This window comes from Chamaesiphon sp. (assembly GCF_041738855.1).
Classification (GTDB): domain Bacteria; phylum Cyanobacteriota; class Cyanobacteriia; order Cyanobacteriales; family Chamaesiphonaceae; genus Chamaesiphon.
This window is the reverse complement of the sequence record NZ_JBGSPA010000167.1, coordinates 1-40,944: the sequence shown is the minus strand read 5'-3', so window position 1 is coordinate 40,944 and position 40,944 is coordinate 1. Positions and strand designations below refer to the sequence as shown.

Genomic DNA, 40,944 nt, shown 5'->3' with positions numbered 1-40,944 from the left:
AGCATTGGTTCTGGCAAGACGATATGTTGGTAACGACGTTTTGATGACAACGACCGTTTTACTGAGGAGCGGAATGATGGGAAACTATCACGTTCCGTTTTGGAGAGCAGTGGAGGGGGCGACTCCTTCACTGACTTTAATTTAAAAGCAGCAAATAAACTGGCCCTGTCACAAATAACATAGTAAGGATTCTCCATCCATCTCCTGTGAATACAATAACCGCAAAGCTGATTATGATATAAATGACTGTAAATATCCAAAACTTAATCGATGATATTTTTTTAGAAGATCCAAGCATCTGCAAATGTCCTGTCGTATGAGTTTTATTTTATCAAATTCTGTTTGTATACTAGCTTTATCAATTGATAAATCTTTGCCAGCCATAGCCCAAACAACCCATGCCTGAAGGCCCAGAAATTAAATTAGCCGCTGATAAGATCGCTAAAGATATTGTCGATCGATCCCTGACCGAAGTCTCCTTTGCTTTCGATCGTCTAAAACCCTTTGAAGCCGAACTCACCGCCGCCCGGATTGTCTCAGTCACCCCCAAGGGCAAAGCCCTACTAACCCGCTTCAGCAACCAACTCACCATTTACAGTCACAATCAACTCTATGGCGTTTGGTACAGTCGGTGCGCCTACGATTATCCAACCACCAATCGACAGCTTAGGTTAGCCATTCATACCGAAAAGCGATCGGCATTACTCTACAGTGCCTCAGATATTGACGTATTAGACGACGACCAAATCGCCGTCCATCCTTTCTTACAAAAACTCGGCCCCGATGTTTTAGAAGCTACCACAACAGTAGAAATGGTACTCGATCGGCTCCAAAGCAAAACCTTTCATCGCAAAGGATTTCCCGCGCTGCTGCTAAATCAGCATTTTTTGGGCGGATTGGGTAACTATTTACGCAGCGAAGTTTTATTTGTAGCTGGAATTCATCCTACTTTAAGACCAGTGGATTGTTCGATCGACCAACTCCAGAAACTAGCCGCTGCCCTCCTCGAACTGCCACGCCAATCTTACGCCACCAAGGGCATTACCAATAGTTTAGCGATCGTCAAACAACTCAAACAACGCGGTCAAACCCGCCGTCAATACCGCCACTGGGTCTTCGGTCGCCAAGATTGCCTCTGTCACCTCTGCCACACCGAAATTCTCAAAGATACCCTCGGCGGGCGACGAGTTTATTTTTGCCCAAGCTGTCAAGCTAAATAGTGGATTGTGGTTCCATCGATCGCTTCGAGTCAATTGTGTTATGTTAAGCCGCTAGTCTCACATTATGGAAATGGAAGCACAGCAAAAATTAATTAACGACTTTCTAGAACGAGAAATTTTCGATGTAATTGAGGAAGAAGTAGAAACCTTCCTCGGTCAGTTTCCTGATGACTTAGTGGCGAGTACTCTAGTCGAGCATCTTCAGACGTTAGCGAAGGTTGATGATTATTACACAGAGCAATCGTGGAAATTAGGTCGGTGTTTTGGCGATATAGAGCGGAGATATCCAGTTGAGATTGGCGTTTACTTACTATTCCGTCAAGGAAACCCGATTGAGAAATCAGTAGCTGCGAATTTCCTAGAAGGATTCTGGAATCAAATGTATGCTGATTGGGAAATTTTATTCAAATTGTCTGAAGATATTCTCATTGGCATCAGAAACTTCTCTTCTTCGAGCCTTTCAACCTACCCTGCCGTAGCTATAAATGCATTCATCACTGGCTATGCAAGCAATCAATCCCATTCTCTCAGCCACGAAAGCTATGAGATTACCTTGAAAGATGCAATAACGTTGATGCTGCAATTTACATTCCAATACTTTCCAACTTCCCATCACCTTAATTTATTACAGCAAATGGCTATAAAAGCAGGTTGATAACCAAGCCAGTCCGTAGTCCGTAGGTTGGGTAGAAGAATGAAACCCAACATCCACAAACATTGATAGCTGAATATTTTAATATCAGGATTTTAATCGTCAGGTATTTCGATCGAGTAAACTGAGAATATTAGTTTGGCTAAATAACGTATGACCATTACGGTAGAACAACCAATCCAGCAAAAGCCCCTGAGTTTTGATGAATTTCTCGATCGATATGGTGGAGATGATCGTTACGAACTAATCGATGGAGAGGTATTCGACTTGGAACCAACAGGAGCGCACGAAGAGGTTGCCGCTTTCATTACGACCAAAATTTGCGTCCAGATCGATGCAGCAAGCTTACCTTGGTTCGTCCTTCAGCGGGGAATATTACGCCCTGACAATATTGGCATGACGGCATTTAGACCGGATGTGGCAGTAATCGACCGCGATCGATTGACGCAAGAAATATACTGGTCTGAGCAATCTATTCTGACCTTAGGTAGTTCGATTAAATTTGTAGCCGAAGTGGTAAGTGGTAATTGGCAAAATGACTACTCCCGTAAAGTCGAAGACTATGCGGTTTTGGGTATCCCCGAATATTGGATTGCCGACTACGCTGGATTAGGTGGTACTCGACATATTGGTAAACCGAAACAACCTACTCTGTCTATCTGTACACTGGTGAATGGAGAGTATGAAATTCAGCAGCTTCGGGGAAATGAATCGATCGTCTCTCCAACCTTTCCAGACTTAAAACTGACAGCCGAACAAGTGTTGAAAGCAGGGCGATAAAAGCATGACAGTAGAAAATATTTTGATGGAAGCAGTGCAGAACGCTCAAGAACGCATGGCCGAAATCGAGCTTGGCACAGTCCAAACAATTCCTAAAGATGTTGCGTTGGCATATATACGGCAACTCTTCAAGAAGTGAAATATGAATTTCACCCTGCCGTGTAACGATCGCCCTTTAACTTTTTTGATTGACAGGCGCAAACAAATAGTCATAGAATGGTAATTTGTCAACAGTTTGGAACCGCTAGGTGACTGTCAAAATTTTCTAAACCATGCCAACCATCCAACAGCTCATTCGCAAAGCCCGCGAAGACTACAAAGTCAAAACTAAATCACCCGCGCTCAAGGAATGTCCTCAGCGTCGTGGTGTTTGTACTCGCGTTTACACAACCACACCGAAGAAACCAAACTCAGCTCTACGTAAAGTAGCGCGGGTACGACTCACTTCTGGGTTTGAAGTCACTGCCTACATTCCTGGTATCGGTCACAACCTCCAGGAACACTCTGTGGTGATGATTCGTGGCGGCCGGGTCAAAGATTTACCTGGGGTCAGATATCACATCATTCGCGGTACGCTAGATACCGCTGGGGTGAAGGATCGCAAGCAAGGTCGTTCCAAATATGGAACCAAGCGACCCAAGGCTACTAAGTAAGTTTCATGATTTAGATAGCGATCGCTCGATATTTCACGAGTGCGTTACTTATATTTATCGAGCCGAGCGGTCGATCGCATCCAGCTAAACTGCAAACATCCCCATGCTGAGGGTTTTGTTATGTCTGTACTTGACGTAGTGCCACTGATGGACACTCGCGCCAACTATAGATAATTGCTGAAGTAGAGATAAATTGGTAGTTTCCGGTTTCGTTGCAAATGGCAAATAGACCATCGTTAGATGTTCTCAAACCATCACTGAAGATTCCTAGATTAATCCTCAATGCAAATTAAGTAAGTGACCGAAGGCGAGCTACCGATGCTCTCATCCAGAGGTTGTAACAACGTCAGTACCTAAACTAATCACCAATTCAATTTTCGTATGTCTCGTAGAACCAAAGTAGTCAAACGCCCAGTGCCACCAGATGCGGTTTATAATAGCCGTCTGGTGAATATGATGGTGCGCCGCATTATGTATAGCGGTAAAAAATCAGTCGCCTATCGGATCATCTACGAAGCGATGAAAACGATCGAAGAGCGCACTGGTAACGATCCGCTCGAAACCTTTGAAAAAGCAGTTAAAAATGCGACTCCCTTAGTGGAAGTCAAAGGTAGAAGAGTCGGTGGTGCTACCTATCAAGTACCGATGGAAGTCAAAGCCGAGCGCGGTACCGCCCTAGCCATGCGCTGGTTGATCAACTACTCGCGATCGCGTGCAGGCAAATCAATGGCAGGCAAACTGGCTAACGAGCTAATGGATGCAGCTAATGAGACTGGTAGTGCAATTCGCAAACGCGAGGAAACTCACCGGATGGCAGAAGCCAACAAAGCTTTCGCTCATTACCGCTACTAGAATACTTAGTACGGTTTTCACGCACTTTGGGGACAATTCAATCGACCGAATCGTCCCAAAAAAGTATACAATCTTAATGAAGATTAACTAATTTTTTATCGGCCCGACCACTAAAGGAGGTTATTGTGCCACGTACCGTCCCGTTTGAGAGAGTACGCAACATCGGGATTGCAGCCCACATTGATGCGGGTAAGACAACTACTACCGAGAGAATTCTATATTATTCTGGTGTTGTCCATAAGATCGGCGAAGTTCACGAAGGAACTGCCACCACCGACTGGATGGTGCAAGAACAAGAGCGTGGCATCACCATCACCGCAGCCGCAATCAGTACGACTTGGAAAGATCATAAAATCAATATCATCGACACTCCCGGACACGTAGATTTTACGATCGAAGTCGAGCGTTCCATGCGGGTACTCGATGGTGTCATCGCTGTATTTTGTTCCGTTGGTGGTGTTCAGCCTCAATCGGAGACGGTATGGCGACAAGCCGATCGCTACAAGGTGCCTCGGATCGTCTTTGTGAATAAGATGGATCGGACTGGTGCAAACTTCTTCAAAGTTTACGAGCAAATTCTCGATCGGATGCGTGTCAACGCAGTACCTATCCAGATTCCGATCGGTGCTGAAGGCGACTTTGCTGGCACGATTGACCTTGTGACCATGCGCGCATTTTACGCGCTCGATGACATGGGGAAAGATGTCGAAGAACGGGATATTCCCGCCGATCTCCAAGCCAAAGCCGACGAATTTCGCTTGAAATTATTGGAATCTGTAGCCGATACCTCAGATGAATTGACTGAGAAATATCTTGAAGGTCAAGAAATCTCTCAAGCTGAGATCAAAGCCGCAATCCGTAAAGGCACAATCGATGGCTCGATCGTCCCCATGTTCTGTGGCTCTGCATTTAAAAATAAAGGGGTACAGTCACTCCTAGATGCCGTCATCGACTATCTCCCCTGTCCGACAGAAGTACCTGCGATCAAAGGTAAATCAGTCGATGATGAGACAGTAGAAGTCGAACGCCACGCTGATGACAACGAACCGTTCTCAGCATTGGCATTCAAGATCATGGCGGACAAGTATGGTCGGTTGACCTTCATCCGTGTCTACTCTGGAGTAGTCAAAACTGGTACCTACGTCCTGAACCCAACCAAGGGTAAGCGCGAACGGATCTCCCGCTTGATTATCCTCAAAGCAGACGATCGTCAAGAAGTAGACGAACTGCGTGCGGGTGACTTGGGTGCGGTACTCGGACTCAAAGACACCTTTACAGGTGATACTTTGTGCGATGAAGAAAATCCAGTAATCCTGGAGTCACTATTCATCCCAGAACCAGTGATTTCACTGGCGGTGGAACCAAAGACCAAACAGGACATGGAGAAGCTCTCCAAGGCTCTGATCTCCCTATCTCAGGAAGATCCGACCTTCCGCGTTCACACCGATCCTGAAACCAACCAAACCGTAATTGCGGGGATGGGCGAACTTCACCTAGAGATTCTAGTCGATCGGATGTTGCGGGAATTTGGAGTTGAAGCAAATATCGGCGCGCCACAGGTGGCTTATCGCGAAACCATTCGCAAGAGTGTCAAGCAAGAAGGTAAGTACATCAAACAGAGTGGTGGTAACGGTAACTACGGTCACGTCGTGATCGAGATTACGCCAACCGAACCAGGCACAGGTTTGGAGTTTGTCTCGAAAATCGTCGGTGGTTCGGTACCAAAACAGTACATCAACCCGATCGAGCAAGGTGTCAAAGAAACCTGCGAGTCTGGGATTTTGGCTGGGTATCCAGTGATCGACCTCAAGGTCACCCTGATTGATGGTTCGTACCATGAAGTTGACTCCAATGAAATGGCTTTCAAGATTGCGGCATCGATCGCGACCAAAGAAGCCGTCATGAAAGCCCAACCAACATTGCTCGAACCAGTAATGAAGGTCGAGGTTGAAGTTCCCGACAACTTCTTGGGTAACGTCATCGGCGATCTCAACTCACGTCGCGGTCAGATCGAAGGTCAAGAAGCAGCGGCGAATATCTCCAAAGTTGCCGCCAAGGTACCGTTGGGTGAAATGTTTGGTTATGCAACCAACATTCGCTCCAATACCCAAGGTCGGGGGATCTTCTCGATGGAATTTAGCCATTACGACGAAGTTCCGCGCAACGTTGCTGAAGCGATCGTCACCAAGAACAAAGGGAAGTAAATCGCTCATCAGTCGAGCGTAGAGAGTCGCAAGCCGATCGCTGTGTCATGAATGGTCATTAGTTATGTCAAAATAACTAATGACTACCAACCCACGATCGCCGTGACAATCTAGTTAAAATCTAAAGAGGAATTAAGGAAAATATCCATGGCACGCGCTAAGTTTGAAAGAAATAAGCCCCACGTAAACATCGGTACTGTCGGTCACGTTGACCACGGCAAAACCACCCTGACCGCAGCAATCACCATGTCGCTCGCGGCAATCGGTGCGGCTAAAGCCCGCAAATATGACGAGATCGATGCTGCTCCTGAAGAAAAAGCGCGTGGGATCACCATCAATACCGCTCACGTAGAGTATGAAACTGTCGGTCGTCACTACGCACACGTAGACTGTCCCGGACACGCTGACTATGTGAAAAACATGATCACTGGTGCGGCCCAAATGGACGGCGGTATCCTCGTCGTATCCGCAGCCGACGGTCCCATGCCTCAGACAAGAGAACACATCCTCTTGGCGAAGCAAGTTGGTGTACCTCGTCTAGTCGTGTTCATGAACAAGACCGATTTGGTTGATGATGATGAGTTACTCGAACTCGTCGAAATGGAAATTCGCGAACTACTCTCCTTCTATGACTTCGATGGTGATAACATCCCCGTCGTTTCCGGTTCCGCAGTCAAAGCCGTCGAGCAAATGATTGCTAACCCCAAGACGATCCAAGGTGAGAACGAATGGGTAGACAAAATCTACGACCTAATGGCAGCAGTAGATGACTACATCCCTACTCCAGAGCGGGAAGTTGACAAACCATTCCTGATGGCAGTTGAGGACGTATTCTCCATCACTGGTCGGGGTACAGTTGCAACCGGACGGATCGAGCGTGGGAAAGTCAAGGTTGGCGAAAACGTCGAAATCGTCGGTATCCGCGATACACGTAGCACCACCATCACTGGTGTAGAAATGTTCCAGAAATCCCTCGACGAAGGTTTTGCTGGTGACAACGTCGGCGTACTGATGCGCGGTATCCAAAAAGCAGACATCGAACGCGGTATGGTAATTGCCAAGCCTGGGAGCGTGAAACCACATACCGAGTTTGAAGGTGAAGTATACGTACTGACTGACAAAGAAGGCGGTCGCAAAACTCCATTCTTCCCTGGTTATCGTCCTCAGTTCTACGTCCGTACCACCGACGTAACCGGAAACATCAAAGCCTTTACTGCCGATGACGGTAGTGCTGCTGAGATGGTGATGCCTGGAGATCGGATCAAAATGATTGTCGAACTGATCAACCCAGTTGCGATCGAACAAGGAATGCGATTTGCAATCCGTGAAGGCGGTCGGACAATCGGAGCTGGTGTCGTAGCCAAAATCATCAAGTAGGTTAATTACCTAAATTAAAGATAGAGATGCACAGTCTGTGTATCTCTATCTTTGTGTCCGATAAATTATTTTGTACCTTGAAAACCCAAACCTAAAAATTATGGCAACTGTAACTCAGCAAAAAATTCGCATCCGTCTCAAAGCATTCGATCGTCGCCTCCTCGATACCTCCTGCGACAAAATTGTGGAAACCGCCAATCGGACTGGAGCAACTGCGATCGGCCCAATTCCCCTACCCACTCGCCGCCGGATCTATTGCGTCTTGCGATCGCCTCACGTAGACAAAGACTCCCGCGAACACTTTGAAACCCGCACCCATCGCCGGATTATTGACATCAAAGATCCTTCCGCCAAAACGATCGATGCGTTAATGAAACTAGATCTACCCGCAGGTGTAGACATCGAAGTAAAACTCTAGATATTGAGTCACTAACTTATTTTCAGAAGTCCTCATTTGAGGACTTTTTTGTAGATGTTATGATAAAAAGTAAGTTGCGTTGTTAGAGATCGATCGCATGGTTAATACTCAAATCCGTCAGCTCACTAGTACTGAATATTATCAGATGATGGAAAGTGGCATCATCAGGGAAGGAGAACGAGTCGAATTAGTCTTAGGACAAATTTTCACGATGGCGGCAAAAGGCACTCGACACACACTTTCTACCCGTAAACTATTCAAACAGCTTTTAGCCTTAATTGGCGATCGAGCCGATGTTCAGAGCCAAGATCCGATTACGTTACCTAACAATAGCGAACCAGAACCAGATATCGTTATTGCGAGATTGCGATCGGATGATTATGTGAACAGTCATCCATCACCTGCCGATATTATCTTAGTCATTGAAGTGGCCGATTCGAGCATTAAATTCGATCGCGAGACGAAAGCACCACTGTATGCAGCAGCAGGAATTAGTGAATATTGGATTATCAATCTGATTGACGATCGCTTAGAAATATATCGCCAACCTGAAGGTGATATCTACACCAGTATTGAGATTGTGACACCACCTCGATCGGTTAGCTTGCCGCAATTTCCAGAGATTTCACTTAATATTAGCGATTTTTTCCCAGCCTCAAAAACTTAAAATTGATTCGAAAACTTTTTGAGCGTGGGTTTTAATAAATTACTATTTCAGCTCGATCAAATATGAAATTTGAATCCAGATGGACTATAGCGATCCTAAATCAGATTCTTAGGATCGAATACTGGTGCGTTATGGCTCTGGCCTAAGACACCTTACATCAACCTAGTTTTTCACTTAGGATTGCTATGGACATCTTCACCAATAGGTGAATCCACGAGCATTTATTCTTGACGATCGCGATCTATGTACAGTCGAAAGAACAAGCTACCAGAGTCAAAATAGATCTTCGATTTTGATGCTGGTATGCTACAAGACGAGGTAAGACACCCCACGATCGAGCTGAGATCGCAACTAGGCGTTGAGAACCTAGCACTTATGAGACTAGATCCGTTAACCTTATAAATATACCCTCGGCTTTCAATCCTATCCGCAAATGGCACCTTCTTCTTCAATCGCTGTGAGAGAACTTCCCTTATTTCCGCTCCCCGAACTGGTGCTATTTCCTGGTCGTCCACTCCCATTACATATTTTTGAATTTCGTTACCGGATCATGATGAACACGATCATGAGTAGCGACAGGCGGTTTGGTGTTTTGATGTGGGACCCTGTCAGAGGACAGCCAGCAGATATCGGTTGTTGTGCGGAGATCGTCCATTTTCAGCAATTGCCTGACGATCGGATGAAAGTTTTGACGATGGGGCAGCAACGCTTCAGAGTGCTAGAATACGTGCGCGAAAAGCCCTATCGCGTCGGGTTGGTCGAGTGGATCGAAGATCGTCCCACCGAAGCAGATTTACGCCCCTTAGCGACCGATGTCGAGCGGCTCCTGCGCGATGTCGTGCATCTGTCTGGAAAGTTAACAGAGCAACCAGTTGAGTTGCCAGAAAATTTACCAGATTTACCGATCGAACTTTCCTATTGGGTAGCTAGCCATCTTTATGGAGTAGCAGCCGAACAGCAAGCTTTACTGGAAATGCAAGATACTACCACTCGACTCGATCGCGAAGTAGAGATTTTGACATCAACTCGCAATCATCTCGCGGCGAGAACGGCACTTAAAGACGCTTTACCCTAGCTTCGATCGAGCAGATTACTTCCTGAGTGACTCTTCAAGTGGCTGAGAGATGTTGGTTGTCGAGCGCACTCGCTGACAGTCCCATCGATGATAAATTCAGTGCCGATCGAGATGTCGGAAGATCGCCTAGATCTGTAGAATGATGAGGTTGCTACAGATGTGAGTGAAATAAGTGTGGACGCAATTAAATTTGGGACTGATGGTTGGCGGGGTGTAATTGGGGCAGAGTTTACATTCGAGCGATTGTTGATGGTTGCACCCATTGCCGCAGCGGTACTCGCAGATACCTATACAGCGAAAACGGGCAATCGCCAGATTATTGTCGGTTTCGATCGCAGGTTCATGGCGGAGACTTTTGCCAAGCGGATGGCTGAAGCCTTGCAATTGGCTGGGTTCGATGTGATTCTTAGCGATACTTACGCACCTACCCCAGCATTTAGTTGGGCGGCACATAGTCAAAATGCGCTGGGTGCGCTGGTGATTACCGCCAGTCACAATCCAGGTGAATATCTAGGTTTGAAGGTGAAGGGTAATTTTGGGGGTTCGGTACCGCCAGAGATGACTCAGCAAATCGAGGCTAGATTAGGTGAAACTTTACCTACCAGTCAGCCAGGAACTTTGACTACTTTCGATCCGTGGGCGAGTTATTGTCAGGAGTTGCGGAGCAAAGTCGATTTGGCGAGTATTCAACAAGCGATCGCGACAGGGAAACTCAGTATATTTGCTGATGTAATGAATGGTGCGGCGAGTACTGGATTGGAACGATTGCTGGGGACACCGATTACGGAATTCAATAGCAAAACCGATCCCTTGTTTGGTGGTGGTGCGCCAGAACCTCTAGCTAAATATCTATCCCAATTGATGCGCTCGATCCGCAGCCATGCTGGGGCACCAGGGGTCAGAGTAGGTTTGGTATTTGATGGGGATTGCGATCGGATTGCGGCTGTAGATGGTGCTGGTGAGTTCCTGAGTTCGCAAATTTTGATTCCGATTCTCATCGAGCATTTAGTCAAGCGGCGCGGGTTTACAGGCGAAATCATCAAGACGGTGAGTACGTCCAACCTCGTTCCAAGCATAGCGAAACTTTACAATCTGCCAATTTATGAAACCCCGATCGGGTATAAGTATATCGCCGATCGGATGCTAGATACACCAGTGCTGATCGGTGGTGAGGAGTCAGGAGGCATTGGCTATGGCAATCACATTCCCGAACGCGATGCGCTCCTATCGGCACTGTATCTACTCGAAGCGATCGCCAAATCACAGCAAGATTTAGGGGATTTGTACCGCCAACTAGAGAGCCAAACTAACTACAATTTTAAATACGATCGAGTAGATCTACACTTGGAAAATATGGAGGTACGATCGCGCTTAATGGCGCAATTAGAGACCAAACCATTTGATAAAATTGCTAAAATAGAAGTACGCGATCGCAATCTAAGAGACGGTTATAAATTCAATTTAGTTGACGATAGTTGGCTACTAATTCGGTTTAGTGGGACAGAGCCAGTGCTCAGACTCTATTGCGAAGCGGCGACGATCGAGCAGGTGCAGCAAACCTTAGCCTGGGCAAAGGATTGGGCAAAGTCGGTGACCTAATATCGACGATCGTTGCGGATCTCAAAAATTTAGCTAGCGGACAATTTCCGCTGACAGTCAATCATGAAAGCTTTGATTTTTTTAGCAACGATCGCCGCAACAGTTGTGAGCGCACTCCTCCCCAGCGCAGCTAAAGCACAAGGTGTGTTTGTTCAGCCATTTCCTTCAACTGGTTATTCGTCAACTACTATCTACATCCCATCAGTCGAGCCGATCTTAGTCAGCCCAACCGATCGGACTCCGATTATTTATCCCACTTATAACTACAATTACCAGCCCAATTCAACGACTTACTATGAACGCGGCTATCCTAACTACCGCAATCGGGTATATCGTCAACCGCCAGTCATCATTCAACAGCCAAAGAGTTATCCTCGGACCGGAGGACAGCAAACTTGTACCACGTCTGTGATTGGCAGCCCAATTCCCAGCCCGATTGCACTCGATCGTTATACTGGTATGCCTTGTAACTAGAGTCAATTCGAGCGACGATCGGAGAAATCATCATTTTCCGATCGCCGATGGAATCAAGGCTCAAATTAATGGCTAGTGACAGACTTGGCACGCTCGTAAGCATTGATGACAGCGGGACGACTCTGCATCCGAACGAACCAACGCTGGAGATTGGAAAAATCTGCAAGATTTTGGTGCTGTTTTTCATGGGGGACAATCCACGGATAGCAAGCCATATCCGCGATCGAATAATCGCCTGCAATATAATCTTTATTTGCTAATTGACGATCGAGTACGCCATATAGACGCGCAGTTTCCTTGACATAACGATCGATCGCGTACGGGATTTTTTCGGGTGCATATTGAACAAAGTGGTGATTTTGTCCCGCCATCGGCCCTAAGCCGCCCATTTGCCAGAACAACCATGCCATCACAGTCTGGCGTTCGCGCAAACTTGTGGGTAGAAATTTACCTATTTTCTCTGCTAAATATTGGAGAATTGCCCCCGATTCAAATACTGAAATCGGTGCGCCACCGTCAGTTGGAGCGCGATCGATAATTGCTGGCATCCGGTTGTTGGGTGCGATTTTGAGAAAGTCTGGCTGAAACTGGTCTCCAGCTCCAATATTAATCGGGAAAATTTGATACTCTAGATTCGCTTCTTCCAAGAAAATCGTAATCTTGTGTCCGTTTGGTGTCGGCCAGTAGTAAAGTTCGATCGTCATTTAATACCTCAAATTAATCGGACTAGATGTTAGTTGGAGCATTTATTCAATAAACTCAAGCACTCGCACTAGCGACTGTGGCTGCGAATTAAATTCGAGAGCTTTTGCTTCGATTTGGGCTAGTTGCCCGAGTGCGAGACCGCATCCTCGCCCATATTTGGCACGAACTCGATCGCTCGCAATGTTTAGTGCAGTCTGCGATCGAGTGACAAAATCTGCCAGTTCATAATCTCGATCTAGCTCGAAATACGATTTGACGATTGAGGATGGAGAGTAGCAGATAGCTTCAGAACCGTCTGGCCAGCGGACTTTGAATCGAGATTCAGGCATAGCTTTTACTATTTTAGATAAATCAATAGCGGGAAGTGGTAGCAGATTAAACCCGATTTCCAAATCCCGTTAATGCTGCTTGGTGAAAATCCCAAAAAATTATTGATTCTTGTTGAGATTTGAGGATCATCTGTGGAGGATCGATCGCTTCGCCAATGTCTTCACAGGCAATTTGCCGATTGCCAAACATTTGTTGCACTGCGAAGACTCGATCGGGTCGGACACTCAATAAAAACCCGTAACTGGGAAAGCTTAACAACCAGCGATCGCATGGTACTTCTGCTGCTCTCGGAATGGCATCGAGATCGATGACTGCCCCACAGTTAGAAGTCTCCAACAGCATCAAAATCGTGCCGATAATTCCGCCCATACTAATATCCTTTCCGGCAGCACACAGCCCATTTTCAGCCAATTTGGGTAACAATTCTAGATCCTCACGGAGCCGAGCGGGATCTGTTTCGGTCGCAGCATTCCAGAATGGGTATTGCGGGTGCAGTTTGCCGCGCAGATCGATCGCCATGAGGAGTCGATCGCCAGGTTGCGCCTGAAAGCTCGAAATTAGATTGTGGGCGCGTCCTAAAATCGCTATAGAGAGCGCATTATATGCACTTCGAGTATTGGTATGTCCGCCGACGATCGGTACCTGATAAGCCCGTGCAGCGGCACTCATTCCCGCCAGCAGGGGCTGACTAATTGCTGCATCCTGACTCCAGATCGTATCGACGATCGCGATCGGTCTGCCACCCATCGCATAGATATCGCTGACATTGACCATCACTGCACTCCAACCCGCAAACCACGGATCGGATGTGACAAAATCTGGCATCATCCCTTCAGCAGCCAAGAGTAGATAACCATCACCGTCAGGAATTGCCGCACAATCGTCCCCTAGTTGGATCTTATTTGCCGCATTTTCCGTACCGAGGAATCGCGCTACAGATTGGATATCTTGTTTGTGGACGATACCTAGAGATTGTTTGAGTATTTTGGCTAGCTCATCTAGTTCCATCAGGAGGCTTGGCTGTATTGTGAGGCTGGACGGATCTCATTATTGGCAGGGTAGTAGTCTAAATCTGCCTGCATCAAGTGGTGGGCGATGCCGCGAATTTCGATTGATTCGAGGGAATCCCAGTGTAAGCGTTGGAAAAAGCGGACATTTTGGATTTGGACGGTGGCGAGAAAGCGATCGCAGCCCCAAGCATTGGCGGTAGTAACGGCTTTATTAATCAAGCCTTTGCCGATGTGCCACCCTCGGCGATATTCAGGATGTGTACCCAATCTCCCGCCATACCAGAGGCGCGGTTCGGGTTCGTAGATCCGCACGATACCCAGAACTTCGAGGGACAAAGCATCGGGTTCGACGGCAATAATCGGGTGAGCGATCGCGTCCAGGGCATCGATATCATCATGCTGGAATAGAGCCTGTTCTTCGACAAAGATTTTGTGGCGGAGATCGAAATAGGCAACGATTTCTGGTTGAGAGTGAGCAAGCTTGAATAAATAGTTGGGCATGAGATGACAACGACTGAAGTCGTAGCTAGTGTTGCGTAATGTCCACCTGTAATGTGCTAATCCTCAAAGCTAGACAGAGCCGAACACGCGCCGCATTTGCCGCAGCCAGCCTTCATCTCCTTCGCTGACATCCTCGATCGATTTAACATCTCGCCTACCTGCTGATAGAGCGCAAACATCATCTCACTACTCGGCGCAGGGTGGTGCTCTAAAGGAGTACCTGTAATCGGTACAAAGGGGACAATGAAGGGATAAACACCGAGTCGGATCAGTCGATCGCAACCTGCAACCAGAGCCGCTACCGTATCCCCCAGTCCTGCTAACAAATAAGTGCTCACCTGCCCGCGTCCAAACACAGCTACGGCTGCTTCAAAAGCTTGAAAGTAATACTCAACAGGCACATCCGCCTTTCCAGGCATAATCTGGGCGCGTACCGCTGGGGTAATCGCTTCCAGGTGCATTCCCAGACTATCTACCCCCGCATCCTTGAGTTTCTGAAACCACCTAAAGTCATCAGGAGGTTCGCACTGAGCCTGAATCGGCAGATTGACACGCTGCTTAATTGCTTGGGCGCATTCGGCCAGATAAGCGGCACCGCGATCGCTTGTATTGGGGGTACCGCTGGTCATCACCATGTGTTTGACACCATCGAGCCGGACGGCGGCGGCGGCGACTTCGGCAAGTTGAGCGGGGGTTTTGCGGGCAATCGTCCGATCGGCTGCTAGGGATTGCTCGATCGCGCAAAACTGGCAGACAGTCTCGCTATTGCGGTACCGCATACAGGTTTGCAAGACGGTTGTAGCCAGCACATCATGACTGTGCAGGAGGGCAATCTTCCAGTAGGGGATGCCATCGGCGGTAGTCAGGTTGTAGAATTGGGGCGTTTTGGGGAATGCGATCGGGACGATTGCTCGTCCGTCTAGGCGGATGCTTGCTTGGTTGGATATTGGGTCGAGGGTAGCAGTATAAGGGGATTGGGCAGCGGTTTCAGTGTAGATCGGTACCATGATCGTCGTGCCGTCGATCGTCACTGCTTTATGGTCGGATGGTCCTGCACCGCCCTTTCTACCAGATACTCCCGCGCCGACTTCGACTATTTGCAATCCTTGCGATTGCAGTTCGGTCATCAATTTTTGCTTATTCATTCTTACTCCCCTCCTCAAAGGGGCTAGTGGGTCTAAAAATCCCCTCTTGGGAGGGTTGCCCATAGGGCAGCACATTGATAGTGCGGGTGGGTAGATCTCCGCTCTTACCTCCACACACAACCGCCCACTGACTCGGATTCAATTGCAACTGCAACAAGTCAGGGCGGGAATAATGCCCGATCGCATCCATCATCCGCTTGCGCTTGGTAATCAGCGCGAAATCCAGATCCGCGATCGCGATCCCTTCGCCTTCAGTAATGGGAGGATGGAGAATATTGCCTTCAGGACTGATAATCGTCGTAAAACAACCGCCGCTTAATGCTTTTTGGAGCTTGTCGTCAGTGGTAATTTGGCTCACCTGCTCGGGGGAGAGCCAACCCGTAGCATTGACCACAAAGCAACCTGCTTCCAGCGCATGATGACGGATCGTGACTTCCATCTGGTCGGCAAAAATCTGACCCACCATCGAGCCAGGAAATTGAGCGCAATGGATTTGCTCGTGTTGTGCCATCAGTGCAAACCGCGCCAGGGGGTTGTAATGCTCCCAACAGGCTAATGCACCCAATCGCCCCACCGCAGTATCCACTACCTTCAATCCCGCGCCGTCGCCTTGCCCCCACACCATCCGCTCGTGATAGGTAGGTGTGATTTTGCGCCGCTTTAGCAAGAGGCTACCATCGGCATCAAAGATCAGTTGAGTATTGTAGAGCGAACCGCCATCGCGTTCGTTGATCCCCAGTACCACAACAATGTGATGCGATCGAGCTGCCTGACTTACCGCTTCGGTGACAGGGCTGGGTACTTCCACTGCTTCTTCATACAGTCGCAGATGCTCTTTACCCATCAATACGGGGGGCTGTACGAATGAAAAGTAAGGATAGTAAGGAATCAATGTTTCCGGAAAAACTACCAGTTCTGCGCCCATTTGGGCGGCTTTGTCGATCGCTTCCAATACTTTTTCAGTCGTGCCCTCTCGACTATATAAAACTGGACTAATTTGGACGGCGGCGGCTCGAACTTTGCGCGTAAAATCCACAAATCTTTCCTCTTTTAATCAATCCCAAATCATTACACCAGCCGTAGGTTGAGTTGAATGAGTGTAAAACCCAACACATGTGCAGATCGATTGTGTGGAAGTTGGGGTTTCGTTCCTCAACCAAACCTAAAACTTACCCCCTTCCCTTTCCAAGGGAAGGGCTGGGGTGGGGTAAAGATCTTCGCAGCAACTCAACTACAACGTCCAGGTATCCAAAATAAACGCCCCTTCCTTGCGGTGCATCAATACGATATCCAACACATCTAATGGGTTGATCGGGATAATCCCTGGAATCAATGAAGCCTCGCCATGTCCATATAGAGCCTGTAATGCAAACCGACAGCAATAAACCTTACCCCCGTCGCTGATGAATTTAGCAATCCGCACCGTGAAGTTTTGATGTCCGGGAAATGCCTCATCACCCAGCTTGGGAAACCCACGCTGTAAGCCCAATGTTACCCCAGGGCCATAGAGTAAAATTGAAGTCTCAAAGCCCTTTTTTTTCAAGCGGGTGGCTTGTAATAAGTTCACCAGCCCGATCGATCCTTCAAATGCCACTGTGTGAAATGTCACTAAGGCTTTCTCACCAGGTTCGGCTTGCACATCGGGGAAGACTTTCTCTTCATAATCAACAAGAAAATCACCAGTTTTGTGCGCGGGTATAGTAACTTCTGGCATGACGATCTACTCCGGTTCTGCTTGTCAAGATTGATGCCAGATTAACGTTCGATCGAATGCAGATTTTGTATCTACAACTACGAAATCTAGATGTCTAGCAGTATGGATAGTTCGTAAGTTGGCGATCTCAAAAATAGCTATAGCATCTATTTCAAGCTGTCTAAATCGCTAGGTTTTAAAAATAATTGTAGTCTAAGCTACGAACCAAGTAAAAATTCATTAACGACACTCCAAGGGCTACTAGCAGATGCTCTGCCTCTGAGGGTAATATGTTCGGCAATATAACTAGCATCACGAGCCACTCCAGAAAATCGCGCCGACCCCCAAGTGTACAACCAAGGTAAGCCGATGAAATAACAGCCAGATACACTAGTGATGCCGCGATCGTGACTGGGATAGCCACTACCATTAAAAACTGGAATATCGATCCAGCTAAAGTCAGTTTGAAAGCCTGTAGACCAAATTACTGTCTGAATATTAGCGGCTGCTAAATCCAAACTTAATTCTGAGTTTTCCGGCTGCCAAATGGGTTGATATGGCTGTTCGATGGGAGCTGCAATCTGTTCTTTTTCGATAAACCTGTCGATATTTTGTTTGATGTTTTCAGCAACTGTATCTGCTCGATCGAGATTGTGCTGTAGGTCGTCTTGGAACTCTAGTTTACCATCATTAATCGATCGCAATCGCCCATGCAATTTCATCCCTGAGAGCGCGAATTTCCGTAAGTCAATCTCGCGTCCGCCATCGCGTCCAGTGAGATAATGATTGGTATTACTGCGTGCCGTTTCCTTCTTGGGATGCTCGTCGATCGAGATGTCATAATAACCCATTTTATCGAGCCATTCTACCGCATCTTTACCGCGATATAAACGTGGCGATCGCGGCGCACCCCCGACACACATATGCACTTGCGTCCCCGCCAGGTGCAAATCTTCAGCAATCTGACAGCCAGATTGCCCCGTACCCACTACCAACACGCTCCCTGCGGGTAAAGATTCGGGATTTTTATATGTAGAAGAGTGAATTTGATAGATAGCATCAGGCAAGCGTTCCGCCAGACGGGGAATTTTGGGCGTATGATAGCCACTGACGGCAATGATGACTCGATCGCCAGTATACTCACCGATCGAGGTACTAACGGCAAATAAGCCCGTTTCCATCTGGCTAACTTTAGTTACCGTCACCCCTTCTTTAATCGGTGGGTTGAAGCTAGCAGCGTAGCCTTCGAGATATTTGACGATCTCATCTTTGGGCATAAATCCATAGGGATCGTTACCAGGATAGGGATAGCCAGGAAGTTGGCATTGCCAATTGGGAGTCACTAGACAAAATGTATCCCACCGCCGCGATCGCCATTCATGCCCGATGGTATGCTTTTCTAAGACAATATGCTCGATACCGCGCTGCTTGAGACAATAACTCGCGGATAATCCCGCTTGTCCGCCACCAACGATAATAACCGGATAGTGATAACTCATAAAGTGCCCAAAATAGTGTGAGGCTATCTAGTCACAGTAGGATCTCGATCGAGTGGGTTTTGTATTTCTGACTACGGAAGCTCTAAGTCTAGTGATTTGGCTATTCTGTGTGGGTTAAATAGGATATGAGACTCGATCGCTCTTGATGTCCTATCGAAATCACTATTTTAACCAAAAAATATTGCGAGGAAGTCACTGCCGAGCAAGCACAGCAGAATCAAGCCGCGATCGATCCGCAACTGTCAACTGTTACAGCGGTAGCTCTGATTCTGACTCGATATTTTCGATCGCTTGAATCCCGCGCGGATCTCCGAGTTTGAGTAAAGCTGCTTTGGCATCATCTCTGACACCTAGATCGCTATCTTCTTCCAGTATTTGAATCAAAGCATCGACCGCAGTAGCATACACTACATTTGATGGTAATTCTCGGCAGAGTCTCCCCAACGACCACGCACAGTTGCTCCGTACCGCCGCCTGCGGGTCTTCGATCGCTGCTCTAATAATCGGCGGAATCGTGGCAATCACCGACTCATAACTGAGATCTGCGGCTTGTCCGAGGGCACTAGCTGCCCAGAGTCGGACGGCGGAAATATCTACCTGGAGCGATCGCAATAGCGGTTGGAGTGCGCGCAGATCGCGACAGTTGCCCAGTGCCCAGACAATTCCTTTGCGAACGTAGCCATTCCAATCGCGATCGAGTTGAGCGATCAGGGGTTCGACAGCATCATGGCTGGGGTTTCGCCCCAATCCATAGGTAGCAGCAACTCGCACTAATGGGCAAGGATCGGCGAGCAACGCGATCAAATGAGGAATCGCTCTGGCATCTTGCAGCTCGCAAAAAGCTCGGGCAGCTAGCATCCGCTGGCTAGTGACTGGATGAGTGAGGAGTGGTAGCATCTCCTCTGGATCTGGTCTGAGGGGTTCTGGATTGGCATCTAGCACCTCCAAAGTGTCTAGATCGTCCAGATGAGGATCTAGCTCAGTGTCATCCTCTAAAAAGTTCAGCTCTGCTTCGTAAACCATAATCAATACTCTAGCCTATGACCATATCCAAAATCTAGTCTCAAGCTCTGCATTTACCTGCCAATGTCATGAGATCGACTTCGACTAATTAGTAGCCGCGAGTGAGTGGCAATTTGCTCCAGCTCGAACGGCTCTGCCAACGACTGTATCTGGCATTATAGCAAAGTGGCTGTCTCGGATCTCGGTTGCGTCAGAGCACTTCTTCTCATAGTGCCATGACGCAGGTGATTCAGTAGATGTTAAACAGTTGACAGTTGACAGCGATTCGCGCTCGTCTTTGGTTGGGTGACCCGAAGCGACGTTTGTGGGGGAAGCTTCCCCCACAAAGCTCGCGCCCCACTGGCTCTGCCGACGGTTTAGCGCGATCGAGAGAGCGAAGTTTCTTCGGGCAGGGGATTTAAACCCCTGCGCTTTGTTAAGCTCTAGTTAATCAGCTTAATTTGGATCGAAATTAGACTTGAGTTTCAATTGCAGGTCTGTGCCTTTCTTCAATACTACTTCACCGCCAGGACTGGAGAGTACAAATGCTGTGGCTGCTGCTGCACCTGCTAGCTTGCCATTCTTGAATTTCGTCTTATTGCCAATGAAGTTGCCGACGATCGTGCCACCCAAAATGATTCCAGCATTTTTGAGAAATTGCCCTTTTGTTTTGGTTTCCACCCGAGTATTGACTAATGTAAGCTCGATCGGGAGCACATCGCCATTTTTGAGTTCGATCGCATCGAATGATAAATTCATCAGAGCTTTTTGACCTTTTGCGGCTTTAGTTACATTTTGGAGATGTCCGACGATTGTGGCATCTTTTAGAGCTGGATATTTACCAACCGAACCATTTTTGACTTTAATAGTAAATTTGTCATTGGTACGATTTTTGCCACTAGAAAGTTGTTGTTGAAGATCGGTATCGATCGTCACTCCTGCTGGAACTACTGCTAGGGCACGGCTATTAGTCATGGCTCCAGTCGTCGCTGGTGCGCTCGCCGTACTAGCAGATTTGTCAGCAACCTTACTACCACAACTAGCCAAGCCACCCAAAGTTAGTGCAATTAGCACTAGCGAAACAGATTTTTTTAACATTATTTTAGACTCCACACCTCAAACCACGTCAAAATTAGACATGCTCAGAATAGTTTAGCATTTAGCGATCGATTCAACTATTGGCTATTTGTCGGAAAATCTCTGGATTCTATCCCTACTCACTAGGCAAATATCTAGATGTGTATCTAGATATTTGGACATCATTACTCACTTTATCAAAAATTAGACCGAGAGTATTGAGCGGTTACTTTGCCAGTTATTTCTCGACCCAGCCATGCCGTATTGTGAGCGAGAGATTTGAGACTATTTTTAGTGACTGTCCAAGTTTTTTGGGGATCGAAAAGAATGCGATCGGTCGGTGGAGATTGATGGAGGCAGTGAGCTGGCTTGGTGCTCAGTGCCGCCCACAATTCAAGGGCGGTGAGCTGTCTTGAAACCACTAGGTGTTGCCATAGCAATGGTAATGCTAATTCTAAGCCGATCGCGCCAGGAGGAGCTTCACCAAAAGCGACGGTTTTTTCTTCATAAGTATAAGCACTATGGTCGATCGCGATCGTGTCCAATACTCCGGTTTTAATCCCCTCAATCAGGGCAATTTGGTCGTCTAAGGTGCCTAAAGGCGGGTCGAGCTTGAAATTGGGGTCATAGGTAGCCAGGTCGGTCGTATTGGCGACCAGATGCAGCCAGGTGGTACTAGCGGTAATGGGGACGCCGCGTTGTTTGGCTGCGGCAATCAGTTCGACTCCCCGTCGTGTCGAGATCCGCATCAAATGGACGGGGGTGCCGATCTCGGCGACGATCTCGATCGTGGCAGCTAGAGCCGCAGCTTCACTACTGACAGGATCGACAGGCAAACCAGCTTTGAGCGCGGCGACTCCGGCTCTGGCGATGCCATTGCCGCGCAAGGTGCGATCGAGTGCATATAATCCGATCGGGCGGTTGAATGGGTGGAGATATTCGAGGAGGCGGCGGGTGAGTGCGGGATTGGCGATCGCCTGTCCATCTGCCCAGCCTGTAATATTAGTGGTGGCAAGTTCTGCCAATTCTGTCATCGTCTTGCCTGCTACCCCTTCAGTCAATGCGCCCCAGTAGCCAAGTTGAGGACAGTTGGGAATCTGGGCGGCAATGTGATGGTACTCGCGATCGAAGCTGATGATACTACTGAGCCTATCGAGGGCGGGTAAGGTATCGGGTAGGATATTGACTGAGACAAAGCCACCTGCTTGAGCGGCGGTTAATAAAGAGGCGATCGTTTCGCGTTCCTCATGTCCAGGGGTACCACTATGACTATAGAGATCTACCAAACCTGGGGCGAGAATTAGGTGTTGTCCGGGGGTAATCTGGAGATCGGCAGGTAGTTGGGTGGTGGCTGAGACTTCCTCAAATCCGCCCTCGATGACTAATATATCTGCCACTCGCTCGGTATCCCCGATCGGGTCTAATATTCTTACCTGTTGGAATAATTGGTTAATCATTAGTTCCCTCTCCTAGTGCAGGTGAGGGTTGAAGATGAGATGACAGCCACAGCAGCAATTCAAACAAACTTGTCATTTACTGGAAACAAGGGGCAAATGCATTGCTAACCAAAAAGTAGGAGTTTAAAGCCTTGTAGTTGGGTAGAGCGGAGCGAAACCCAACGCTCTAGAAATGTTGGGTTTCGCTCCGCTCTCCCAACCTACACAAGTTATTTAATTCTCATTTTTAAATCAGCACCGCTGTATTTCTTATAATGCGCCAGCCGCAGTCCGATCGAAAATCCCGCCCGCTAGATGACTGGTGAGGTTGAGAGCTTGAATCACAGGCTGACCCTCGATCCCGTCTGGATAGTCGATGACTGTCACGGCACCATTACCTTGCTTGATCTTCCAGATATCTGCCAAATCCAGTCCGAGCAAATAACATAATAATACCTTATTCGTCGCGTCGTGAGCGACAACGATCCCCGTTTGCGGATGAGTGCCCACTCGATCGAGAATCCGCTGCCATGCCCCAGTCGCCCGATCCCAGACATCTTGGAGATGCTCTCCTTCAGGCATTTGGACGGATTCGGGGTGAGTCTGCCACCGTTCCAATTCGCCTGGATACTCAGCTTTGATTTCAGCTTCAAATTTGCCTTCCCACAATCCATGCCCGATCTCGCGCAGATCGGCATCCTCCTGTAAGATTACATCTGGATGCGCCTGGAGGATGATTTGGGCTGTCTCTTTAGGACGTAACATCGAACTCGTAAATCCAAAGTCAATTGGGATGGTTTTTAAAAATTCAGCGGCTAGACTGGCTTGCTTGCGTCCATTATCATTGAGTGGGACGTCAATTTGACCTTGAAATTTACCCGCTCGGTTCCAGTCAGTTTCACCATGACGGACGAGCAATAAGCGTGGGCCACGATTGGGGGGGCGAAATGTTGGGAGTTTTTGACCGAGATGAGTGGTTTGATTGAGTGATTCTAGCTGAACGCGTTGGCAAAGCCTCTCTTCTGGAGAATCGTCCCAATTGCCACTAAAATTGAGCACGGTGATGCCACAATTTGATTGCTGGATGCTATGGTACAAGCGCGGCGCAATGCCCAGTGCAGTGCTAATCAGGGCGCGGTTGATGCCGTTGTGGGCGACGATGAGGATTGTTTGTCCCTGATGTTGCGGTAAGATTGCTTGCCAAAAAGCCGTCGCTTGGGCGTATAAATTTAGGACTGGGAAAAACTCTTGCTGGCTACCATCAGCTTGCGGTAACAGCATCGTTAATTCGTGGGGACGTTCTTTCCAAATTTGATACTCGTGGGCATACTTTTCGCGGACTTCCTGATTGAACATGGTTTCCCACAGTGGGAGATCGATTTCCAGCAAGCGATCGTCTGTGTGGAGGCGATCTTGCTGCCCTAAACCTGTCAGAACGGTAGTTGCGGTCTGCTGTGCGCGTTGCAGCGGACTAGCATAAGCTGCGGCAAATTCCAAACCTGTAAATGCTGCACTGGTAAGCCTAGCATCTTCGATCCCGCGATCGGTCAGCACGGATAAATCGCTACGCCCTTGAATCCGCCCTTGACTGTTATAAGTGCTCTGTCCGTGCCGTAAAATGATAACTCGCATACTCAAAGGCTCTGTCCTCCACGATCGCTGACTTATCTTATCAGGCGGTGGGGAACACCAACAACTAGCCTCCGAGACTTTCACCATCCGCAGGTATCACTCGACTGTTTCCCAACCACTCCTACAAAACTTAATACGTTGGCGATCGATTCAGATCGCTTTAATGCAAATCAGACTAAACTAGTAACTAGTGAACCGCGATCGAAACATCGACAATAATTGCCAAGATCTGACCGAGATGGCGATCGAAGTGATGGATGAAAGTTTAACCACTTTACGCGTTGATAATTAATTAGTATCATTTGCTCGATCGCCCAATATTTTAATATTTTCTTAGTATTCACACCGCATTACTCCAATCTGCATTTTATTTTGTATCGCTGGTTTCGCAAATGTCTAATTTGACTTCAACTATCCAGGGTAATTACTCCCCACACGTATTTGAGAGTGCCCGAGAGTTGTGGCACCAAATGGCACAAACAAGCGGACAGGAGCTGCGGTTGATTACCAATGCCCAATTGTTGGCACATCCAGAAGATCGGACTCAGGATGTCGGTGCTAGACTAGCCTCAATCGAAAATTTGGCTCAATTCTCTTTAATACAATCCGATCGCTTTCAAGCATTACTAGTTGGGAGCACCATCACATCAACCCAATCTCCCCAAATAGCGATTGAAATCATCTTTGCACCAGCACAAATAGAGCGATTTCTTCAGCCACTGATTCCTTATTTACCATCAACAGTGCAGTTAATTACCAATCCTAGCTTTGAGAACGATCGCGATATGCAAGAGCATTTCGATCGACTAATAGCAAGTGTGTTGGCGGAGCCGCTGTTACAAGGCACCGCTGCTGGAAAGATTAACAGTTCTGAATCTCTCCAGAACGATATATCATTTGCTCGCCTGTCGCAGCGAGCAGTCGAACTAGAGCGACAGATAGAGCGATCGCACTTACTCAATTATATCGTCACCCAAATTCATCAAACATTAGATTTACCGATTATTTTGCAAGCTGCCGTCGATCAGGTACAAACATTTTTACATGCAGATCGACTAATCATCTATCAATTTGAGTTCGCCAAAATTGACGGGAAAAGTAGTCAAGAATTTGCTAGCTATAACGGCGTGGGGAGAGTTGTTTATGAGTCGATTGGCGATCCACATCTTGAATCCGTGCTAGCTGTTACGGAGTATCAGGATTGCTTTGAAGATCGCGTGATGTGGCAAAAGTACCGAGCGGGGATGACTAAAGCGATCGATCGGGTCGATCTAGAGTATATCCAAAATCAATGTATGCTGGATTTGATGGCAAAATCTAGCATCAAGTCCAAATTAGTAGTACCGCTGGTTGTCAATTCAGAGTTGTGGGGTTTATTAATCGCTCATCAGTGCCAATCGCCGCGTCAGTGGCAAGCGCAAGAGACCCAATTTTTGCAAAGAGTCGCCGAACATTTGGCTTTGGCGATCGATCGTTCTGAGTCATATTCAGCCAGTCTTTGGCATACTCAAAATCTCGAACAGCGTGTCAACGAACGAACGCGAGAGTTGCATGATGCCATGATTGTCGCCCAAACTGCCAATCAATCTAAAACTGAGTTTCTCGCACTCCTGAGTCATGAATTACGAACACCATTGACAAGTATTTTAGGATTGTCAGATACACTGCTAAGATTGCCACTAGTTAACTTAAATGAGCGACAACAAAAATATCTCAAAATTATTCATAATAGTGGCGAACACCTGTCAGAATTAATTGATGATATTTTAGATTTCTATAAACTAGAGGTTGGTAAGACTTTTCTCAAAATTAGTGAATTTTCATTGACCAGACTTGTCGAACACGTAGTGGAAATCGTCAAGCCCAAAGCCGAACGTGGTAAAATTAATATCGAGGTAGCAGCGATCGACAATGGTAATATCCCCCAGCGGAACAGTCAGGAATTACGCTTCCGTGGCGATCGCAAACGCATCCACCAAATATTACTTAATATCTTGACAAATGCTGTCAAATTCACGCCCGCAGATGGCACAGTCATCATCCGAACTTGGCTGGAGGAAGGTACTGCCGTACTGGAGATTGAAGATAGTGGCATCGGGATCGAAGTCGAACAGATTCCGCGCCTATTTAAAAAGTTTCATCAACTAGATTCCAACTACGATCGAGATTATGGCGGCATGGGATTGGGACTGGCAATCACTCAGCAATTAGTCGAATTACATGGTGGCTCGATCGAAGTTGACTCGCTCGTGGGTTCTGGCTCGACTTTTACAGTCCGCTTGGCAGCACAATCGCTCCCATTACCGGAGCGAAATGATTGGCAAGAAATGGATCGTCAATTGGTGTTTCAAGATCCCGAACTCAACCCAATTTTTAACCGGATTGTATTGATCGAGCAGGATGAAGATGTGGCAAACTTTATGTGTGATATTCTCACAGCAGCGAGGTATCAAGTAACTTGGTTATTGTCTGCGGAATCATCATTTAGACAGATCTCGATGTTTGAGCCAGATTTGGCGATCGTCGATCTCACTTTTCATGCAGATATTGTCGAGCGGACGATCGCTAATATCCGTAAATCGACTAAAATTGGCAATCTCAAAATCCTGGCAATCGCCACTGAAGGACAAATTATCAGTCCGACGAGCAATCGATACGTAGATGATTATTTATGGACACCAGTAAATCCCGAACAGTTGCTACGTAAAATTACGAAGTTACTCAGCCAAGTAAGTGTCCGAGAACAGGCTGTGGGGAGGGCAGAATAGTTGCAAATTAGAGCTGTGAAGAGCTAATTTAGGGGCGAACTCGTTACCAGTTTGACAGTTTTAGTCCCAATTGCGTGTAAATGTGTCTTATGAAAGAAACCACGTTTGGCAGTTGGGAACTGCCATTGATAGCCATCCGGATCGGGATATGCGTTCATCAATTTCGCCCAGACGTTAGCATTATTGGCAGCGGTTAAGAGATTACCGCTCACAATACTCAATCGTGTAGCGAGTTCGCCCAATTCCAATTTGAGATAGGTAGCAATTTCACCCTGACTATCGATCGTCAGATACTGAGCATCTTTAGATTGAGTGAGTGTGTTGAGAACGTTATAGACTTGAGTAGCCGATTGTTGATGCCGATCGAGCAGATCGGTCAAGCGATCGATCGCACTCACACAATGAATATCCAAACCCGAGTTGGTGCAGGAGTTCAATAGTTGTGTCAGACACTGAATCTGCGTCTGTTCGATTTCTAGCTGATGCTGATGAACGATCAGCGTTTGGTTGACGGATTTTGCTAGTTGCTCGAATTCATGGTTGAGAGTTGTCATAAATGAGAGTTGGGGGGTGAGGGAAAACGGCAGTTGGAAGGCTGAAAGCTTGAGTGGTTGGCGATGGCGATGCTGAAAAGTTGTAGTCTGAGGCAAGGATGCACTGTCAAATCGAGATTTAGTAACTAAGGAAGTACAACAGTGGTTGATTAGCAATACTTAGTTTGTATCCTCTGCTATAGTTCCCTCTCTGAGACTAATTTATACAACCGCCCCCAAACTTAACAAAATTCCCACCGAGTACCCTAAACCCCGTAAGATAGATCGGAATTCCTAATTCCCTACCCCCTACCCCCGACCCTCTACCCCTAAAGCCTAAAGCCTAAAGCCTAAAGCCTAAAGCCTAAAGCCTAAAGCCTAAAGCCTTCCTACCCTCTACCCCCTAACCTTATGCCTCGCCGGACTGACATACACAAAATCTTACTCCTCGGTTCTGGGCCGATCTCGATCGGACAAGGGTGTGAATTTGACTATTCTGGCACTCAGGCTTGCAAAGCACTGCGTGAGGAAGGCTACTACGTCATTTTGGTCAATTCCAATCCGGCGACGATCATGACCGATCCAGACACGGCAGATCGCACCTATATCGAACCGCTGACACCAGAATTCGTCGAAAAGGTGATCCGTCAAGAACGTCCCGATGCCATGCTCCCGACGATGGGGGGACAGACGGCTCTAAATATCGCGGTGAGTCTGGCGAAATCTGGCGTATTGGAAAAATATGGGGTCGAATTAATTGGCGCGAAACTACCTGCGATCGAAATGGCTGAAGATCGGCTGTTATTTAAAGAGGCAATGGCGCGGATCGGCGTACCAGTTTGTCCGTCAGGCATCGCTACCACCCCTGTAGAGGCACGGGAAGTCGCCAAACAAATAGGGAACTTCCCATTGATCATTCGTCCCGCCTACACCCTCGGCGGTGCTGGAGGGGGGATCGCTTACAATCAAGAGGAATTTGAAGCGATCGTCCAAACCGGACTCGAAGCTTCACCTGTCGATCAGATCTTGGTCGAGAAGTCACTGCTGGGCTGGAAGGAGTACGAGCTAGAGGTGATGCGGGATCTAGCGGACAATGTCGTGATTATTTGCTCGATCGAGAATATCGATCCGATGGGGATTCATACTGGAGATTCGATCACGGTCGCTCCAGCCCAAACCTTGACGGATAAAGAGTATCAGCGGTTGCGCGATGCGTCAATTAAAATCATTCGCGAAATTGGGGTCGAGACAGGAGGTTCTAATATTCAGTTTGCGGTACATCCCGATACAGGGGAATTTATCGTCATCGAAATGAATCCGCGCGTCAGTCGGAGTTCGGCACTAGCTTCCAAAGCAACGGGATTCCCGATCGCTAAATTTGCCGCGAAACTAGCAGTGGGTTACACGCTCGATGAGATTCCCAATGATATTACTAAAAAAACGCCAGCTTCCTTTGAACCGACGATCGATTATGTAGTTACTAAAATTCCTCGGTTTGCCTTTGAGAAATTCCCTGGCTCCCAACAAACCCTGACAACTCAAATGAAGTCAGTCGGCGAAGCAATGGCGATCGGTCGGACATTCCAAGAGTCATTCCAAAAAGCCTTGCGATCGCTCGAAATCGGTCGGTTTGGCTGGGGCTGCGATCGGGATGAATCCTTACCCTCGATCGAGCAGGTGCGTTCGCTGTTGCGGATTCCCACCCCCGAGCGGATCTTTAGTATTCGCCATGCGATGCAGCTCAAGATGTCCCTCGAAGATATCTACGATCTCACAGGTGTCGATCCGTGGTTCCTAGACAAAATGCAGGATATATTAACCACCGAATCTTTCCTCAAAACGCAACAATTAACAAATCTCACTAAATCGCAACTATGGGATGTCAAACGGCAAGGATTTAGCGATCGCCAGATTGCCTATGCAACCAAAACTCACGAAGATATCGTCCGCACTTATCGCAAATCACTCGGCGTAATTCCCGCTTATAAATTAGTTGATACCTGCGCCGCCGAATTTGAAGCCGAAACGCCTTACTACTATTCTACCTACGAGGAAGAAACTGAAGTAATTCCATCCGATCGGCGGAAGGTGATGATTTTAGGCGGTGGCCCCAATCGGATCGGACAGGGGATCGAATTTGACTACTGTTGCTGTCACGCTGCTTATGCACTCAGTAAGCAGGGATTTGAGACGATCATGGTCAATTCCAATCCTGAAACCGTCTCGACTGATTATGATACTAGCGATCGCCTGTATTTTGAGCCGCTGACCAAGGAAGATGTGCTCAATATCATCGAGGCGGAGCAGCCGGAGGGGATTATCATTCAATTTGGTGGGCAAACGCCGTTGAAGTTGGCGGTACCGTTGCAGGAGTATTTGGACGCAGAGGGCGCGGAGAGAGGGGAGAACGCGGAGAAGGGGATAGTGGAGACGAAGATTTGGGGGACTAGTCCTGATTCGATCGATATGGCGGAGGATCGGGAGCGGTTTGAGTTGGTGTTGCGCCAGTTGGGGATTCAGCAGCCGGAGAATGGGATGGCGCGGAGTTATCTAGATGCTCTACATGTCGCCAATCGGATCGGGTATCCGGTAGTAGTACGTCCCTCGTATGTATTGGGTGGACGGGCGATGGAAATCGTCTATTCGGATATCGAGCTGGAACGCTATATGACCTATGCGGTACTGGTGGAGCCGGATCACCCCATTTTGATCGATAAGTTCCTGGAGAATGCGATCGAGGTCGATGTAGACGCGATCGCGGACGCATCGGGGATGGTGGTCATCGGCGGCATTATGGAGCATATCGAGCAAGCGGGGATTCACTCTGGGGATTCGGCTTGTTCGCTCCCCTATGTATCGTTGACAGATAAAACGGTAGCTACGATTCGGGAGTGGACGGTACAATTAGCTCAAGCTCTCAAAGTGATCGGGTTGATGAATATCCAATTTGCCGTCCAAGGTGAGCAGGTATACATCATCGAAGCAAATCCCCGCGCTTCTCGGACGGTACCATTTGTAGCGAAGGCGACGGGTGTACCTTTGGCTGGCTATGCTGCCCGCATCATGTCTGGAGAAACACTCGCGGGCTTGGATTATACCGAGGAAGTGATTCCCACCCATATCGCCGTCAAGGAAGCTGTGCTACCTTTTGACAAGTTTCCAGGTACCGACACCATCTTAGGTCCCGAAATGCGATCGACTGGTGAAGTCATGGGCATCGATATCGATTTTGGTCGCGCTTATGCCAAAGCCGAACTCGCAGCGGGACAGAAATTACCACTCACTGGGAAAGTATTTGTGTCGATGAGCGATCGCGATAAACTAGCAGTTGTGCCTGTGGTTCGGGATTTGATCGCGCTGGGCTTTGAGATTATCGCGACTTCTGGTACTCAGAAGGTATTGGAAGAGCATGGCTTGGTCGTCGAGTCAGTGCTAAAACTTCATGAAGGTCGCCCCCACGTGGTAGACATCATCAAAAACGGTCAAATCCAACTGATTATCAATACTCCATCCGGTGAGGAAGCTCAAGCAGATGGTAAATTGATTCGCCGCACGGCTCTAGTCTACAAGATCGGGATGGTCACCACGATCGCGGGTGCCAAAGCTACTGCGGCGGCGATTAAGTCGCTCCAATCTCAGCCGATGGAAGTCAAGGCGTTGCAGGACTACATCGGGTTGGGTCGGTGAAGTAATTGGGTAATGGTTGGTGGGTGGCGGAGATCTTACCCACCCGCACTATAAATGTGCTGCCCGTTGGGCACCCCTGTTTTGGAAAGGTGCTCTACTTGCCTGTACCACCGTATCGTCCCGCCTTTGTTCCCACGGCTCGGGTCACCCGAGCCGACGACCATGGAACGAACCCAAGCGGGGGAAACCCCTGTTCCCGCACTTTCCGCTCCAAGGAGGGGAGTTTTTTAGGCTGTGGCAATGACTGTGCGGTGACGGGGGGTGTTGGGGGTAATTGTGGGAGCTTGGAAACCTGCATCGATTAATGCTTGGGCGATATCGAGGGTAAAATAGCGATCGAGATAGGGTTCGGTACTCTTGAGTAGCGTCAAGATATATGGTGCCATCTGGGCGTAGATTTCTGACTTGGGATTCATATCCATAATCGCAATCTTTCCGCCTGGTTTGAGCAACCGTTTGGCTTCCGCAAAGATCTCGCGGGTAGCTGTCTGGGGTAGTTCGTGACAGATCAGAAATAGCGATACCAAATCGTAACTATCTGCGGGCAAACCAGTCGATTCTCCGGCGGCGTGAACCCAGTTAATTTGCTGAGATTGTTTTTGCTGCGCTCGATAATTGGCGATCGATAGAAAGTAAGGTGATAGATCTAATCCAGTTAGTTGCGCCGCTGGATATACCTCCTGCATCGCAAATGTACTCATCCCCACACTGCAACCGATATCGAGGATATGTTGAGGTGGATTGGGTAGAGCTTGGACGACCAGATCGTGATAACTTTGGCGGAGTTGACTATCCCCAGCTTTGCCAGTTTCTGCAAAAATTTTGGCGTGAACCGAGTAGGCGGCGACTTCGACTTCCATCGCGGCGTCCCAGCTCATATTCCCCTGCTCGTAAGCATGAAAGGAAGTGAGATAATACTCGGGGTAGTCTAGATGGGGGTTGGTAACCCGAGCTAAATCTACCTCCCACTGCGGTGACAATGGCTCAGAACCACCTCGCGATCGCAAAAACTTCACATCGTCCCGCCAAGCTACACCGATCGACTCCGCCCGTTTGATAATCAATTCCCGTGCTTGATATTTGGCAAATTTGGCAAGGGGTTGAATTGAGAGCAAACCATTTACCAATTGACTAACAAGACGATCTGTAGGGTTGATAGTAGCTGTCATAACTGCGGGTTTGATAAATTTTGCGCTTGAGTCTTCTATTGTATAGTTACTCACTGCCCATCCCAAACTCCATCCTCACGATCGCGATCGTCTATTTACAACTTCCGATCGCTTATCTGTAACGATCGCTGCATTACAGACAAGCGACCGAGAATCGGCTACTATTTTTCCAAACCGCTCTGTTGAAGTCGGAGTGAGCCAGCTAAAGATATATCGAGCCTACCCAACTTTTCAACTACCTGCTTAATATTTAATTTATAAATTCTGCCATCATGAACACCAATAACCAACAACCAGATTCACCTCAAACCGATGCTGGTAAAATTGCCAAGCGGAAGATCGAACCCCTTCGTAAAGCCGACCCAGCTCAAGTTACGACTTATCAACAACCAGCCGAAGTCCTTCAGTCAGTCGTATTCCAGCAGTCGCGCACCTGGTCGCGAGGGATCGTCTGGACGATTCTCGGAATTACCGTGGGCTTGGTCACCTGGGCTTGTCTGGCACCGCTGGAAGAAACAGTCAGCGTCCAGGGCAAACTCGCACCAACCGATAAAGTCAAAGATGTCCAAGCACCAGTCGGTGGGGTAGTCAAACAAGTATTCGTCAAAGATGGGGATAAAGTAACCGCAGGTCAACCCCTAGTGAGCTTGGAAGCTACCGTTCCCCAAGCGACACTCGCTTCCCTCCAGCAAAATCTCGACTCGATGACTGCGGAAACTCGGTTTTACCGCAACTTGCTCAGTCAAGGGATCGATAAAGTCAACCCCCAAACCCTCGCACAGCTCAATGTCCGCCCCGAAATCCTCGCCCTCACCACCAGTCGTAACTCGATCCTCGCGGAGAATCAACTCTATCGCGCCGAACTCAATGGCACGAATACAGCTAGCCTCAACCCCGAACAACGCCAACGACTCCAATCTAGTCGTGCCGAACTGACTTCCCGCGTGAATTCCGGTCAGTTAGAAATCGGTCAAGTTGACAATCAAATGCGCGAAAATCGCGGCAATCGCGCCGCGACAAATGAGTTACTGACTGACTCTCAAGCAGTAATCGCCAACATCAATGCCAAAGCAGCGGCTCAGCGATCGCAAATTGCCGCTCAACTGCTGGAAAATCGCAACCGTCGTCAATCTGCTCAAAGCTTATTAGCTAGCAATCAAGCAATTCTCAATAACTTGAAACCTGCGGGTGAAGCAGGCGCACTCTCACGCAACCAAGTACTCAAACAAGAACAGGAAGTGATTGCGCGGGAAGGTGAAGTCAGACAGCTCGATGACCAATACCAGAAACTAGCGCAGGATGAACAAGAACTACTGGCTACCTCGCGGTTAGAAATCCAGAATCAACAGCAACAAATCAAAAAAAATCAGCAGGATATCGATCGATTGGATCGAGAATACAACCGCCTGACGATGGCAACCAATCAAAGTCGCGAGAAGCTCAAAAATAGTGTGGCGACATCGAGCAAAGATTTACTCGCCAAAATTGCTAATAATGATCGGCAGATCGCCGAAGTTGATGGGCAACTAAACAAAATGATTGTCGAGATCGATCGCAAAATTACCGACATCAATAGTCAAATCAGTCAGGCAAAAATGAACCTCAAATATCAGAATATTACCGCCCCCGTCAGCGGCACGATCTTTGAACTCAAAGCCGGAAACCCGGGATTCGTCGTTACTTCCAGCGAGCCAATCTTGAAAATAGTCCCGAATACAAATGTTAATGCCAAAGTATTTATCAGTAATAAAGATATTGGCTTTGTCAAACCAGGAATGCCTGTCGATGTGCGGATTGACACTTTTAATTTCAGTGAGTTTGGGGATGTCAAAGGGAAGGTGGTCTCGATCGGTTCTGACGCGCTCCCCGCAGACCAAGCGCACCCTTACGAACGTTTTCCAGCTACAATTGCGCTCGATCGTCAGAGTATGAAGATCGAAGGTAAAGTGGTCGATCTGACCTCTGGATACTCACTAAGTGCCAATATCAAACTCCGCAATCGGACAGTGATGAGCATCTTTACTGACATGGTTGTCAAACAAGAAGATTCGCTCAAAACGGTTCGCTAGACTTGTGAATGTAATCCGCTAGTCGCGATCGTTACCCGCACTTGAATTGAGGGCACGGAGCTAGTCGAACGGAGCGGAGCGGGACGCTTTGCCATGAGACTAGCTACCAACCAGCCCAAACCAATCGCGCCGACAATGGCCGCAATAAATAGCCAAGTTTTACCTAAAATCTCTAGCAGTGATGGGGTTGTCGATTTGGCTAGCTGGGGTGGCGGTTGGGTAGGGGTGACCTGCGGCGGCGGATCGGTTTTCAGCGGCGGCTGTACGGCTACAGGAGCCGAGGGGGCGTGAGTATTCACCCCACCAATCGCGCGCTCGGATTTGAGAGCTGTGAGGATATCCTGAGCGGACTCAAAGCGATCGTGTGGACGGAGCTGGAGCATTCGATCGAGGATCTCCGCTAGCCGGGGACTGAGGCTGATATGTTCGCGCCAGTTCCAGCTAAAGTTTTGAGGATCGATCAGATCTGGCGGTTCTTTGCCAGTCAATAGGACTAAACTTGTCGCTGCCAATGCGTACAAATCGCTGTGTGGAAATACTGTTCCGCGCTGGATCTGCTCGTTGGGCGCATAGCCAACTTTTCCCAACCGCGTCGGGACATCATTGTTACTCGCTCCATTGCCAGGTACGCATTGGGTGGTCGCATTTACGGCTAGCTGTTTGACACCCCCAAAGTCGATCAGCACTGGCAATCCATCACTAGCGCGTTTAATCAGATTGTCAGGCGAAATATCGCGGTGAATCACGCCAAGGGCATGGATGTAGCCCAGCACGGGTAAAATTTGGGTGAGAAACTCTGTGATTTCAATTTCTGTAAATGTTTTGCCCTGTTTTAACCGATGACGGAGGAGTTGCTGATAGTTAGCTCCAGCGACATAATCTTGAATTAAAAATAACTGCCCCACACTACCGCGATTTACCCGAAACATTTCCCGAAACATCGGGATTTGAGGATGTTGCAGTCGATACATCACCCCCGCTTCACGCTCGAATAATTCCTGTGCTTTAGTCAAAAATGCTGTGCCCTGAACTTGTGGTGCAAATTCTTTGAGTACGCAGGGTTCATTAAACCGATTGATGTCTTCGCATAGATATGTCCGCCCAAATCCACCGCGTCCGATCTGTTTGGTAATCCGATAGCGATCTCCCAGTAGCAAGCCTGCTGTCATTTCATTACTGACACTGACAGCGAGCTGACTCCCACACGCTTGACAAAAACGGTTGAGATCGGGATTTTCGTGTCCGTTAGGGCAAAGTATGGTCATTACTGCTCAAAAATATCTCTCCTTAGGATACCCGCCGCTCGGCACCACAATTGCTAAATTGCTCACATCTTCTCTGCGGTCCAAAATCCCTAGTCAGGTAAGGTCAGGGAAAAGGGCGATCGCTTCTGCAACTAATTTTGCAGTTAGACTATTAAATCTTCAAATAATCGCTCGATCTGCGGTACCAACTCATCAGTCAAATATACTTGAGTTTGCTGGTGAATCTGGCGGCTGGCTCGCTCACTCGATTCATTGACCAGATCTAATAAGCGATCGCACGAGATCGCATACTTTAATTGAGTAGGTTTGTTGCCATCTTGAGTGCGATCGAATAGCCCTGTCGGTCGCACGCACACTTCACTAGATATCAATTCCTGCTTGGGATTGAATCTCACACCATTGCTCACGAAGTAAAAGCGATCGGCAGCCTTGAACTGCGGTAGGTTGGCTTGAATAAAACTACTGACATATTCATTACTCATTACTCTTCTCACCTTCGCTACTGGTTGAATCCGAGTGGCGATAGTTTGTTGCAATGCTTGAATAGTTAGCTTGAGAGTAGTGAGCGTATGTTGTTGTTGATTTACCAGTTGCTCTTTGATTTCAGTTTCGATATGAGTTAGTGCTGATTCCATGAATAATTCAGCATCTTTTTGGAAATCAAACTGCAAAACTCCTGTAGAGCTAAATTCCAGCTTGGACTTAAACCAGTGAATGGGATGGCGCGGTGGAAAGCCTCGCTGTTCTTCCATATTTGCCAAATGAGCGGTCATCACTCGCTGCAAAAATGGCATCCGCTCTTGTTCTTTCGCCAATAAAAACTGTCTAAACGATTGATTGAGCCGCTCTTGAATTTGCTCGATCCGATCGATCGATCCATCATCGAAAGTCGCTTGTAATCGCTCGACCCGATCGAGACTTTCCCGCCGCAGCGCGCCCAGATCGATATCTGCCACATCAACAGTGATGACTTTGCTACTATCCATGCGCTCGCCTCAGTACTCCTAAACTCTAGATCCGACTCCAACCAATGCAGATCGCCATGTCATGGCTGCTGGCTCGACATCGCAGCGGTATCGCTACAGCCAAGATTCCTGCTGGTGCTTGAGTATTTATTTTAGCCTACTCTCTCAAGCAAATTGGTAAACAATCGATCGACTAAATCTAAATCTTTATTCCCTGGGGAGACTTCTACCCCACTGGAGAGATCGATCCCATCTGGCTCTAGCTGGCTCAATGCGCTATTGATATTGTCAGGTGTCAACCCACCAGCTAAAAACCACGGCAGCGAGGGTCTAAAGGCAGCTAGCTGCCCCCAGTCCAACGTCTGTCCCGTACCGCCGAGCACAGCCGGATGATAGGCATCGAGGAGGAAACTATCGACCACTTTACTATAGGCGGCGATCGCTGCTAGATCGTTGCTACTGCGGACTCGCCACGCCTTGATGATTTCGGTATCTGGGAGAGCTTGACGCAACTGTTGACAAAATTCGACAGATTCGCTCCCGTGGAGTTGCACTGTATCGAGCTGTATCAACCCGACAACATGGGCGATCGTCATTACCGAAAAATCAGCAAATACGCCAACAGTATTGGCTACAGGAGCCAACTGGGCGACTAGTGTCTCCAATTGAGCGAGCTTCAAATAACGTGGCGAACTCGGAACGCAAATAAACCCCAAATCTGTCGCACCCCTGTGAGCGATCTCCATGCCTTGTTCGACGGTGGTTATGCCACAAATTTTAATCCGCATCATCCCAATTATCAAGAAATGTATCTATTTTTGCCACTAGTTGTTAATTATTAGCACAAATTGTGAGCTGTAGTTACCGATCGCCTAATAATTGTGGCATGAGTTTCAATCAACAGGCTTAAACTTTTGTTAAATAACTTCATCATTGCTGCTATTCCCCATACCGAACCGTGGGGGTTTAATACGGCATTTGTGATGATTGGTGCCAATTTAGTGGCGGTAGCGATCGGTCGATCGATCTTTGCATCTGCGCGTTTTCGCCAGAGCGCGAATCCTGCAACCAACTCTAGCATACCGATTGGGACGAGTCTCCTCACTAACTTCACTGTGGTTGAATTACTCGCTAGTATGAGTTTTGGACATCTGCTCGGCGTCGGGGCAGTACTAGGATTGACCAATATAGGTGTAATTTAGGATCGCGAATCGCTGTCAACTGGTTGCCCGATCGCGATCGAAAGTTATCATTAAATGTCGATAGAATACTCTAAGCTGTTAAAATATCTCTAATTTTTCAGGAGTACATGATGTTAAATTCTAGCTTGTTACTTGCGGCTACAGGCCCGATGACCCAACCTTGGTCGCCCACAGTGGCGATCGTGATGGTGGGTGCTAGTCTGCTCGGTCTGTTGGCGGCAACTAAAGCCAAAAAAGTTGGGCCAACTCTAGTTGGTGGTTTGACAGCGGCTCAGGTCATTGGTGGTGCTTGCTTCGGACATCTTCTCGGTACGGGTGCAGTCCTCGGCTTGACTCGTATCGGTGTCATTTAGGGCAATTCGGGTGTAGTAGACCCAGGGTGCCCCTGGTGGGTACCCTCAGATCTAGGCTTTGACTCTCACCCAATCGATCCTAGACGCACGCTGCTAATTGTTTGCAAAGAAATAATCGTTCGGGTCGATGCCAGGGGAAAATCGACCACACTAGTTCGCTCGAAACTAGTTCGTAACCTAATTTTTCGTACAAGTTCCGACCGCGTTCGTTATCACCCATAACGTGGAGATGAAGTTCGGAATATCCCCACGAGCGGGTCAATTGTTCGCAGTTCTCTAGCAGCCCTTGGGCGATGCCGCGCCGCCGAAAGTCGCGACTGACTGCTAGATTCGAGATGTAGACATACCGATGTGGAGTGGGCTGACGATAATTATGCGATGTCCGTACCCCGACTTCGATCGTCCCGATTACTTGGGTGGAATCGCGATCGGTATAGACAGCGATCGAGCAAACTTGTTGCTGGATCTTGTTGGGGTTGGTACTGGGGACATTGGATCGGAGCCGATGACGGAGATCTTCAGCGATACCGAGTTTGAATAGCGGTGTAAACCAGGCCATCCAGCCGCGATCGAAATGAAAGCTGCGGGTGATGATGTCCGCCACGCAATGTATTTCGTCCTCTCGTACGGCACGAATCTCAATTTGATGTGGCTGAATGGCGATCGCCCGAACGATGTTGATGGTGTCTGCAGTCATGTCTAAATTACTCGGGTTTGGGCTGAGTGCAGCGATCCTGCTACATCGATTGACTCGACTACACGCAATCTTGATGAATCGAGAAACCAACTATTTAGATCGGTGGTTAGTCGATCTACAATTAAAATTGACAAGCTTACAGAGCTAGATCTATATCATAACTTATTTAGTCGATCGTGCAGTCGATCGAGTTAATCCATTGGCATCTCACCCCAAACATCCAGCCCCCCCGGAACAGCCAGCCGCTACTGCGGAGCGTGACGCATCCAAACCACCGATCGTGTTGGTGGAAACCGCTTTTCTAGCAAGCACTGCCAGTCTCCTGTGGCTATTAGATTATTATTTTCCAGTCGGGCCGATCTTTAGAATCTTTTTCCCAATTCCAATCGCCTTGATTTATTTGCGCTGGGGGCGGCGAGCGGGGTGGATGACTGCTCTAGTCTCAGGATTGTTGTTGTCAGTGCTGATGGGGCCAAGCCGCAGTGTGCTGTTTGTGATGCCCTACGGGGTCATGGGCGTCCAATTGGGGGCGTGTTGGCGACGGCGGTCGAGCTGGCTGGTGTCGATCTCGCTGGGTGCGTTACTCGACACTCTCGGGGTATTCTTTCGCTTTTGGTTGACTTCGTTATTACTGGGTGAAGATCTCTGGACTTACCTCATGGCGAGAATTCGCGATCTGTCGGAATGGATTTTCATTCAATTGGGCATCCTTGCCGAACCAAATCTGGTCATCGTCCAAATTTTGGCGATTGCGCTAATCTTCTTCAGTCGTTTGGTTTATGTATTTGTCGTACATTTAGTCGCGCTACTGATGTTCGAGCGACTTGGCAATCCGATTCCCAAAGCACCGCCGTGGGTGGATACTTTGTTGGATTTGTAGACTTTGCTGGATGTGTTACAGTCTTAAAGTAAATACTCGATCGCGATCGCAGCATCACTGATTTGGAAGATGTTTACCAAGAGTAAGCAGGATGCGATCGATCTAAGGTTGGGAGCGATCGACATAACAGACACTGGAACTAGCAGTTTTGCTATTTCTCAACCAGGTTGCTAGCGTCTTCCAGATTGATGAGGTAATTGTTTATATGTATATTGGTAAAGACCGTCGGTGAACTTGAATTTTTAGATAAATAAGCTAATTAGCCGTGATGCACTACCCAAACTCGGTCGGGTTTGCCGACTCACAACCAGATCGATTAGACTCATCAAAGTATTACGATTTAGCGATTATTGGGGCTGGAAGCTCATCAGCATATACTCTAATCCACTATATCACTCTGTTGGAACAGCAATGTAACTTGAAAGCTCAGTTAATACTAAATAGTGAGCATCGACAGCACCAACCTGTGCGGATCTTGGTTACTGAAAAGTCCGGTGAGTTTTGGACTGGTGTCCCCTATGGTATGCGATCGGGGCGCGACGCGCTATTAATTTCATCACTTAAAGAATTCATGCCCCAGCAGTTGGAACGCGAACATTTCATCAACTGGCTCGATCTACATCGCGAATCGATCTTCGCACCAGCAGATCGCCACGGTGAACTGGCGCGTAAATGGCTATCTGCAAACACATCGGCGATGTCTGACGGTCGCTGGGATGAGTTATTTCTGCCCCGCAGCATCTTTGGTTTGTATCTCCAGCAACGTCTGACAGCATTACTCGCAGCAGCAAGTGCCAAGGGATTAATTGAGATCGACTTAGTGAGTGTCGATGTGTTGGATGTGCGATCTATCGATGGTATTTATCGAATTGATGGTAAAAATGCCGATCGCTTTTGGGCTAAAAAATTAGTGCTAGCGATTGGTAGCCCGCCAAATGTTTTATTTGAAGAGTGTTACTCCACCGAACTGGAGTCAGAAATCTGTTGTGTAAATAATATGTACGAACCATCGTTGGAGGCAAATATCGACCGGATCTGTAACTCGTTAGAATCAGATCGATCGGCCCGACGGCAAGTATTAATTATTGGTTCTAATGCTAGTACTTTGGATGCTCTCTATAGTATCCAAAATTCGCCAAGAGCTGCAAGCCTAATCGATAAATTTATCATAATTTCTCCGAATGGGGCATTCCCACATCGGATCGGTCGGGAAGTCAGGGTGAACGCACCAAAATGAGGTATGTTTCGATCGATAAAAACTAGAACAGCTAATTTAGTAGTATTTACCAACTAGTTACGATTGCTACAATATCAACTGAAACCAAAATCAAATATGAAATCATATTAATTCAATT

38 protein-coding genes are annotated in these 40,944 nt (G+C 47.9%); 20 read left to right on the top strand and 18 right to left on the bottom strand.

All coding sequences use genetic code 11. From position 1 onward, the window contains the following. Positions 1 to 398 precede the first annotated feature (398 nt). The 13 genes from nei to ACEW9I_RS17320 all read left to right on the top strand — a co-directional run bounded on the left by nei (position 399) and on the right by ACEW9I_RS17320 (position 11,971). Complete coding sequence (gene nei / locus ACEW9I_RS17380) at positions 399 to 1,220, top strand: endonuclease VIII (protein WP_373541587.1); 822 nt, start codon at positions 399 to 401, stop codon at positions 1,218 to 1,220. Between the two features lie 70 nt (positions 1,221 to 1,290). After that, positions 1,291 to 1,875 (top strand): hypothetical protein, encoded by a 585-nt coding sequence (locus tag ACEW9I_RS17375; protein WP_373541586.1) that lies wholly within the window; start codon positions 1,291 to 1,293, stop codon positions 1,873 to 1,875. 150 nt (positions 1,876 to 2,025) lie between these two features. Further along, complete coding sequence (locus ACEW9I_RS17370; protein ID WP_373541585.1) at positions 2,026 to 2,652, top strand: Uma2 family endonuclease; 627 nt, start codon at positions 2,026 to 2,028, stop codon at positions 2,650 to 2,652. Between the two features lie 4 nt (positions 2,653 to 2,656). After that, positions 2,657 to 2,791 carry a hypothetical protein gene (locus ACEW9I_RS17365; protein ID WP_373541584.1) on the top strand — a complete coding sequence of 45 codons (135 nt, stop codon included), beginning with the start codon at positions 2,657 to 2,659 and terminating at the stop codon, positions 2,789 to 2,791. Between the two features lie 133 nt (positions 2,792 to 2,924). Continuing rightward, positions 2,925 to 3,305 (top strand): 30S ribosomal protein S12, encoded by a 381-nt coding sequence (gene rpsL, locus ACEW9I_RS17360; protein WP_373541583.1) that lies wholly within the window; start codon positions 2,925 to 2,927, stop codon positions 3,303 to 3,305. 381 nt (positions 3,306 to 3,686) lie between these two features. Further along, entirely contained in the window at positions 3,687 to 4,157 is a 471-nt protein-coding gene (gene rpsG / locus ACEW9I_RS17355; protein ID WP_295620855.1) for a 30S ribosomal protein S7, read from the top strand. Positions 4,158 to 4,282: 125 nt separating this feature from the next. Further along, positions 4,283 to 6,361: an elongation factor G gene (fusA, locus tag ACEW9I_RS17350; RefSeq protein ID WP_373541582.1), complete on the top strand. Its 2,079-nt coding sequence runs from the start codon at positions 4,283 to 4,285 to the stop codon at positions 6,359 to 6,361. Between the two features lie 147 nt (positions 6,362 to 6,508). Continuing rightward, the gene (gene tuf / locus ACEW9I_RS17345; protein WP_373541581.1) at positions 6,509 to 7,738 is read left to right on the top strand and encodes an elongation factor Tu; all 1,230 of its coding nucleotides are present in this window, start codon (positions 6,509 to 6,511) and stop codon (positions 7,736 to 7,738) included. Between the two features lie 100 nt (positions 7,739 to 7,838). Next, positions 7,839 to 8,156 carry a 30S ribosomal protein S10 gene (rpsJ, locus tag ACEW9I_RS17340; RefSeq protein ID WP_310421610.1) on the top strand — a complete coding sequence of 106 codons (318 nt, stop codon included), beginning with the start codon at positions 7,839 to 7,841 and terminating at the stop codon, positions 8,154 to 8,156. A 97-nt stretch (positions 8,157 to 8,253) separates the two neighbouring features. Continuing rightward, positions 8,254 to 8,823, top strand: coding sequence for a Uma2 family endonuclease (locus ACEW9I_RS17335; protein WP_373541580.1), 570 nt, complete (start codon positions 8,254 to 8,256; stop codon positions 8,821 to 8,823). A gap of 433 nt (positions 8,824 to 9,256) precedes the next feature. Further along, complete coding sequence (locus ACEW9I_RS17330) at positions 9,257 to 9,898, top strand: LON peptidase substrate-binding domain-containing protein (RefSeq protein WP_373541579.1); 642 nt, start codon at positions 9,257 to 9,259, stop codon at positions 9,896 to 9,898. A 168-nt stretch (positions 9,899 to 10,066) separates the two neighbouring features. Further along, entirely contained in the window at positions 10,067 to 11,497 is a 1,431-nt protein-coding gene (locus ACEW9I_RS17325) for a phosphoglucomutase/phosphomannomutase family protein (RefSeq protein ID WP_373541589.1), read from the top strand. 63 nt (positions 11,498 to 11,560) lie between these two features. Then, on the top strand, positions 11,561 to 11,971 hold the full coding sequence (locus ACEW9I_RS17320) for a hypothetical protein (protein WP_373541578.1): 411 nt from the start codon (positions 11,561 to 11,563) through the stop codon (positions 11,969 to 11,971). A gap of 65 nt (positions 11,972 to 12,036) precedes the next feature. Here ACEW9I_RS17320 and ACEW9I_RS17315 read toward each other — a convergent pair whose 3' ends face one another. The 12 genes from ACEW9I_RS17315 to ACEW9I_RS17260 form a co-directional block, all read right to left on the bottom strand. Beyond that, a complete protein-coding gene (locus ACEW9I_RS17315; protein ID WP_373541577.1) occupies positions 12,037 to 12,675 on the bottom strand; it encodes a glutathione binding-like protein in 639 nt (212 codons plus the stop codon). A gap of 42 nt (positions 12,676 to 12,717) precedes the next feature. Beyond that, on the bottom strand, positions 12,718 to 13,005 hold the full coding sequence (locus tag ACEW9I_RS17310; protein WP_373541576.1) for an MSMEG_0570 family nitrogen starvation response protein: 288 nt from the start codon (positions 13,003 to 13,005) through the stop codon (positions 12,718 to 12,720). A gap of 46 nt (positions 13,006 to 13,051) precedes the next feature. Then, the gene (locus ACEW9I_RS17305) at positions 13,052 to 14,014 is read right to left on the bottom strand and encodes a sll0787 family AIR synthase-like protein (RefSeq protein ID WP_373541575.1); all 963 of its coding nucleotides are present in this window, start codon (positions 14,012 to 14,014) and stop codon (positions 13,052 to 13,054) included. Continuing rightward, positions 14,014 to 14,517, bottom strand: a complete 504-nt coding sequence (locus ACEW9I_RS17300) for an MSMEG_0567/Sll0786 family nitrogen starvation N-acetyltransferase (RefSeq protein ID WP_373541574.1) — start codon at positions 14,515 to 14,517, stop codon at positions 14,014 to 14,016. The genes ACEW9I_RS17305 and ACEW9I_RS17300 overlap by 1 nt, the downstream gene beginning before the upstream one ends. Before the next feature lie 56 nt (positions 14,518 to 14,573). Beyond that, positions 14,574 to 15,662 (bottom strand): MSMEG_0568 family radical SAM protein, encoded by a 1,089-nt coding sequence (locus ACEW9I_RS17295; protein WP_373541573.1) that lies wholly within the window; start codon positions 15,660 to 15,662, stop codon positions 14,574 to 14,576. After that, positions 15,655 to 16,698: a Nit6803 family nitrilase gene (locus ACEW9I_RS17290; protein WP_373541572.1), complete on the bottom strand. Its 1,044-nt coding sequence runs from the start codon at positions 16,696 to 16,698 to the stop codon at positions 15,655 to 15,657. Before ACEW9I_RS17290 ends, ACEW9I_RS17295 begins: the two co-directional genes overlap by 8 nt. 195 nt (positions 16,699 to 16,893) lie before the next feature. Further along, a complete protein-coding gene (locus tag ACEW9I_RS17285) occupies positions 16,894 to 17,376 on the bottom strand; it encodes an MSMEG_0572/Sll0783 family nitrogen starvation response protein (protein WP_373541571.1) in 483 nt (160 codons plus the stop codon). Positions 17,377 to 17,573: 197 nt separating this feature from the next. Further along, positions 17,574 to 18,854, bottom strand: a complete 1,281-nt coding sequence (locus tag ACEW9I_RS17280) for an MSMEG_0569 family flavin-dependent oxidoreductase (RefSeq protein WP_373541570.1) — start codon at positions 18,852 to 18,854, stop codon at positions 17,574 to 17,576. A gap of 249 nt (positions 18,855 to 19,103) precedes the next feature. Beyond that, entirely contained in the window at positions 19,104 to 19,877 is a 774-nt protein-coding gene (locus tag ACEW9I_RS17275; RefSeq protein ID WP_373541569.1) for a HEAT repeat domain-containing protein, read from the bottom strand. A 435-nt stretch (positions 19,878 to 20,312) separates the two neighbouring features. Continuing rightward, on the bottom strand, positions 20,313 to 20,954 hold the full coding sequence (locus ACEW9I_RS17270) for a hypothetical protein (RefSeq protein WP_373541568.1): 642 nt from the start codon (positions 20,952 to 20,954) through the stop codon (positions 20,313 to 20,315). Between the two features lie 176 nt (positions 20,955 to 21,130). Beyond that, on the bottom strand, positions 21,131 to 22,390 hold the full coding sequence (locus tag ACEW9I_RS17265; RefSeq protein ID WP_373541567.1) for a dihydroorotase: 1,260 nt from the start codon (positions 22,388 to 22,390) through the stop codon (positions 21,131 to 21,133). Positions 22,391 to 22,639: 249 nt separating this feature from the next. Next, a complete protein-coding gene (locus ACEW9I_RS17260; protein WP_373541566.1) occupies positions 22,640 to 24,001 on the bottom strand; it encodes a histidine phosphatase family protein in 1,362 nt (453 codons plus the stop codon). Positions 24,002 to 24,402: 401 nt separating this feature from the next. Between ACEW9I_RS17260 and ACEW9I_RS17255 the strand changes: the two genes are divergently transcribed. After that, the gene (locus ACEW9I_RS17255; RefSeq protein ID WP_373541565.1) at positions 24,403 to 26,769 is read left to right on the top strand and encodes an ATP-binding protein; all 2,367 of its coding nucleotides are present in this window, start codon (positions 24,403 to 24,405) and stop codon (positions 26,767 to 26,769) included. Positions 26,770 to 26,792: 23 nt separating this feature from the next. Here the strand turns inward: ACEW9I_RS17255 and ACEW9I_RS17250 are convergent, their stop codons facing one another. After that, on the bottom strand, positions 26,793 to 27,419 hold the full coding sequence (locus ACEW9I_RS17250) for a hypothetical protein (protein WP_373541564.1): 627 nt from the start codon (positions 27,417 to 27,419) through the stop codon (positions 26,793 to 26,795). A 294-nt stretch (positions 27,420 to 27,713) separates the two neighbouring features. Here ACEW9I_RS17250 and carB point away from each other — a divergent pair, with 294 nt between their 5' ends. Beyond that, positions 27,714 to 30,989 carry a carbamoyl-phosphate synthase large subunit gene (gene carB / locus ACEW9I_RS17245; RefSeq protein ID WP_373541563.1) on the top strand — a complete coding sequence of 1,092 codons (3,276 nt, stop codon included), beginning with the start codon at positions 27,714 to 27,716 and terminating at the stop codon, positions 30,987 to 30,989. Between the two features lie 227 nt (positions 30,990 to 31,216). Here carB and ACEW9I_RS17240 read toward each other — a convergent pair whose 3' ends face one another. Continuing rightward, complete coding sequence (locus ACEW9I_RS17240; protein WP_373541562.1) at positions 31,217 to 32,158, bottom strand: class I SAM-dependent methyltransferase; 942 nt, start codon at positions 32,156 to 32,158, stop codon at positions 31,217 to 31,219. A 272-nt stretch (positions 32,159 to 32,430) separates the two neighbouring features. Between ACEW9I_RS17240 and ACEW9I_RS17235 the strand changes: the two genes are divergently transcribed. After that, positions 32,431 to 34,227 (top strand): HlyD family efflux transporter periplasmic adaptor subunit, encoded by a 1,797-nt coding sequence (locus tag ACEW9I_RS17235; RefSeq protein ID WP_373541561.1) that lies wholly within the window; start codon positions 32,431 to 32,433, stop codon positions 34,225 to 34,227. Here ACEW9I_RS17235 and ACEW9I_RS17230 read toward each other — a convergent pair. The 3 genes from ACEW9I_RS17230 to ACEW9I_RS17220 form a co-directional block, all read right to left on the bottom strand. Beyond that, the gene (locus ACEW9I_RS17230) at positions 34,224 to 35,492 is read right to left on the bottom strand and encodes a protein kinase (RefSeq protein ID WP_373541560.1); all 1,269 of its coding nucleotides are present in this window, start codon (positions 35,490 to 35,492) and stop codon (positions 34,224 to 34,226) included. The two genes, ACEW9I_RS17235 and ACEW9I_RS17230, sit on opposite strands and share 4 nt — an antisense overlap. 143 nt (positions 35,493 to 35,635) lie before the next feature. Then, positions 35,636 to 36,478 (bottom strand): hypothetical protein, encoded by an 843-nt coding sequence (locus tag ACEW9I_RS17225; RefSeq protein WP_373541559.1) that lies wholly within the window; start codon positions 36,476 to 36,478, stop codon positions 35,636 to 35,638. Positions 36,479 to 36,609: 131 nt separating this feature from the next. Next, positions 36,610 to 37,245: a phosphoribosylanthranilate isomerase gene (locus tag ACEW9I_RS17220; protein ID WP_373541588.1), complete on the bottom strand. Its 636-nt coding sequence runs from the start codon at positions 37,243 to 37,245 to the stop codon at positions 36,610 to 36,612. 126 nt (positions 37,246 to 37,371) lie between these two features. Between ACEW9I_RS17220 and psaK the strand changes: the two genes are divergently transcribed. Together psaK and ACEW9I_RS17210 are read left to right on the top strand one after the other, a co-directional pair. Next, positions 37,372 to 37,659: a photosystem I reaction center subunit PsaK gene (psaK, locus tag ACEW9I_RS17215; RefSeq protein ID WP_373541558.1), complete on the top strand. Its 288-nt coding sequence runs from the start codon at positions 37,372 to 37,374 to the stop codon at positions 37,657 to 37,659. 107 nt (positions 37,660 to 37,766) lie between these two features. Further along, positions 37,767 to 38,012: a photosystem I reaction center subunit PsaK gene (locus tag ACEW9I_RS17210; protein WP_373541557.1), complete on the top strand. Its 246-nt coding sequence runs from the start codon at positions 37,767 to 37,769 to the stop codon at positions 38,010 to 38,012. 79 nt (positions 38,013 to 38,091) lie between these two features. Here the strand turns inward: ACEW9I_RS17210 and ACEW9I_RS17205 are convergent, their stop codons facing one another. Then, a complete protein-coding gene (locus ACEW9I_RS17205; protein ID WP_373541556.1) occupies positions 38,092 to 38,709 on the bottom strand; it encodes a GNAT family N-acetyltransferase in 618 nt (205 codons plus the stop codon). Between the two features lie 199 nt (positions 38,710 to 38,908). Here ACEW9I_RS17205 and ACEW9I_RS17200 point away from each other — a divergent pair, with 199 nt between their 5' ends. Next, positions 38,909 to 39,589 (top strand): DUF2232 domain-containing protein, encoded by a 681-nt coding sequence (locus ACEW9I_RS17200; RefSeq protein ID WP_373541555.1) that lies wholly within the window; start codon positions 38,909 to 38,911, stop codon positions 39,587 to 39,589. A 268-nt stretch (positions 39,590 to 39,857) separates the two neighbouring features. Then, complete coding sequence (locus ACEW9I_RS17195) at positions 39,858 to 40,826, top strand: FAD/NAD(P)-binding protein (RefSeq protein ID WP_373541554.1); 969 nt, start codon at positions 39,858 to 39,860, stop codon at positions 40,824 to 40,826. Positions 40,827 to 40,944 lie beyond the last annotated feature (118 nt).

Excerpts from the sequence above, each read along its gene's own strand:
- nei (WP_373541587.1), top strand. The coding sequence starts at position 399 with ATGCCTGAAGGCCCAGAAATTAAATTAGCCGCTGATAAGATCGCTAAA.
- ACEW9I_RS17375 (WP_373541586.1), top strand. The coding sequence starts at position 1,291 with ATGGAAGCACAGCAAAAATTAATTAACGACTTTCTAGAACGAGAAATT.
- ACEW9I_RS17370 (WP_373541585.1), top strand. The coding sequence starts at position 2,026 with ATGACCATTACGGTAGAACAACCAATCCAGCAAAAGCCCCTGAGTTTT.
- ACEW9I_RS17365 (WP_373541584.1), top strand. The coding sequence starts at position 2,657 with ATGACAGTAGAAAATATTTTGATGGAAGCAGTGCAGAACGCTCAAGAA.
- rpsL (WP_373541583.1), top strand. The coding sequence starts at position 2,925 with ATGCCAACCATCCAACAGCTCATTCGCAAAGCCCGCGAAGACTACAAA.
- rpsG (WP_295620855.1), top strand. The coding sequence starts at position 3,687 with ATGTCTCGTAGAACCAAAGTAGTCAAACGCCCAGTGCCACCAGATGCG.
- tuf (WP_373541581.1), top strand. The coding sequence starts at position 6,509 with ATGGCACGCGCTAAGTTTGAAAGAAATAAGCCCCACGTAAACATCGGT.
- rpsJ (WP_310421610.1), top strand. The coding sequence starts at position 7,839 with ATGGCAACTGTAACTCAGCAAAAAATTCGCATCCGTCTCAAAGCATTC.
- ACEW9I_RS17335 (WP_373541580.1), top strand. The coding sequence starts at position 8,254 with ATGGTTAATACTCAAATCCGTCAGCTCACTAGTACTGAATATTATCAG.
- ACEW9I_RS17330 (WP_373541579.1), top strand. The coding sequence starts at position 9,257 with ATGGCACCTTCTTCTTCAATCGCTGTGAGAGAACTTCCCTTATTTCCG.
- ACEW9I_RS17320 (WP_373541578.1), top strand. The coding sequence starts at position 11,561 with ATGAAAGCTTTGATTTTTTTAGCAACGATCGCCGCAACAGTTGTGAGC.
- ACEW9I_RS17315 (WP_373541577.1), bottom strand. The coding sequence starts at position 12,675 with ATGACGATCGAACTTTACTACTGGCCGACACCAAACGGACACAAGATT.
- ACEW9I_RS17310 (WP_373541576.1), bottom strand. The coding sequence starts at position 13,005 with ATGCCTGAATCTCGATTCAAAGTCCGCTGGCCAGACGGTTCTGAAGCT.
- ACEW9I_RS17305 (WP_373541575.1), bottom strand. The coding sequence starts at position 14,014 with ATGGAACTAGATGAGCTAGCCAAAATACTCAAACAATCTCTAGGTATC.
- ACEW9I_RS17300 (WP_373541574.1), bottom strand. The coding sequence starts at position 14,517 with ATGCCCAACTATTTATTCAAGCTTGCTCACTCTCAACCAGAAATCGTT.
- ACEW9I_RS17295 (WP_373541573.1), bottom strand. The coding sequence starts at position 15,662 with ATGAATAAGCAAAAATTGATGACCGAACTGCAATCGCAAGGATTGCAA.
- ACEW9I_RS17285 (WP_373541571.1), bottom strand. The coding sequence starts at position 17,376 with ATGCCAGAAGTTACTATACCCGCGCACAAAACTGGTGATTTTCTTGTT.
- ACEW9I_RS17280 (WP_373541570.1), bottom strand. The coding sequence starts at position 18,854 with ATGAGTTATCACTATCCGGTTATTATCGTTGGTGGCGGACAAGCGGGA.
- ACEW9I_RS17275 (WP_373541569.1), bottom strand. The coding sequence starts at position 19,877 with ATGGTTTACGAAGCAGAGCTGAACTTTTTAGAGGATGACACTGAGCTA.
- ACEW9I_RS17270 (WP_373541568.1), bottom strand. The coding sequence starts at position 20,954 with ATGTTAAAAAAATCTGTTTCGCTAGTGCTAATTGCACTAACTTTGGGT.
- ACEW9I_RS17265 (WP_373541567.1), bottom strand. The coding sequence starts at position 22,390 with ATGATTAACCAATTATTCCAACAGGTAAGAATATTAGACCCGATCGGG.
- ACEW9I_RS17260 (WP_373541566.1), bottom strand. The coding sequence starts at position 24,001 with ATGCGAGTTATCATTTTACGGCACGGACAGAGCACTTATAACAGTCAA.
- carB (WP_373541563.1), top strand. The coding sequence starts at position 27,714 with ATGCCTCGCCGGACTGACATACACAAAATCTTACTCCTCGGTTCTGGG.
- ACEW9I_RS17240 (WP_373541562.1), bottom strand. The coding sequence starts at position 32,158 with ATGACAGCTACTATCAACCCTACAGATCGTCTTGTTAGTCAATTGGTA.
- ACEW9I_RS17235 (WP_373541561.1), top strand. The coding sequence starts at position 32,431 with ATGAACACCAATAACCAACAACCAGATTCACCTCAAACCGATGCTGGT.
- ACEW9I_RS17230 (WP_373541560.1), bottom strand. The coding sequence starts at position 35,492 with ATGACCATACTTTGCCCTAACGGACACGAAAATCCCGATCTCAACCGT.
- ACEW9I_RS17225 (WP_373541559.1), bottom strand. The coding sequence starts at position 36,478 with ATGGATAGTAGCAAAGTCATCACTGTTGATGTGGCAGATATCGATCTG.
- ACEW9I_RS17220 (WP_373541588.1), bottom strand. The coding sequence starts at position 37,245 with ATGCGGATTAAAATTTGTGGCATAACCACCGTCGAACAAGGCATGGAG.
- ACEW9I_RS17210 (WP_373541557.1), top strand. The coding sequence starts at position 37,767 with ATGATGTTAAATTCTAGCTTGTTACTTGCGGCTACAGGCCCGATGACC.
- ACEW9I_RS17205 (WP_373541556.1), bottom strand. The coding sequence starts at position 38,709 with ATGACTGCAGACACCATCAACATCGTTCGGGCGATCGCCATTCAGCCA.
- ACEW9I_RS17195 (WP_373541554.1), top strand. The coding sequence starts at position 39,858 with ATGCACTACCCAAACTCGGTCGGGTTTGCCGACTCACAACCAGATCGA.